At 41.8% G+C, this 57,671-nt stretch carries 49 protein-coding genes; 19 read left to right on the top strand and 30 right to left on the bottom strand.

The window, feature by feature from the left end; translation table 11 throughout:
* The coding region (locus BUA53_RS09395) for a transposase (protein ID WP_175546048.1) at nt 1–274 on the bottom strand (274 nt) is incomplete at its 3' end.
* A 301-nt stretch (nt 275–575) separates the two neighbouring features.
* On the opposite strand from BUA53_RS09395, the gene BUA53_RS09400 reads away from it, so the two are divergent.
* From BUA53_RS09400 to BUA53_RS09415, 4 genes are all read left to right on the top strand, one after another.
* Complete coding sequence (locus BUA53_RS09400) at nt 576–884, top strand: FtsB family cell division protein (protein ID WP_072835124.1); 309 nt, start codon at nt 576–578, stop codon at nt 882–884.
* Nucleotides 885–977: 93 nt separating this feature from the next.
* Nucleotides 978–1,217 (top strand): hypothetical protein, encoded by a 240-nt coding sequence (locus BUA53_RS09405; protein WP_072835125.1) that lies wholly within the window; start codon nt 978–980, stop codon nt 1,215–1,217.
* Between the two features lie 48 nt (nt 1,218–1,265).
* Complete coding sequence (gene nth / locus BUA53_RS09410; protein WP_072835126.1) at nt 1,266–1,931, top strand: endonuclease III; 666 nt, start codon at nt 1,266–1,268, stop codon at nt 1,929–1,931.
* A gap of 181 nt (nt 1,932–2,112) precedes the next feature.
* Nucleotides 2,113–4,491, top strand: coding sequence for a hypothetical protein (locus BUA53_RS09415; protein WP_072835127.1), 2,379 nt, complete (start codon nt 2,113–2,115; stop codon nt 4,489–4,491).
* Nucleotides 4,492–4,524: 33 nt separating this feature from the next.
* Here the strand turns inward: BUA53_RS09415 and BUA53_RS09420 are convergent, their stop codons facing one another.
* From BUA53_RS09420 to BUA53_RS09435, 4 genes are all read right to left on the bottom strand, one after another.
* The gene (locus tag BUA53_RS09420; protein ID WP_084079976.1) at nt 4,525–7,080 is read right to left on the bottom strand and encodes a BamA/TamA family outer membrane protein; all 2,556 of its coding nucleotides are present in this window, start codon (nt 7,078–7,080) and stop codon (nt 4,525–4,527) included.
* A 123-nt stretch (nt 7,081–7,203) separates the two neighbouring features.
* A complete protein-coding gene (locus BUA53_RS09425; RefSeq protein ID WP_072835129.1) occupies nt 7,204–8,724 on the bottom strand; it encodes an alpha-amylase in 1,521 nt (506 codons plus the stop codon).
* 63 nt (nt 8,725–8,787) lie between these two features.
* Nucleotides 8,788–12,420 carry a BamA/TamA family outer membrane protein gene (locus BUA53_RS09430; RefSeq protein WP_084079960.1) on the bottom strand — a complete coding sequence of 1,211 codons (3,633 nt, stop codon included), beginning with the start codon at nt 12,418–12,420 and terminating at the stop codon, nt 8,788–8,790.
* 6 nt (nt 12,421–12,426) lie between these two features.
* The gene (locus BUA53_RS09435; RefSeq protein WP_072835131.1) at nt 12,427–13,311 is read right to left on the bottom strand and encodes an SdiA-regulated domain-containing protein; all 885 of its coding nucleotides are present in this window, start codon (nt 13,309–13,311) and stop codon (nt 12,427–12,429) included.
* Nucleotides 13,312–13,343: 32 nt separating this feature from the next.
* Between BUA53_RS09435 and BUA53_RS09440 the strand changes: the two genes are divergently transcribed.
* Nucleotides 13,344–14,600, top strand: a complete 1,257-nt coding sequence (locus tag BUA53_RS09440; protein WP_072835132.1) for a Pycsar system effector family protein — start codon at nt 13,344–13,346, stop codon at nt 14,598–14,600.
* A gap of 73 nt (nt 14,601–14,673) precedes the next feature.
* Here the strand turns inward: BUA53_RS09440 and BUA53_RS09445 are convergent, their stop codons facing one another.
* The 6 genes from BUA53_RS09445 to BUA53_RS09470 all read right to left on the bottom strand — a co-directional run bounded on the left by BUA53_RS09445 (nt 14,674) and on the right by BUA53_RS09470 (nt 19,573).
* Nucleotides 14,674–16,545, bottom strand: a complete 1,872-nt coding sequence (locus tag BUA53_RS09445; protein ID WP_072835133.1) for a 2-oxoacid:acceptor oxidoreductase subunit alpha — start codon at nt 16,543–16,545, stop codon at nt 14,674–14,676.
* A gap of 131 nt (nt 16,546–16,676) precedes the next feature.
* Nucleotides 16,677–17,330, bottom strand: a complete 654-nt coding sequence (locus BUA53_RS09450) for a response regulator transcription factor (RefSeq protein WP_072835134.1) — start codon at nt 17,328–17,330, stop codon at nt 16,677–16,679.
* Nucleotides 17,327–18,103, bottom strand: a complete 777-nt coding sequence (locus tag BUA53_RS09455; RefSeq protein WP_072835135.1) for a sensor histidine kinase — start codon at nt 18,101–18,103, stop codon at nt 17,327–17,329. The genes BUA53_RS09450 and BUA53_RS09455 overlap by 4 nt, the downstream gene beginning before the upstream one ends.
* Nucleotides 18,079–18,750: a hypothetical protein gene (locus tag BUA53_RS09460; RefSeq protein ID WP_072835136.1), complete on the bottom strand. Its 672-nt coding sequence runs from the start codon at nt 18,748–18,750 to the stop codon at nt 18,079–18,081. The genes BUA53_RS09455 and BUA53_RS09460 overlap by 25 nt, the downstream gene beginning before the upstream one ends.
* An 18-nt stretch (nt 18,751–18,768) precedes the next feature.
* The gene (locus BUA53_RS09465; RefSeq protein ID WP_072835137.1) at nt 18,769–19,035 is read right to left on the bottom strand and encodes a hypothetical protein; all 267 of its coding nucleotides are present in this window, start codon (nt 19,033–19,035) and stop codon (nt 18,769–18,771) included.
* A gap of 181 nt (nt 19,036–19,216) precedes the next feature.
* The gene (locus tag BUA53_RS09470; protein WP_072835138.1) at nt 19,217–19,573 is read right to left on the bottom strand and encodes a DUF805 domain-containing protein; all 357 of its coding nucleotides are present in this window, start codon (nt 19,571–19,573) and stop codon (nt 19,217–19,219) included.
* Between the two features lie 159 nt (nt 19,574–19,732).
* On the opposite strand from BUA53_RS09470, the gene BUA53_RS21015 reads away from it, so the two are divergent.
* Nucleotides 19,733–19,948 (top strand): hypothetical protein, encoded by a 216-nt coding sequence (locus BUA53_RS21015; RefSeq protein WP_139256396.1) that lies wholly within the window; start codon nt 19,733–19,735, stop codon nt 19,946–19,948.
* Between the two features lie 46 nt (nt 19,949–19,994).
* A complete protein-coding gene (locus BUA53_RS09480) occupies nt 19,995–20,714 on the top strand; it encodes a PRC-barrel domain-containing protein (protein WP_072835140.1) in 720 nt (239 codons plus the stop codon).
* Between the two features lie 94 nt (nt 20,715–20,808).
* Here BUA53_RS09480 and BUA53_RS09485 read toward each other — a convergent pair whose 3' ends face one another.
* Nucleotides 20,809–21,258, bottom strand: a complete 450-nt coding sequence (locus BUA53_RS09485; protein ID WP_072835141.1) for a hypothetical protein — start codon at nt 21,256–21,258, stop codon at nt 20,809–20,811.
* 154 nt (nt 21,259–21,412) lie between these two features.
* Nucleotides 21,413–22,126 (bottom strand): endonuclease/exonuclease/phosphatase family protein, encoded by a 714-nt coding sequence (locus BUA53_RS09490; RefSeq protein ID WP_072835142.1) that lies wholly within the window; start codon nt 22,124–22,126, stop codon nt 21,413–21,415.
* Nucleotides 22,127–22,853: 727 nt separating this feature from the next.
* Between BUA53_RS09490 and BUA53_RS09495 the strand changes: the two genes are divergently transcribed.
* From BUA53_RS09495 to BUA53_RS21020, 3 genes are all read left to right on the top strand, one after another.
* Entirely contained in the window at nt 22,854–24,092 is a 1,239-nt protein-coding gene (locus tag BUA53_RS09495) for an MFS transporter (RefSeq protein ID WP_072835143.1), read from the top strand.
* Nucleotides 24,093–24,138: 46 nt separating this feature from the next.
* On the top strand, nt 24,139–26,442 hold the full coding sequence (locus tag BUA53_RS09500) for a GH92 family glycosyl hydrolase (protein WP_072835144.1): 2,304 nt from the start codon (nt 24,139–24,141) through the stop codon (nt 26,440–26,442).
* 74 nt (nt 26,443–26,516) lie between these two features.
* Nucleotides 26,517–26,666 (top strand): hypothetical protein, encoded by a 150-nt coding sequence (locus BUA53_RS21020; protein ID WP_139256397.1) that lies wholly within the window; start codon nt 26,517–26,519, stop codon nt 26,664–26,666.
* 5 nt (nt 26,667–26,671) lie between these two features.
* Here BUA53_RS21020 and BUA53_RS09505 read toward each other — a convergent pair whose 3' ends face one another.
* From BUA53_RS09505 to BUA53_RS09545, 9 genes are all read right to left on the bottom strand, one after another.
* A complete protein-coding gene (locus BUA53_RS09505; RefSeq protein WP_072835145.1) occupies nt 26,672–27,073 on the bottom strand; it encodes a hypothetical protein in 402 nt (133 codons plus the stop codon).
* Nucleotides 27,074–27,106: 33 nt separating this feature from the next.
* Entirely contained in the window at nt 27,107–28,612 is a 1,506-nt protein-coding gene (locus tag BUA53_RS09510) for a pyridoxal phosphate-dependent decarboxylase family protein (protein WP_072835146.1), read from the bottom strand.
* A 133-nt stretch (nt 28,613–28,745) separates the two neighbouring features.
* Nucleotides 28,746–29,606 carry an alpha/beta fold hydrolase gene (locus tag BUA53_RS09515; RefSeq protein WP_072835147.1) on the bottom strand — a complete coding sequence of 287 codons (861 nt, stop codon included), beginning with the start codon at nt 29,604–29,606 and terminating at the stop codon, nt 28,746–28,748.
* Nucleotides 29,607–29,675: 69 nt separating this feature from the next.
* Entirely contained in the window at nt 29,676–30,422 is a 747-nt protein-coding gene (locus BUA53_RS09520) for a DUF3108 domain-containing protein (RefSeq protein WP_072835299.1), read from the bottom strand.
* A gap of 376 nt (nt 30,423–30,798) precedes the next feature.
* Nucleotides 30,799–33,270 carry a M1 family metallopeptidase gene (locus BUA53_RS09525; RefSeq protein ID WP_072835148.1) on the bottom strand — a complete coding sequence of 824 codons (2,472 nt, stop codon included), beginning with the start codon at nt 33,268–33,270 and terminating at the stop codon, nt 30,799–30,801.
* Nucleotides 33,271–33,389: 119 nt separating this feature from the next.
* The gene (locus tag BUA53_RS09530) at nt 33,390–33,812 is read right to left on the bottom strand and encodes a VOC family protein (protein ID WP_072835149.1); all 423 of its coding nucleotides are present in this window, start codon (nt 33,810–33,812) and stop codon (nt 33,390–33,392) included.
* 38 nt (nt 33,813–33,850) lie between these two features.
* Nucleotides 33,851–34,291, bottom strand: coding sequence for a helix-turn-helix domain-containing protein (locus BUA53_RS09535; RefSeq protein ID WP_072835150.1), 441 nt, complete (start codon nt 34,289–34,291; stop codon nt 33,851–33,853).
* A gap of 95 nt (nt 34,292–34,386) precedes the next feature.
* Nucleotides 34,387–35,454, bottom strand: coding sequence for a WD40 repeat domain-containing protein (locus tag BUA53_RS09540; protein WP_072835151.1), 1,068 nt, complete (start codon nt 35,452–35,454; stop codon nt 34,387–34,389).
* 46 nt (nt 35,455–35,500) lie between these two features.
* Complete coding sequence (locus BUA53_RS09545) at nt 35,501–36,355, bottom strand: GNAT family N-acetyltransferase (RefSeq protein ID WP_139256398.1); 855 nt, start codon at nt 36,353–36,355, stop codon at nt 35,501–35,503.
* Between the two features lie 156 nt (nt 36,356–36,511).
* On the opposite strand from BUA53_RS09545, the gene BUA53_RS09550 reads away from it, so the two are divergent.
* Nucleotides 36,512–37,669, top strand: a complete 1,158-nt coding sequence (locus BUA53_RS09550) for a M23 family metallopeptidase (RefSeq protein ID WP_217652970.1) — start codon at nt 36,512–36,514, stop codon at nt 37,667–37,669.
* Nucleotides 37,670–37,822: 153 nt separating this feature from the next.
* Here the strand turns inward: BUA53_RS09550 and BUA53_RS09555 are convergent, their stop codons facing one another.
* Complete coding sequence (locus tag BUA53_RS09555) at nt 37,823–38,680, bottom strand: polysaccharide deacetylase family protein (protein WP_072835154.1); 858 nt, start codon at nt 38,678–38,680, stop codon at nt 37,823–37,825.
* Between the two features lie 172 nt (nt 38,681–38,852).
* Here BUA53_RS09555 and BUA53_RS09560 point away from each other — a divergent pair, with 172 nt between their 5' ends.
* Complete coding sequence (locus tag BUA53_RS09560; protein WP_072835155.1) at nt 38,853–39,476, top strand: class I SAM-dependent methyltransferase; 624 nt, start codon at nt 38,853–38,855, stop codon at nt 39,474–39,476.
* 107 nt (nt 39,477–39,583) lie between these two features.
* Here the strand turns inward: BUA53_RS09560 and BUA53_RS09565 are convergent, their stop codons facing one another.
* The 5 genes from BUA53_RS09565 to BUA53_RS09585 form a co-directional block, all read right to left on the bottom strand.
* Nucleotides 39,584–40,363: an RMD1 family protein gene (locus BUA53_RS09565; protein ID WP_072835156.1), complete on the bottom strand. Its 780-nt coding sequence runs from the start codon at nt 40,361–40,363 to the stop codon at nt 39,584–39,586.
* A 77-nt stretch (nt 40,364–40,440) separates the two neighbouring features.
* Entirely contained in the window at nt 40,441–41,202 is a 762-nt protein-coding gene (locus tag BUA53_RS09570) for a class I SAM-dependent methyltransferase (RefSeq protein ID WP_072835157.1), read from the bottom strand.
* 77 nt (nt 41,203–41,279) lie between these two features.
* The gene (locus tag BUA53_RS09575; RefSeq protein ID WP_072835158.1) at nt 41,280–41,780 is read right to left on the bottom strand and encodes a VOC family protein; all 501 of its coding nucleotides are present in this window, start codon (nt 41,778–41,780) and stop codon (nt 41,280–41,282) included.
* A 27-nt stretch (nt 41,781–41,807) separates the two neighbouring features.
* A complete protein-coding gene (locus BUA53_RS09580; protein ID WP_072835159.1) occupies nt 41,808–42,371 on the bottom strand; it encodes a DUF4256 domain-containing protein in 564 nt (187 codons plus the stop codon).
* 197 nt (nt 42,372–42,568) lie between these two features.
* Nucleotides 42,569–44,986, bottom strand: a complete 2,418-nt coding sequence (locus tag BUA53_RS09585; protein WP_072835160.1) for an ABC transporter permease — start codon at nt 44,984–44,986, stop codon at nt 42,569–42,571.
* Nucleotides 44,987–45,606: 620 nt separating this feature from the next.
* On the opposite strand from BUA53_RS09585, the gene BUA53_RS09590 reads away from it, so the two are divergent.
* From BUA53_RS09590 to BUA53_RS09600, 3 genes are all read left to right on the top strand, one after another.
* Nucleotides 45,607–46,173, top strand: a complete 567-nt coding sequence (locus BUA53_RS09590; RefSeq protein WP_072835161.1) for a hypothetical protein — start codon at nt 45,607–45,609, stop codon at nt 46,171–46,173.
* Nucleotides 46,174–46,344: 171 nt separating this feature from the next.
* A complete protein-coding gene (locus BUA53_RS09595) occupies nt 46,345–47,409 on the top strand; it encodes an adenylate/guanylate cyclase domain-containing protein (protein ID WP_072835162.1) in 1,065 nt (354 codons plus the stop codon).
* 156 nt (nt 47,410–47,565) lie between these two features.
* A complete protein-coding gene (locus BUA53_RS09600) occupies nt 47,566–49,686 on the top strand; it encodes an alpha-amylase family protein (RefSeq protein WP_072835163.1) in 2,121 nt (706 codons plus the stop codon).
* Between the two features lie 45 nt (nt 49,687–49,731).
* Here BUA53_RS09600 and BUA53_RS09605 read toward each other — a convergent pair whose 3' ends face one another.
* Nucleotides 49,732–51,162: an SDR family oxidoreductase gene (locus BUA53_RS09605; RefSeq protein ID WP_072835164.1), complete on the bottom strand. Its 1,431-nt coding sequence runs from the start codon at nt 51,160–51,162 to the stop codon at nt 49,732–49,734.
* A gap of 376 nt (nt 51,163–51,538) precedes the next feature.
* On the opposite strand from BUA53_RS09605, the gene BUA53_RS09610 reads away from it, so the two are divergent.
* The 3 genes from BUA53_RS09610 (at nt 51,539) to BUA53_RS09620 (ending at nt 54,886) form a co-directional block, all read left to right on the top strand.
* The gene (locus BUA53_RS09610; protein WP_072835165.1) at nt 51,539–52,948 is read left to right on the top strand and encodes a S41 family peptidase; all 1,410 of its coding nucleotides are present in this window, start codon (nt 51,539–51,541) and stop codon (nt 52,946–52,948) included.
* Between the two features lie 234 nt (nt 52,949–53,182).
* Nucleotides 53,183–54,337 carry an acyltransferase family protein gene (locus BUA53_RS09615; RefSeq protein ID WP_072835166.1) on the top strand — a complete coding sequence of 385 codons (1,155 nt, stop codon included), beginning with the start codon at nt 53,183–53,185 and terminating at the stop codon, nt 54,335–54,337.
* Nucleotides 54,338–54,460: 123 nt separating this feature from the next.
* Nucleotides 54,461–54,886: a VOC family protein gene (locus BUA53_RS09620; RefSeq protein ID WP_072835167.1), complete on the top strand. Its 426-nt coding sequence runs from the start codon at nt 54,461–54,463 to the stop codon at nt 54,884–54,886.
* A 5-nt stretch (nt 54,887–54,891) separates the two neighbouring features.
* Here BUA53_RS09620 and BUA53_RS09625 read toward each other — a convergent pair whose 3' ends face one another.
* A complete protein-coding gene (locus BUA53_RS09625; RefSeq protein WP_175546049.1) occupies nt 54,892–55,623 on the bottom strand; it encodes a TMEM175 family protein in 732 nt (243 codons plus the stop codon).
* A gap of 165 nt (nt 55,624–55,788) precedes the next feature.
* On the opposite strand from BUA53_RS09625, the gene BUA53_RS09630 reads away from it, so the two are divergent.
* Nucleotides 55,789–57,609 (top strand): carboxypeptidase-like regulatory domain-containing protein, encoded by a 1,821-nt coding sequence (locus tag BUA53_RS09630; protein WP_072835169.1) that lies wholly within the window; start codon nt 55,789–55,791, stop codon nt 57,607–57,609.
* Nucleotides 57,610–57,671: the final 62 nt, after the last annotated feature.

The following is a 57,671-nucleotide window of genomic DNA, read 5'->3' on the forward strand; positions in this document are numbered from 1 at the left end:
GCTCGAAGGTGGAATTACGGTCGCGGGGCGAAAAAATATCAAAGCCGCCTAACGAGCTTTGAATATTTTTTTGTGCGTGGCCATTACGCCGGTTCTTTTCTGTTTTGCGTGTTTCACTTAGGTGAGCGTCCAGTTCCCCTTCCAACGAAGCTTCTAAAATGTGCTTTAAAAGCGGGGTAAATACTCCATCTGATCCGGTAAAAGGCTTTCCTGAACGAAGCTGCTCACCAGCCTGGTGAACAAAAGCTTCAAAATCAAACTTCTTTTCTTCCATGGCAATATCAATTTAAGAAATTATAAATTGACACACTTGGATGAGCATACTCTTTAGGACCGATAGATTTCATTACAGCAGTCTTTCTAAGGTCATTAAAATAATCAATGAACAACGAACAATGTTCATTTTTAAGGATGAGACCTAATATAACCTGAATTGGACTGAACTATTGAGGAGTAACTGGTATTCCATTCCAATTAACCTTTCAACTTTTAAACTTTTCAACTTCTTTTCACTATTTACATTTTTCCACTATTTTAGCAAAAGACACTTATCTTCTTATCATTACCTCAATCAAATGAAGTTTCTCTCAAACATCCCTGGCTGGTTAAAAAACAAGTATATCCTTAGTGTGATAGCATTTGTAGTATGGATGATTTTTTTTGATGCAAAAGATATTCTAACTCAACGAGAAAGGACGAGGGAACTGAGGCAACTCCAGGATAGCAAGGCTTATTTTGCTTCTGAAATAGCAAAAGAACAAAAGGCATTAGAGGAACTTAAATCAAACCCAGCTGCCATTGAAAAATACGCTCGTGAGAAATATATGATGAAAAAAGACAATGAAGATCTGTACATTGTGGAACCTGCCACACCAAAAGAATAAGCATATCTGCACAATAAGGATTTCTACTTCTCGTTTATAGTATCGAATATCGAAATACTGGACCCTTTTATTTTTTACGATTTATTGGACACTATGCACAATTACTCACCTGAGGATCTGATTCTTTATTTATATAAAGAAACCAGTCCGGAAGCTACCGCAGCGATAGAAGAGGCAATAAAAACTGATTGGACCTTAAGAGAGAAACTGGAAGTACTGAAAACTTCTATGAAAAGACTTGATTCCATTGTTACTTCTCCCCGCACTGAATTAATTCTCAATGTTATGAAGTATGCATCTAAAGAGTCTGAAGTTTCAAAGGTTAAAAGCTAAGACATTCCGGTCTTCTTTTGATCTCTTGTACCTGTAACTTTGAGGCCCATGACAAGGCCTGAACGTTTTCAAGCAGTTATTGATTATTTTAAGATCACCCGCCCAGAAGCCGAAACAGAACTTGTTTTCGGTAATCCATACGAATTATTAGTAGCCGTCATTTTATCCGCGCAATGTACGGATAAGCGGGTCAATATGACCACACCGGGATTATTTGCCATGTATCCCTCTGTCGCCAAATTAGCTAAGGCTGATTATGATGACCTTTTTGCCATAATCAAAAGCATTTCTTTTCCCGGCAATAAGACCAGGCATTTAATGGGCATGGCTAAAATGGTCATGGAGCAATTTGGTGGTGAAATACCCATGACAGTAGAAGAACTGGTTCAATTGCCAGGTGTTGGAAGAAAAACCGCGAATGTTATTACTTCAGTTATTGATAAACAGCCTAATATGGCAGTCGATACCCACGTCTTCAGAGTATCTGCCAGGATAGGACTTACCCTGAATGCAAAAAACCCTTTACAGACCGAGCAACAACTAATAAAATACATTCCAACAGAACTGGTTCATAAGTTTCATCATTGGCTGATTCTCCATGGTAGATATATTTGTGTTGCCCGAAATCCCAAATGTGCTGAATGTGGGCTTAAGTCAGTGTGTAAATATTACCACACTGTAATTAAGAAGCAGGTAATTCGTGAAAAGAAGTGATCCTACGGCTTCCTATTTACTTTCTAAACGCTCCACTTATTTAAATTTTTATCCTAATATCAAAGAGATCCCATTACATGAGCTTAATTTAATGATTTGGCGTAGAGCTTGCTTTAATTATTTGCAGCTTCTTATCATTTTTGAAGTAAGGCAGCTCAATTTTTGATAGTAAATAACCAACATGTCAACAGTTTCAAACTTATATGAAGGATTTAATGGAGAACTATCTCTTGAACCATTAATAATGGTTTTAAAGAAAATGATAGCTGAGGGTAAACCAGGAGCTAAACACCTGTACCAGGGTATGATCAATGAAATTGAAGCTATCCCGGAATTATTGCAACCAATTACAGATCCCTCGATTTTAAAAACGCATGAGGTTTTGGTGACTACATTGTTATCAACCATTTTCCCTCCTTCCACACTTAGAGATGAGGGAATTTATGCTGTATGTTATCCATTCCGGCCTGAAACGGCTTATGCGTCCCCACCATTTACCAAACTGTTTATAAAAGATAATAATATCATAAACATCCCAGACCCTAAAACAAATATCAAAATTGCAAGGGCAAACCTGTCTTTAGCCTACAACCTTATTCTGCAAAAATTCTATTCGCACGATGTGCCCCTTACAGCTACATCAGTTCATCCCTTCAGTGATGAAGAAACACACCTGACACGTTACTACGAACTTAGAATGAATGCACAGTTTGTGGAAGTAAAATGTATAAACAATGATTTCGCAATGCCGGTGGCATTTGCACCACACAGGACCATTGAAATTGAAGAACTACAGGAATTATTCCCATTGGAAAATTTCCGTTTTGAGGGATTGGTGGTTATGGAAGTGATGGACGTTACATCAGAGCAGGTCATAGCTGAAATCAAGAATGCTTTATTAAATATCAATGCATTTTCAGATGTAGAAGTGTATAATGATCTTCAACAGCACGTTCAAAGCCTTATAGGTTTGAAGAATGTTCACATTGGCATCACACCCTTTTTTAAAAAGAATGAATATTATCTATATACTGAAGCTCATTATCAAAACAGCCTGTTGTTCAAGAATGCAGAAGTCATCAATAATAAAGACATTATTAGTGAACAATGCAGGGATGTGTTCAGAAATTCCAATCAATCAATCTTATACGAGATCTTAAATGAAAGCAGCAGCCGCTTTAACCAGCTACTAAAATATTATTATGAGCAGGGAATTAAAAGCCTCATCCTTTGTCCTTTAAAACGTGATGATGGAGAATTGATAGGCTTATTGGAAATAGCCAGTGAAACCAAGGCCAGGTTACAATTTAACCAGTTGTCAAAAATTCAACCCGCTATCCAACTCTTTGCCCTGGCGCTTGAAAAAACAGCCGAAAGCCTTGACATGCAAATAGACAAAACGATCAAGGAACATTTCACGGCTATACAGCCTGCCGTAGAATGGAAATTCACTGAAGCAGCATTCAACTACCTGCAACACCAGCAGGTAAGCGACCTGGCCCGCATGCCTGCTATTGCCTTTGAAGATGTTTATCCATTATATGGATCTATTGATGTGCGTAATTCTTCTACAGAAAGAAGCCTGTCCATTCAAAAAGACCTGATGGAACAGTTACAAATAGCGAACGAGGTTTTAGGCAAGGTAGATACTATGATTGAATTTCCCTTATTGAAAGAATACCAGTTTCGAATTGAAAAATACATAGCTTCTATAACAGAAGCTTTGCTTCCTGATGATGAAATGATGATCTATGATTTCCTGCAAAATGATGTAGATGCACTATTTAAAAACCTGGTCAACAATAAGCCTGCGATAAAAAAAATAGTTAATAAATACTTTGATGCACTTGACCCTCAGCGTAAGGTGGTTTACCACCAGCGCATGGCTTACGAGGAAAGCATTACAAGGATCAATGATGTTTTGGATAGGTTTATGGATGCAGAACAGCATGCTGCCCAGGAAGTATATCCGCACTATTTTGAACGGTACATTACGGATGGCATTGAGTTTAATATTTATGTGGGGCAGTCCATATCGCCTCAAAAGCCTTTTAATGAAATGTATGTAAGCAATTTGAAGCTCTGGCAATTAACGTTGCTGGCCAAGGCTGCACGGGTCACCAACGCCTTGGAGAAACGCCTGTCGCTGCCTTTACAAACAACACAATTGATATTGGCGCATTCTATTCCATTAACTATAAGCTTCCGCAGAAAGGAAAGAAAATTTGATGTTGATGGCGCTTATAACATCCGTTATGAGATTGTGAAGAAAAGAATAGATAAAGTGCATTTAAGGGATAGTGATGAGCGATTGACACAGCCAGGCAAGATCGGTATTGTTTATTCACAGCAAAAAGAGCTGAATGAATACCTTGAATATATGGAGTTTCTGCAAAAGGAAGGATTACTCACTGATAATGTGGAACACCTGGAACTGGAAGATACACAGGGAATCAGCGGGTTAAAAGCCATACGCGTGGAAGTTAATCTTAACACAGAGCCAGCACCGGGACAGGAGCCATTAAAATCTTCTGCCGTTGATAAGGTACTCAGTAAATAAATGCATCGAAATAAAGCTCTCTAAAGCATTTATTTAAAAACTCAATCCTAATGATACATACGGTTGTATGCCCTCTTTGGAATTGGCAATGGAAGCTTGTATCAATACCAGGTCAGCAGGAATAATAAACAGGCCTCCACCATAGCCATGATGCCATTGTTGCGAATGCTCTCCCGGGACCCAAACCCTGCCCTCATCATTGAATGCCATAATACCTACACTTCCTGGAAATAGATAGGAAGTGAAATCAAATAATTTGGCACGCAACTCAAGGTTATGATAAAACATGCTTCTTCCTGTAAACCTGTTTACATAAAAGCCTCTCAGGTTGTTGTATCCTCCTAATTGAAGTTGCTGGTAGTAGGCGGGTTGACCAATTGATGTTCCCGCTCCTACACGGTTGGCAAGCACGATATTATCAGAAATTATGGGCAAATACAATATAGCCTCGGAAACTACCTGTCCATACCATTTATGATCTCCACCTAACTGTTTCATTGCTTTCCAATCCATGTTCCAGAAAAAGCCCTTACTGGGAATCAATGTTTCTTTTTTGGAATTGATACGGGCGCCTCCTACTAAACCTGCAAAAAATTGCCTGGAGAAAACCTGCTGAGAGGGGTTTAACTCACTAAACTCCGAAAGAAATTGGGTAAGGTTGTTTTTTTGTTCACTGTTATAATATTGAAATCCAAATCCTGCATTGTACTCAAAAATCTTTGCAGGACTTCGATGTATCCGCACATCCCCGGAAGCAACATCATACCTGTTCCTGTAATAAAGAATGGATTGGCCGTCTTTATTTACAAAAGGCGACTCATTCCCTATTCCAAAAAATGTAGCGATGTTATGAGGCCCCCTGGTTTGTAGGTTAATAGATAAGTCGTTTTTGCCAAACAGCTTCTTATAATCTCCATTGTATTGGACCATGAATGATTGCCGGGCCGGCGCATAATTAACAAAGAAGGAATGCCTTTTTGCATAAAAAACTTTTCTAAAGCCCTGCCGCTCATATACCATTCCCGCTTTAAAAATAAACCCAAGGTCAAGATCATATTGAGCAGAAATAACAGGCCCGGTATGATCATATAAAAAACTCTTGCGGTCAAATTCATTAATCGTCGAATCAGTAGAAGTTCGTAGCCTGGCAAATTTGGAAGAAGGCAATTTATTGGGCTGGTCTGCCCTGTCATAAATATACATCCTTCGCCTGTTGTGCAACAGAGGATCAATAAAAAAGCTGTCAACCCCATCACCACCAATCATATGAATCCGGATGGATGTTTTTGTGGATCCATGAACCTGGTACACATCATCGCCACCCAATCCAAACAGCCTGATCTCATCTGTCTCTGAGGGTAAAAAAACACGGTGGAACAATAGATCACCCCTGGATACCTCACCTGGGTTTTTGTATATACTTAGATCCACTTTTCCGGTTTCCCCAACCTGCAGGTCGAACAATTCAGCCTTATCCGAAGCCGGTATATCTACCGTTCTTGCTAAAAAATGATAATAGTCAAGGGCAGTTTCTTTCAGTGTTGCCCTTCTTGCTATCAATGTTTGAATTATTTTATTAGCAGATAAAGCATAAATCGTATCGGGTAACATTGATACTGCATATCGTATAAGGCTGTCCGTTAAAGTATTTTGAACGAATGAAACCTGCTCCCTCCAGTCTTCTTCACTCAAATCATTTAAAAAGTAACGATCGAAGAAGCGGTTGTTATAATTATAGCTCCCTATTTTTTTAATGTGATCTCCAAAGGGCTGAAGGTTAGCCTTTCCAGGTTGTGTGGACAGCAATCCTGGCAAGAGCCCGGAAGTAGTATAATATACTTTGTCCCTATCCCTGGGAATAGGCTCATATAAAACCTCTTCCCCTGTTTTATTCTTCTCCCATCTCCATTGATCTTCATGCCTGTCCCAATCTCCGAGAAAATGATCCAATAGCCTGGCCCTTAATAATTTTTTCTGGTCAAACTTCACATCATTGTCTTCTTCTGCTTTTCCTTGTGCCTTGTCCGTATTGTCTGTGTCAGGCACTCCATCAGGCTCTCTTTCCTCAAACAGCAAAACAGTATTGGCAAAATCCTTCCTGTATTGCCCCAGTGCCGGATCGTCCGGTACAAAAACAATTTGAGGATTCGTATGTAAAATTCCCAATGCCTCCGCAAAAGGAGGTACCGTTAAAGCTGCATAGGGATGGCTGGTAACTACCTGGTCTTGTAAGATATCCTTTGCAATAGTGGCCCTTAACTTTTTGGGAAGTGCCCTTTCTGGATATTTTTGTACACTTCTCAACACCCATTCCCTTCCTGTATTATCTACCAGTCTAAGCGACTTGGTTTGAAGCCCTCCACCCTTACCTGTTATCCTGAGCCCACCCTTTTCCTTTCCCAGGTAAAAAACCTTCAGCGTTACAGGTGCCGCCCAAAGCTTACGGTAGCTTTCTCCAAACAAAAAGCGGTGAGCCCCTGAGACATCATCATATTCAGGAGCAATGGCAACTTTAATTTTTTCTTTGCTTTGGGAAAAGGCCTGAAAAGAGATTAGGGAGACAGTTAACAAGAGAATGAACTGGCTCAAAAATTTTACTCTACATCCTATCCAAAAGCTGCATTGATTCATTTAGCATTATTGTAGAGGTAGTTATAAAAATATCAAGCCATATTCTAGCTAGGGTGCCCAATTAAAAAAGTTTTAAATGTATTAGCCTCTTGCGATTCTTTTTAGCTTGTTTGCCTTTCTTTTTTCCACCCAAACTGAAACTGAACCCGGGGAACAATGAAATTCACCAGCGCCATTTTCGTCCAAAACAATCTCCTGTGGGAGATGGCCCAGGAGGTCAATAAATTTTTTGCCCTTATGGGCCTCACCCATGATCATAAATTTATTACCCGCTTCACCGTTTGATAGCACAACGGCACAGCCGCTTCCTTTATGTTTCTTATCCCCCTGTCTTACCCACCCTATACAATTGGGATGATCAAAATAATCGACCTGGGGGCCATAGGCCTGTTCATTTCTTGCAAGTAATAATAATGGAAGGCATTCCACTTTAGCCAGGACTATGTAATGATCCTGCCCATCCCTCCCCTTATCAGTATAATCTGCACCATACAGATCGGGGTAAAATATGCAGGGATAACCTTCATTTCTTAACAATATCAGCGCATAGGCCAGTGGCTTGAACCAGGCTTCTACCGGGGCTTCCAATGCCTGTAAAGGTTGGGTGTCATGATTATCAACCACTGTTACTGCAAGCAATGGATGAACTGATACAAGGGAATGGTTGAATATTCCTGAAAGGTCATAATCATTACCGGAATTGGAAGCAATATGGAAGGTATGGTGCAATGCAGCATCAAACAGGGAAAGTTTCCCTTCTGTTGCATCTATATATTTCAATAATTGGGGCAATTCTCCCGGTGCCCAGTATTCACCAACAGCAAAGAAATCTTTCCCGGTAACAGCCCTCATATGGGCCAGCCATTCATTATAAAATTGGGGAGCAATATGCTTTATAGCGTCCAGTCGAAAACCATCAAACCCTACAGTTTCATAATACCATTCACCCCATCTTTTTAATTCTTCCCTGACTGCAGGATTCCTGAATTCAATATCGTTATACATCAGGTAATCATAGTTACCTTTTTCATCTGACACCATATCTTCCCAATCACTGCCATGTTCATTAAGGATATTGTATATGGCTGTTTCACCGCTGATGTCGTCAAAATCCACCCCTGTAAAACAGGTATGATTCCATTCAAATGAAGAGTACTTTCCGTGCCGGCCAGGGTAGGTAAACTTTGTATACGCTTCTATGTCAAAAGGTTCACTAAGCGGCTTATTGCGATCTTCCGGATCCACCTTTACTACCTGGATCAATTCCTTTTCATCGCCCCCACCAAGGTGATTCAATACAATATCAACATACACCTGCACACCATTGGCCTGGGCTGTTTTTACGGCATCTATATATTGTTCCTTGGTTCCATATTTTGTTGGTATGGTTCCCTTCTGGTCAAATTCACCAAGGTCGTAAAGATCATATACATCATACCCTACCGAATAGCCACCGCCCGTAGCCTTAAAAGCTGGTGGCAGCCAGGCAGCATTGATGCCCAGTTTTGCCAGGTAAGATGACTGTTCTTTAAAATGATTCCAAAAAACCCCTCCAGGGATTGAATACCAGTGAAAGAACTGGATAAGTGTTCCATTTAGCATACACTACCCGGCTACCTGCCGGAAGGTTAATTATTGAACTTTAATTCATAGGCTCCTGGTCAATTAAAACTGGAAACCAAAGGTTACATAAGGCAATATTTTTTCTTCTTTTGAATGGGCTACAGTTGCAGTTATTACAAATCTTTGTATAGGTGATATCCATACGCCACCTCCGTAACCATTGTGCCAGGTTGTAGATTTTTGTTCGTCTGCCCACACCCGTCCAATATCATGAAAAACAAGCACGCCAAAAGAACCGGGAAAAAGATACGTGTTGAAGTTGCTGATCTTAAACCTCAGTTCAGTATTATTAAATGCTGTTGTACGTCCGGCAAAACGATTTCGCCTAAAGCCTCGCAGGTTATCTGTACCTCCAAGGTAATTAGCCTGTGGAAATTCAAACTGTCCAAAGTTCCGGTAATATCCAAATCGGGTAGCAAAGACATAAAAAGACTGCGGAACGAAAGAAGCAAAAATGCTCATATCCCAATGCACCTGGGTTAGCGTGTGACTTTGATTATTGAGGCCAAACAATTGCTTAACACCTGCATCCAGTAAAAATCCTCTTGTTGGCAACACCTGGTTGTTTTTGGAATTTATATCAAGCAAGGCTTCTGCTCCTGCATATGTTTTAGGAAGGTACAAGGTGGCAGGGTCTAATCCATTCAGGTTGGTATTGTTAACGAATTTTCCAAAGTTTTCCTTGCCAGGCAATTTAAAATATTGAAAAGTAGGACCACCAAGTACCCGCATCCAGGATTGCAATTGCCTTCTGAATAAGGCTGAAGCATTAACAAGGTTATACCTGCTACGGAAGTACAATACTTCATCTGTATTCAATACCGTGTTATTACCGTATCCAAAGAAATTGGTAACGTTGATAGGTGCCCGAATATCAGCTCTTAACAAGAGGTCTGTGTATCCAATAGCTCTTATGATATCTGCCTGGTATTTAAAGAACCAGGAAGAAGTCCTTAAAGAATGTCCCACTGCCAGGTTATGCTGTTGGGCATAAGGCTCTCTTCTAAAACCATGGGTCGTATACCTGAATTTCGCACCCAGGAACAGGCCATCATCTACATTATAAGCTAACACAAGACCCGGGTCAAACACATTATATTTATAAAATATCCGGCTATACTCATTGTTCCTGGGATCAGCACTTAACAGCTTTCTTAATCCATCGACATTACCAGAGAAAGTATTTTCTTCAAAGCTCACATCATATACCCTGAGGTTTCCCCCGGTTCCTTCATTTACAAAGTTGTCTTTTCCTGATCCTCCTATGATACGAATACGAATGGGAGAATTTCCACCTTTGATAACAAAACTGTCATCGTCTTCAAGGCCATAGATGCGAAGTTCTTTAGTAATACCCGGGTCAAATTCCCTATCGTAGATTGTGGAACTTACTTCCCCGTGCTTATTGATCTTATTGATTATAACATGAGTACTACCGCCCTCTTTTTTATCAATGGTAAATAGTTCCTTTTGGTTGGTTCCTACTATGTTCACTTCCTTTGAGAGGAAATCATAATACTTCAGCATTTCATCCTTGTAATACTTCTTTCTTTCTTTCAGGGTGCTAATGATATGATCTGTTGTTTTTCCCTGGAGTTCACTCGGTTGTTTGGACAGGGCTGTTTCAATAACCGAGTCGGACATATAAGTAAGGAATGTATCAATTTCTTTGCTCCAGGTATCCCTTCCTAATTCATTTAAGAAAAAGCGGTCAAAGTTGCGGGCTGGCTTGTTAAATGTGTTGATATTCTTTGCTTTTGCCCGGAATCCCTGCAGTTCGGGTACAAGACTGGGCTGTTTTACAAACCAGGGGATAATGCCCTGGTTGGTATAAAATGCCTGGTCCTGGTCTTTAGGTATGGGGTAATAGATCTTACCCTTACCAGTATCCCTGGTTGCCCAGTTCCATTGACCTTCATGACGGTCAAAGTCCATGTAGAAATTATCAAGCAACCTTGCTTTCAATACCTGCAACTGGTCTACATGGTCGTCATTATCCTTTGCTAATCTTAGCACCAGTTCATCTGTGTTGTAATCTTTTCCTATACTATCAGGCTTCTTTTGCTCCAGTATGGCTAAGGTGTTCTTAAATGTGGAACGAAATCTTCCCAGCCTTGGATCGTCAGGAATATATACCAGTTTTCTTTTCAGGTTGGGCACGTGAGCCGCATCAGCAAATATCCCCGTCGATAAGGATCCATAAGGATAAGATGCTGATATTCCATCTTCCACCACATCAATGGCAAAAGGGCTGCGCAGATCCGGAGGAATGGCAGCCTCAGGAAACTTTTGTATGGAACGCAGGGACCATTCTTCACCTTTACTGTCTTCTACCTTTAAAGATTTAGTTTGCTTGCCTCCACCCTGCTTTTGTGGTTTTAATCCTCCCTCTTCCTTCCCCAGGTCTAAAACAGGCACTGAAACTTCAGTAGTCCATTCCTTACGGTAATTTTTACCCATGAAAAGGTTCTTTAAACCATTTCCTTTCAATTTATTGTTGGCCACCACCCGTATAGAATCCGGCCAGTTAGGAATACTGTCTTTGGATATCTTTTCAGGAACTACTTTTATGGAATCCAGGGCATGGGTAAACTTTGGATCATCCAAACCTTTACTGCTAACCGTATAGAACTTTGCTTCCACAGCCCCGCTTTTCCTGACCTCGAGCAGAGAAAACCCATTTTCAGTGACGTTGGAATACAACAATTTGCCTTTCCTGTTTTCCTTTACCCTGCTTAGATTGATTCCAGAGCCACTTATGATAAATGGAAGCGTATCATTGATTATCATTTGAAGGCTGTGCTCATGACCAGCTACATGTACCACGTTATGGTGACCCTGCATTGCCTTAGTAACTATGTCTACAAGGTTCCTGTAAAGCGGATGGCGGATATCCTGCAAACTACCAAAAACGCCTCTTGAAATGGGATAAATAGATCCAATTACCGGCAAGGGGATCCATAAATTTGGATTAACTGCCGTTAAAGGAAAAAGATGCTCCTTCCAGCCATAATCACCACCATGTATGCCAAAGGAATACATGGGATGGTGCATGGCTAAAATGATCAGCTGGTTAGGATGCATGGCAATGATTTCCCTGAGTTCAGTAGCAAACTCTTCTGTTGTTTTTGAATCACACATCGAACCGGGCCCCGGTTTTTCATGAACAAATAAAAACCATTGGCTGTCAATAAAAACAGTCACTACCTTATCGCTGATCTCCACGGCTGTAGGCCCGGGACAACCATCCTGGGGCCAAGCCTGAATATTCTTTTGCTCCAGGCCATTAATATAATTTTCCTGGTTCATGGCTTGCTGCCATCCTCCCAATTTGCCGTTTTTCCAGTCATGGTTGCCCATGACAAAGAATTCCTTTGACTTTTTACCCTTTGCAAGATTCAATTGAGCGTCAAGGATCTTTTTGGAGTCCTGGTAGGTAGGTTCACCTTCCATAGGCAACCCTAAAGGATATATATTGTCTCCCAGGTATAAAAATGTGGTTTTGGGGTCATTCAAATCAACATGGTGGCTAAGCCACTCTACGACTGGTTGTTTATTGCCAACCAGTTCACCAGCATCTCCAATCAGGAAAATGCGCTCGTTGATGCTATCTGTCTGTGCTATAGCTAAATAAGAAAGTAATAGGGTAAATAAAGTGGTCATGCTTCGTTTCATACCAGGCTATTTGTTTTTTTTGCTTTCATGGTAAGGGAATAATAATAAGGTGGGTTTTCCTTCCTTCCCCTCATTAGAAATATACATATCGCCATTGGGTGCAAAAGCAATGCCTTCTGCCTGAGGAAACTTGTCAGGATTCAATTTGTATCCTTCAATCACCTTTCCCCGGGTATCAGTGATAACAAGAAGATTACCGGCAGAGGATAATATATATAATCGTTTGCTAATAGGATGTATAGCCGCACCGGAAGGATCGAACTTTATATCATTATCCTTGAGTACATCCTCAATAGAAGATTTAGCAATAGTATATAAAGCAGTTGTATCGAACTGCCTGGTTTTCAGGTCAAAACGATACGCTGTCCTGATATGGTGTCCTTTTTCATGACTGCAGGTTTTGCACATCATCACCAATCCATCCACTGTAGGATCATAATAAAGCGATTCAAAATCATTCTGTCCCGATAAACCAATGGTATATTTCTGAAGACCCGTTGTATCCTGGGCGCCAGGAGAAACAGCCGTAATGATTCCTTTACTTCCTAACAAGTAGACCGTATTCTCCACTTTCACAAGGTCTTCGAGGTCACTACCCGATGGAACTACCTTTCCTGTAAGGTCCTTTAACTTATTAGATTTAAGCTTTATCTCAAATACTTTTTCCTTACTATCTGAGATCGCAAGCAGGTCACCTGAGGAGGCATCATAAGATAATCCGGAAATTTCGTTGAGAACTTTTCCCAATTGCATGACCTTAGGTTTCTCCAGGTTATATCCATCAGGACTACCATAACCCTTCTGTTTACAGCTACACAGTAACGTTGCAGCATATACGATGAAGGGTATAGCAAGGGTTGGGCACTTAGTTTGAATTAACTCTTTTATCATTTAATACCTTTAATACAAACAATGCACCAACCATGACGGAAACTCAGGAGCAAAATTTAGCAGCAGCACGCCATTATGTTACAGATCTGTATAAAAACAACCTCGATCCTAAGTTTGTATTCCATAACCTTGATCATACTGAGGATGTTGCAGATGCCTGCAGCATGATGGCCGAACAATACCAGCTAAGTGATGACGATCGGTATGTGCTTTCACTGGCAGCATGGTTTCATGATACAGGGTATACTGAAGGCCATGCGGAGGGCCATGAAGATGTTTCAGTACAATTAGCCACCTCCTTTTTAAAACAAAGAGGCGTAGAAGAAACTGTTATTCAAAGAGTAACGTCTGCCATACTGGCAACACGCATGCCTCAATCCCCTCTTAGCCAGCTTGAAAAAATATTATGCGATGCGGACCTTATGCACCTGTCCACGGATGATTTCAAAGCCCGCAACCAACTATTAAAACAGGAAAGAGAGAACCTGCTTGGTCAAAAAATATCCAGGAAAGAATGGCGCAAAGGGAATATTCAGTTCCTGGAAAGCCATAAATATTTCACAGACTTTGGACAACAAAAACTGGAGGTCCGCAAACTGGATAACCTGAATGAAATGCGGAAAAAGAAGGACCGCAAGGAACTTGAAAAGGAAATAGAAACCGAAGCATTTCCCTATGTATATGAAGCTGAATCCCAAAAAAGCAGTGCAGCCGACATAAAAAATACAGAACGGGGTGTCCAGACCATGTTCCGTACCACATCTCACAATCACCTGCAGCTTAGTGCCATGGCAGACAGCAAGTCGCACATACTGATCTCCGTTAGTTCTATCATTCTGTCTGTGACCTTATCTTTCCTTATCTCCAGGCTGAATTATTATCCTCAATACATTATTCCAACAGGTATTTTAGTGGCCGCCTGCGCCGGTGCAGCCACCTTTGCCATATTATCAACCAGGCCATCCATATCAAAAGGCCGTTTTACCGAGGAGGACATCAGGAATAAAAAGACCAACCTCCTTTTCTTTGGAAACTTCCACCGTATGGAACTGGAAGATTATCAATGGGGAATGAACCAGATGATAAAAGACAAAGAGTATTTATACAATACCATGATGATGGACATCTATTACCTGGGTGTAGTGCTGGCAAAGAAGTATAAATACCTGAGGATAGCCTATACCATATTTATGTGGGGATTAATACTGGCAGTAATTGCATTTGGCATTGCTGCTATTACCACAGCTGGTTCAGATACAACAGCAGTGACGCCGGTAATTGATTATTAATACTCATATATCATTATCAAAAAAGCTCCCACAAGGGAGCTTTTTTATTATTCTATTTCCATAGAAGTATATCTTAAATCGATGCTGTTGCAGTGCGGCTGGATGTTAACTGTTTGATCTCTTCCACCAATTCTGTTTTTGTAATGGGTATGCCCATGATCTTATTATATCCTTTGGCATCTACCAGGTATTGATCCCTGATGATCTTAATTAACTGACCGTTATTGATCTCTGGTATTAATACAGTTTTATAATTACGCAAGATCTCTCCAAGGTTGCGAGGAAAAGGCCTGAGGTAACGCAAATGAGCGTGTGCAACACTGTAGCCTTCTTTTAATAAAGACTCTACTGCTGTTTTAATAACTCCATAAGTTGATCCCCAGCCTAAGACAAGTACATCTCCCTTTTCAGGACCATTGTCTAATGTTTGTTCAGGTATATTCAGTGCTATCTTATCCACTTTCTCCTGCCTGATCTTCACCATTAACTGGTGGTTTTCCGGGTCGTAGCTTACATTACCTGTTATATTTTCTTTTTCCAGGCCTCCGATCCTGTGCTCCAAACCGGCCGTTCCTGGAATAGCCCATGGACGCACCAGGTTCTCATCACGTTGATAGGGCTGAAATTTGGTTTCACCATGACCCAATTCGGTTTTATAACTGACGTGTATAGTCCTCAGGTCATTTGAAGAGGGGTATTTCCATGGTTCTGCACCATTTGCTATATATCCATCACTAAGGAAAATTACGGGTGTCATATGTTCCACTGCAATGCGTACAGCTTCATATACTGCTTCAAAGCAATCACTTGGCGTGGAAGCTGAGATCACAGGTATTGGCGATTCACCATTTCTTCCATAATAGGCTTGCAAAAGGTCGCTTTGTTCGGTCTTTGTTGGTAAACCGGTCGATGGTCCTCCCCGCTGCACATCAACAATAACCAGGGGGATCTCAAGCATCATGGCCAATCCCATAGCTTCGCTTTTTAAGGCAATACCAGGCCCGGAAGTGGTAGTTACCCCAAGATGGCCGCCATAACTGGCTCCTATTGCAGCACTTATCCCTGCTATTTCATCTTCTGCCTGGAAGGTTTTAATGCCAAAATTCTTTTGCTTGCTTAATTCGTGTAAAATATCCGAGGCAGGCGTAATAGGATACGTGCCCAGGAAAATAGTGAGGCCACTTTTAACCGAAGCTGCAATCAGGCCATAGGCCAGGGCCTGGTTACCCATGATGCTGCGATAACTGCCTGCCTCTATCTTTGCCTTTTCTACCTTGTATTGCGTGGTGAATGTTTCTGTAGTATCGCCATAGTTATAGCCTGCACGCAAAGCCTTTAGGTTACTTTCCAGTATGTCTGGTTTGCGGCCAAACTTTTCTTCCAGGAATTTCTCCGTATTGTTCATATCCCTGCCATACATCCAATAAAGGAATCCCAACACAAACATATTCTTGGCCCTGTCCTTTTCCTTGGTGCCCATCTGGTAATCCTTCAGTGCTTCCCTGGTCATTTTGGTGATATCCATACCGATCACTTCATAGCCCTGTAAGCTTTCGTCTTCTATCGGGTTCACACCATCGGGGTAATTGGCCAGGCGAAGATTTTTGGTATCAAAACCATCAGTATTCACAATGATCTTTCCGCCCTTTTTCAGGTTCTTGAGATTTGTTTTCAGTGCTGCTGCGTTCATGGCCACAAGCACATCCAGGCTGTCTCCCGGGGTATAAATACTATCGCTGGAAAATCGCAACTGGTAACCACTCACTCCCGGTAAAGTGCCCTGTGGAGCCCTTATTTCGGCCGGGAAATCGGGGAATGTTGAAAGGTCAGATCCTAGTAAAGCAGTGTTATTGGTAAATTGGGTGCCGGTCAGCTGCATTCCATCTCCACTATCCCCGGCAAATTTGATGACTACATCCTGTAGTACTTCCTGTTTGCGTTCCATGTTGGCAAAATTACTATTAGTTTCTTCTACTGTGGCGGTTTTTAGAAGAGTTTAAAGGTTAAACAGTCCGGCAAATCCAATTTTTAATAAATGTTTCCCTGGAAGAACTGCGATGGTCACCACCAAGATCATTATACTATCACCAGCCCGTTCTTGATGGCAAACAATACCAACCCTACCCTGCTTTTACATTCCAGCTTTTCCAGCAAGCTATCCCTGTAGCCATCAACGGTGCGTGGGCTCACATTCATCTGCTCGGCAATTTCCTTGTAGGTTAGTTCTGAGCACATGAACTTCAGCATTTCTATTTCCCTTTCATTCAACTTATAACCTTCCTTTATGGAGGCGTTTTCCGGGTCATCCAGGTGATTAAGTGTATGTATCAGGGTTCCTGTAACAAGGTCGGAATGATAAAAACCTTTTGTAGACAGGTCCCTGATGGCAGCTTTTAATTCCGAGGGATCACTATCCTTCAGGATGTAACCTTTTGCACCATTCTTGAGCATGCGGATAATGGCATTTTCATCATCATACATGGACAGCGCCAACACTTTGATCTCAGGGTGATTGTTCTTTAAATACAGCGTCGTATCATATCCATCCATAACAGGCATATTGATATCCATAAGCGCTATCAAAGGAGCAGGATGGGTCTTTAATTTTTCAATGAACTGCTTGCCATTATCTGCCTCAAACACGATCTCGTAATCAAGTTCTTTCAATAGGTTGGCAAGCCCATTGCGCAATAAAACATGATCATCAGCTAATGCTATCGTGATACTCATATTGGAACTGAAATTTGTATTTGTGTGCCTTTTGCAGGGGCTGTTTCTATAGCAAATTGGCCATTCAGCAATTTCACCCGGTTTTCCATACTACGCAAACCAATACCACGGTTTATATCGCCTTGTTCAAGAGGTAACTTAAAACCATTGCCATTGTCATCTATTAAAAGTTGCAAATGGTTATGAGCGAAATTTGCACTGATGGCAATCGTGCTTGCATGCGCATGCTTGATGATGTTATTCATCGCTTCCTGCACAATGCGGAACAAGATTAATTCTTTTTGGGCATCAAGTATTACAGGGTCGCCATTTATTTTAAAAGATGTCTGGAACACTCCTGATTTTTCCACCAGCCCCAGTTCAAACTCTATTGCTTTTAATAACCCTGCCGCCAATATAGAATCAGAATGCAGCTTTTTAGACAGACTTCGCAGATCCGTAATTGCTTTCCCTACCAGTTGTTTGGAGTTGTCTACCTTTTGAGGTATTACGGCAGGCTTTTCCATGTCAATGGTATTCAGGTTGAGCTTTACCAGGCTCAATGTCTGCCCTATATTATCATGGATCTCCTGCGATATATTCTTCAGTGTTTGTTCCTGTATCTCCAACTGGGACAATAGGATCTCTTGCTGGAACTTGGTCTCCATCAGCTTTTTTTCAGAAGTAAATGCAATGGATTTCTTTTGATATAAGAGAATAAAACGGAAAAGGAAAGTAATCACCAGTAAGGCGAAAACGGCTGCGCCGATCACGATGATGATTTTAGTATCCATTGTTTTGAAAAAATAGCCTTTAAAAAGATAAAGCAGCCCAATGTTAGAAAAACATTATGGAGCTTCCATAAAATTCCTACGTTTTTTGCCGATACCTCCGACAGGTATTCATAGCTGATAAAAATAAAGAATGAACTGCCGAAATAGAAAAGTATTCCGGCTGCACCCCAAAACTCTTTTAATTGCAAAATATTGGTCGCTGGCAAACCTTCCATCCAACCATAAAAACTCATGAGGGCAAAAGCAACAAAAAGAAAGGCACCCATTGCATAGGAGTAACTATTGAAGGTGTAGTAGGGTTGTATAAAAACAATGTTAAGCACATAAAACAATATGAAGATCAAGCTTCCATAAAGCAGAATCTTCTTCCTGGCAACATCAGTAAAAAGGAAAAAGAAATAAACTGAAAAAATAACCTGGGTGGTTATGCAATTCAAATGATATACCCAATGGTTATTTGTCTTGTGGTATTGTAAAAAGTTAGCAAGGGAATTTAACAGTATCTGGGCCAATAAAAAGGAAATAAGGATGCGGTCAAAAGGCCTCAAATGCAATCCCCTGTATAATACAGCAAAGAGCACCACCAGGAATACCACTAATGGGGCTGTTATATCGAGATAAATAAAAAACAGATTGACTTTATCCAAACTTTAATCCTCCGGTTATCAAAGACATGGTGGTGGGTAAGGGCATCCGGTAGTTGTTGGATCTGTATTCTGATAAATAATATTGTCTCCCTGCGTTATAGGATCTGCCAATGAATAAACGGGGAAGGCATAGGAGCAGGGTTTACCGTCTTCAGTACGACCAGCTGTAAAAACAAATCCCTTTAATTCTTTTGCCCCCAGCCTTGTCCTGGTTTCTTCTGCCTCAAACTTTCGGAGCAGCTCTTTTAATTTTTCTTTACTGAAATAATGTTGGCCCGTATGCATAAGCTTTGGTTTAGAAATGAAACATTTTGTCAAAGATGGTCATACCCCAATTACCCCACAAGCTATTTTTAACGGAAAACAAAAGGTGTTTTCACGTTATTGCCTTTAATCTTCCCGATAAATAAGATCAATCAATGAATAAAATAAAGGCCTGCCATACTTATAGACCTTACTTCCGGACTTACATCGGTGCAGTGGTTTGTTCTTCAGCCAGCAATTCTTCCAATAGATCACCGCGTCCTTTTGGGTCTGCTCCATATTCATTGGTTTCCGGCTCTCCATCGGCAAACAACAGCCACAGGGCATAAAATGGTATCAATTGCCAGCCACCATTATTTCCCCGGTCATGACAGCGCTTGGTACCCTGGGCCAGCATAAACCATAGCATTGGAATAATAGCAATGAAGATCAACCCTTCAGAATGGACTGATGTATCAATTATTTCCAAAATAAAATAAGCAGCATAATAAATCAGCATGGACAACCCATATTCAGTACGGCGAATGCGACCCTCGAAAGAGAAGGGATGACGAAACATACATTTAGTTTTGGTTAGCGCCAATATAAATACATATTCTTAATTTTTAATATTGTTCTCCCAGTAACAGTAATAATTAAGGGCTAACACTTATAGGCTTCATTCCAGGCAGTGGCATAAATTTTATTGTTATCAATAATAACAATTATAAAAGATACTATGGCAAATATTGATGTACAAAGAAAAAAGAGCTCGCCTTTACCCTGGATTATATTGGTAGTGATCATTTTAGCAATTCTGGCATTCTTTCTATGGAACAGGTCCCGTAATGCAGCTACCACCTCTACTGTAACAGATTCAACCTCTACTGTAACGGACTCAACAAGGATGCATGACACCACCAAAACCTATCCTCTTGACACATCAAGACATTAAAAAACTGAATTCATAACCGGAGTGATTGCTCCCAAAACAATACATTATGTCAGATAAAAAAAATAAAAGGCTACAGGAGCTAAAAGGCTCTGATTTTGAAATTGCAAAAGGACAGCCCGATATACGTGGGTGGGAAGTACGTGATGCTGAAGGACGCCTGATGGGCAAAGTTAGAGAACTCATTTTTGATGCCCGCGATCATAAGGTCAGGTATATGGTGGTGGATGTAAAAGACAGTAAGGAACTGGAGTTAGAGAACAGGACAGTATTGGTTCCTATTGGGCTTGCAGAACTGGAGCCAAGGCATGATGACGTGCTACTTCCAAAAGTGACACCTTTCCAGCTAAGGGCACTTCCCAAATACAACAGGGATGACCTGGGCACGAGAGCTGAAAAGGCTGTAAGTACGGTCTTTGGCCGCAATACGGATAAATATGCAGATGATGCCGACCTCAATTCATCCTTCTATGACAATGAGGATTTCAATGAGGATAATATGTATCGTCAACGTAAGAACGTCGCCGACAGATACACTTCCGAACAAAAAGAGCGTGATCTTAAAAAGGAAGAAGAAAGAAGACTGAAATCAGAGCGTCACCTAAGCGAGGAAGAAATTGGTACACCTATCTCCTATGTTGACCCGGTAGAAGCCGAACGACTCCATGCCGCACGATTAAAGGAAGCACGTAATGCCGAGGAGGCTGAGGAGATACGCCGGGAAAGGCAAAGAAGGGATGGCCTTAGCCGGGGAAACTTTGAAGATTAATAAATTATAGGAATATTCTAATGTACAAATCAGCAGCCATCGGGCTGCTGATTTTATTATGCAGGTATCGATAGGGATCAAAATATTCCAGGATTTATTGCCTGGTAAAGACCAACACCTCCTTATCTGCAGGCTCTGGATTTACCAACGAGATATTTGAAGTACTTATTGAACTGATATTCCAGGTACGGTTCAGTCGTATCAAAGGGTCCATAGCACCAGCATTAAGATTGAGTGCTGCACTGGTTCCTCCCGATCCGTAATATCCAACTGATGCTGGTATATAAGACCATGTTCCATTAACGTCTGCTGCATTATGCGCAATTTTTAAAACACCCCCTGCAAAAAAAGTAAAAGTATAATCCTTGAACAATGAGGTTTTATCTTCTGTACGCTGCGAATAGGAAGATATTGTCCAGTTACCAATCACTGATTGAGTAGGGTCAGGATTATTATTTGAAGTGGTATCGCTGGAACCGGATTTTGAACATCCTGTTAGAATTGTAAACCATACAGCCACCAGCATATAAAAAGAGCTTTTCATACCATTATATTTAAAATATGAAGTAGGAAATACAATATATACATACGCATTTATTAAGGGAGAGTTGCCCAATGCGCTCTTAAATTCTGTTACCAGCGAAAGAATTTGCTGGATCTGCCGGAGTTACCTGCAACTAAAAATCTTTGTACAATTCTCAGTTGTCAAAAGTGATAATAACAGGAACGTGATCACTATGTATTATCCATTTGTCAAAGTCGCCAACTTCAACAGAACTTACTTTGTTCAATAAGTCTTTTGAAGCAAAGCAATAGTCAATATGATAAGGTTTGTCCCTGTGCCTGTACATATATAGCGTTGGATGCACTTCAGTTCCTTGTGTCTGCTTATGATATATATGATATGTACTGAAAATTCCCCTGCCTTCTAAAAGTTTTACAAGATTAGAGTGATTGCCTTCCCTATGCTTTTTGTCCCAAATGGTGTTGCTGTTAAAGTCCCCAACAAGAATGGTTTTTGTATCTTTAAGTAAGGCGCTATAATACTGGACTGCCTTCCAAACTTGTTCAATATATTGTCCATCTCTGTCTGTAGGGTTGTTAGCCCAAATTGCGAATAAATTAAAATCAAATTGTCCATCAGTTACAGCAACTGGAATAATCATTTGTAAATCCTGGTTGTGATTTTCAAGAAGTGTAAGTCGAAAATTACTATAAGAAAATATTGCAAGTCCTTTGCTATTATTTTTACCAAACCATAACACGTCTGTTGGTTTTGGCGTGTTAATTGAAAATAATAATTTGTCAGGATTTTCACACTCAGGAACAATTAAAATGTCAGGATTGTATGTTAGAATAAAGTCAGCCTTTTTTCTAAACGCCATATTACAGTTCCACGTAATTATTCTCATTTATCGGAATGTCGTTTTAGCCTGGCCGCTAACACCTGACTGTATTGGCGAAGGCGTTAGCTAAGATAACTCTTTGCCTTTGTAAATTACTCTTGCCATTTCCTGTTGGACGATGTCCTTTGTACGAAGCATGTTCTAAATATTTAAAAATGTCATCACCATTTTGTCCATTTCCCATGTTGACATGATGTATATAATAAGGCTTCATGATCGTTAACTATATTGATACATTTCCATTAATAAAGTTGTGCCTGGTAAAATGAAAACCTATTTTGGAACAACATTAAAAAGTGACAACTTATTTTGGAATTACACGGGAATTACACAACGCTATTTATGCAACGCCTTTGTACCGCCTATGTGCCGCCTATGTGCCGCCTTTGTAACGGCTCTTTAAAGAGGCGTTATAAACACGTTGCATAGTCATAAAAAACAGCTTTCCTGGTTAATATAAAATCCAGGGACCATTGGTAGTGTTATAATTTTATTCTTATTCCACCCCTACTCCTCCGGGTAATCCTTCCGGACAAAAGCGGACAAAAACGGTCAAATCGGCCAAAAGCGGCCAAAATGGTATTGGTGGTTTGGTGGTGCTAACTATTAACGCAATATTGCAAACCAAAAGCAATATCATTTAGCTAAGCTCTAAGCGTAGTAGGCCAGGAGAAGTAAAAATGAAAAGGAAAAGGATATTTGCTTTTGAGACAGTAAAAGAATTTGTTGAAACATGGAACAAAGATCAGCGCAGCAGGCACTAAATCCTATACAGTCAATAGCCGGGGCAACTGTATTCCCTGTACTATTGAGCATTAGCTTTTCGCATTTATTGAATGATACCATACAATCACTCATACCTTCCATTTACCCACTTGTAAAAGCTTCCTTTCATTTAAGCTTCAGCCAGGTGGGCCTGATCACGCTGACATTTCAACTGGCAGCATCACTGCTGCAACCTTTTGTGGGGTATTATACTGATAAAAGACCACAACCTTTTTCCCTTGCCACAGGTATGGGCTTTACACTGGCAGGCCTGATACTGTTATCATTTGCACCAAGCTTTCATTGGCTATTGCTATCTGTTGCCATGATCGGTATTGGATCATCTGTATTTCACCCGGAAGCCTCCAAGGTGGCCTATATGGCATCCGGTGGACGGCGTGGATTGGCACAATCCATTTTCCAGGTGGGCGGCAATGCAGGCAGTTCTATGGGTCCTCTGCTGGCTGCACTGGTTGTGGTGCGGTATGGCCAATCGCATATAGCCTGGTTTTCCATACTTGCACTCACTGCCATTGTTGTTTTGATAAGGATAGGTAAATGGTACCAGCAGAATATACACCGCATCAGGCCAAAATCAAAAGGGACTGTCATCAATTTTCACCCTGAAATACCACGCAGGACTGTTGGTATTTCTATAGCCATACTGTTGGTCCTTATTTTTTCCAAATACTTCTACCTCGCGTGTATGAGTTCTTACTTTACCTTTTTCCTTATCGATAAATTTAAACTCTCCATTCAAAGTTCACAGGTGCATCTTTTCCTTTTCTTATTTTCCACTGCGGCAGGTACTTTCCTGGGCGGCCCTTTGGGTGACCGCTTTGGACGCAAGTATGTGATCTGGTTTTCCATTCTCGGCGTGGCACCCTTTACTATCCTGCTTCCTTTTATGGATCTTTTCTGGACCACAGTATTTTCCATATGCATCGGGTTCATTCTGTCTTCGGCCTTTTCAGCGATCCTTGTGTATGCGCAGGAATTATTGCCTGGAAAGATTGGTATGGTGTCCGGGCTATTTTTTGGCTTTGCCTTTGGAATGGGCGGGCTGGGATCTGCAGTCCTGGGTGCCCTGGCGGATCATACCAGCATACATTATATTTTCCAACTTTGCGGATTTCTCCCCTTAATAGGGTTGTTGACAAGCTTTTTGCCCGATCTTAAAAAGAAGCATCCTCAAATCGTTACATAGCATAAAAATGATTGCCCTTACTTTTACGGCTCCTTAATAAAACCTTATGCGTAAAACCATTATTGTACTCTTGTTGTTGACAAGCCGTGCCTGGGCGCAGCAGCCCGATCTTTCCCAATATGTGAATCCTTTGATAGGCACACAAAAGATGGGACATACCTATCCGGGTGCTACAGTTCCTTTTGGTTCGGTGCAATTGAGCCCGGACACTGATACTATTGCCATGTTCACCAATGGCAAGTACAACCCCGACATGTATAAATATTGTGCAGGCTACAATTATGATGATAAAACAATAGTAGGCTTTTCGCATACCCATTTCAGTGGCACAGGCCACTCCGACCTTGGCGATTTTCTTATTATGCCAACGACAGGTGCCCTGCAACTTAATCCAGGCACAAAAGATCATCCTGAAAATGGATTCCGCTCTGTTTTTTCACACAGCACCGAGGTGGCAAAACCTGATTACTACAAGGTGCGCCTGGAAGATGATAATATCCTTGCCGAACTGACCACTACCACCAGGGTGGGATTTCACAAATACACTTTTCCAAAATCGGACAGTGCGCATATCATCCTTGACCTGATGCATGGCATATATAACTATGATGATAAGAACACATGGACCTTCCTGAGAATAGAGAACGATACATTGGTTACCGGTTACAGGCAAACTGCCGGTTGGGCCAGGACCCGTACTGTATATTTTGCACTGAGCTTTTCCAAACCATTTACAAGTTATGGTAATAAGAACTTTAAGAATCCGCAATACAGTGGCTTCTGGAGACGCTTTAACCAGTCACGCAATTTCCCCGAGATAGCTGGCGAGCAGATAAGAGCCTATTTTGATTTTAAAACAAATGAAGGCGAAGCCATCATGCTGAAGTTTGCATTGTCACCTGTGAGCACTGCCAATGCCCTTGAAAATTTAAGGACTGAAACGCCCGGATGGAATTTCGAAGAAGTTTATCAAAAAGGAAAAGCGCAATGGAACAGTGAGCTGAGTAAGATCGCCATCACTACCAAAGACCCAAATGAAAAGATAAATTTTTATACTGCCATGTACCATGCCTTTATCAGTCCTACAGTTTATATGGATGTGAACGGCAGTTATAAAGGCCTGGATCAGAATGTGCACCAGGCAGACGGCTTTACCAATTACACCACTTTTTCCCTTTGGGATACGTACAGGGCGCTGCACCCATTGTTTACCATTGTGCAGCCAAAGCGCAATAATGATATGATACGTTCCATGCTCGCACATTATGACCAGAGCGCTGAGGGTATGTTGCCGATATGGAGCCATTATGCCAATGAGAACTGGTGTATGAGCGGGTATCATAGCGTGGCTGTTATTGCAGATGCTATTATTAAGGGCGACACTGGTATCAATGCCCGGAAAGCCCTGGATGCATGTGTGCAAACTGCGCATAAAGGCTTTTATGATGGACTGGATTATTATATGAAACTGGGCTATGTACCTGAAGATAAAAAAGGCGGGACCTCTGTTTCCACTACTCTTGAATTTGCATTTGATGACTGGTGCATTGCCCAACTGGCAAAGAAACTGGGAGATGAAAAAGTTTATGAAGAATTCAATAAGAGATCGCAGAACTGGCGTAATGTGTATGACAATTCCATTGGTTTTATGCGGCCACGGTTAAGCGATGGCAGTTTCCGCAAGAACTTTGATGTGCTGTCTACCAATAACCAGGGATTCATTGAAGGCAATGCCTGGAACTTCAGTTTGTTTGTGCCCCAGGATCCCAAGGGACTTATTCAAAGCATGGGTGGTAACAGGCGATTTGTACCGCATCTTGATTCATTATTTACCATGCACCTGCCAGATCATTTCTTTGAAGAAACTGAAGACATTACCAGAGAGGGCATCATTGGTGGATATGTTCATGGCAATGAACCTTCTCACCATGTAGCCTATTTATACAACTATACTGACCAGCCCTGGAAGACTCAGGAAAGGATACGTATGATATTGAAAAAGCAATACGGTGCTACACCCGATGGGTTGGGAGGCAATGATGATTGCGGGCAAATGAGCGCCTGGTATATCTTTTCTTCCATTGGGTTTTACCCTGTCACGCCTGGCTCAGGTGAATACCAACTTGGCAGCCCTGCCGTAGACAAAGCAGTCATACAATTGGAGAATGGAAAAAGCTTTACAATAGAAGCAAGAAACCAGTCTGATAAAAATGTGTATGTGCAAAAAGTTGTTCTAAATGGAGTTGAGTTGAACAGGCTGTACATCACCCAGCAAGATATTTTGAAAGGCGGCACACTGCAGTTTTTCATGGGATCCAAGCCCAACAAAAAACGGTTACCAAATTCTTAAGAAAGTGCTGACATTCTTATTATTCCCCGCCCGGATTATTGCATGAAGTTTGCGTATCATAAAAATAAAAACTTATGATACGCAAGCTTAAATCCGGTGAATACAGGCTATACTCACGTAAGGTAAATCCAAAGACACATAAACGTAGAAACCTCGGCACTTTTGATACGCTGGAGGCTGCTAAAAAACACGAAAGAGAAGTTCAGTACTTCAAGAGACATTAAACGGCCTATACAGTTTCATGGTAAAGTTTCAGCTCTGTACTGATGATGTGTAAGGGAGCGGTACCCACATTCCTTAACCTGTGAGGGTCTATGGCAGACGTCCATAATGCAGTGTTGGGTTCCGGGGTTTTTGAAAGCGACCTGGAATCGAGTATCACATTTCCTTTCTCATCATACCGTATGAAGTCTGACCAGCTAACAACGTACAAAGCTGCGGCAAAACAGTGTGTGTGAAGCTCTGTAATATCTCCAGGTTGTATTAGGGTATCCAACACCCTTACAATTTCATTTTCAAATAACAGCCTGTGATGACGGGGGTCTGCACGCAAGGCATCAAGTTCAGCCGGCCATGTTACTGCATTACCTGACAGGTGCTCATGACTTGTATTAGCATCCATTGGTTCCATATGTAATAAGGTTCATTAGAGAATAAATAGGAATTAAGCGCCTTGACTATTTATAGCAGGTTTTTCCATTAATGCCTTGTGAACTTTTTTGCCGGCAGCCACGATAATTTGTACTACCTGCTCAATATCTTCCCTTGAAGTTCTGAAATTGACAATGCAGGCACGCAGGCAGTACTTTTCTCCTATCACCGCATTTGATAAAAACACCTGGCCTCCCTGCTGCAATTCATTTAGCAAGGATTCATTTAGACGATTTAAATAATCTTCTTTGTTATCTATTGTTTTGACATTCGCCGGCACATACCTGAATGTAGCAATACTTAAGCTTTGTGTCATTGCCTCCAGTTCGGCATGTGCATCAACCAGGGCATACATCAATTTTGATAATTCAATATCCTCCCGGATCATTTGTTCGTAACCATTTCGTCCTACCTGCAGCAATGACATCCACACTTTGAGCGCCCTGAAACCCCTGGAGTTCTGGAATCCATATTCATAGAAATTGTGTGTACGCTCCACGGTAGAAGAAAAGTTGTAATACACAGGATGTGAACTATATGTTTCTATGAGGTGATTGGGATCTTTTACCAGGGTGCACCCCGCTTCTAATGGACTATACAACCATTTGTGCGGATCAAGGGCTATAGAGTCAGCACCATCAACCCCTGCAAACATGTCCTTTAATTCTGGTAATACAGCTGCGGGAATACCATAGGCACCATCAATATGAAACCATAGTTCATATTTTTTGCAGATGGCAGACAGGTCCTGCAAATCATCAACAGCACCTGTGCTAACATCACCTGCATTGCCAATCACCATAATGGGTCTGCAACCATCCTGCAGGTCTTTTTGTATCATCCGCTCCAATGCCTCTACTTTCATTTTATTATCAGCACTAGTTTCCACCCAGTGAATGGCATTGGAACCAAGACCAAACAATACAGCCGCTTTTTCAATCCAGGTATGCGTAGCTTTTGAACAATAGACAACCAGTTTATCCTCTTCAGCAATACCTCCTGATTTAATCTTCTTTGGAGCCTTTATAGTTCTGGCAGTAACGAATGCAGTGAAATTAGCCATGTTGCCGCCACTTACCAGGATACCGCCATAGGTGGAGGGAACACCAATAAATTCTGACAGCCATTGAATGGTTTGCAATTCAATTTGTGTAGCCATAGGGCTTAACACCTGTGCTCCAACGTTTGGATTGACAATAGCTGCAAGGAGGTCCGCCAGGGCTCCAATAGGCGCAGGCGATGAAGTGATATAGCCAAAGAATTTTGGATGTCCATTGAACAGGGAATGATCCAGTAATAATGCAGATGCTTTGTCAATAATATGCTCCGGGGAAGTTCCATCAGCCGGCAGTGAGGCCATACCCAGCAACGCCTGTAATGCTTTGGATGTTTCGCCTGTTGTTACCGGCTTTTGCTGTATGGTACCGAGGAAATCCGCGATGGTATCAATTAACTTATGCCCGGCTTTTCTGAATTCTTCATTGTCAATTTCTATGGGAGCATGGCGCTTATTGGTCATAATGAAAATTTAATGCTTAATAAAAAGGGTACATTAACTATTGTTTATAGAGTTTTTAACCCAATCTTGTTTTACCTGGAACCCCGATACTGCAAACGCATGAGTGCATAAATAACAAGGACCAGGTATAACCCTAATTAAACCGTCCTTCCTTTTCTATAACCCGGTAGGGCTTTTTAAAAAACTCTGCTACGGTTGCATTGAACTGGTCTTTATAATATATAGGTGTGGAGTGCCCGGAGTTGGGCAGTATCCATAAATAAGATTTAGGTATTGATTCTGCTATGAGCAAGGTGTGCCTGGGCAGCAATACATCATGGTCACCACCAATAACAAGCGTAGGGCATTGGATAGTATGCAATTGTTCCAAACTGATATGTGGTTCATAGGATAATAAATGCGCGAGCTTTCGGGCATTTTTTATCTGTGGGGTTTGTTCCATTTTAGTCAATGTATCATTGTAATGCATGGCCCAATTATAAACAAATGGGTCAACAGCCGTTGTATCAGGCCATAGATTGGCACCCGTTACGGCAAGCTTTTTTACTTTATCGGGATGACGTATGGCAAGCAATAAACCATTGATACCTCCATCACTCCAGCCAATGACGTAACAGGAATCGAGGCGCAGGTTATCCAGCAAGGCGTTAAGGTCATCAGCCATCATTTCATAGCTCAGTGAATCACCAGAATCAACCGACTTTCCCTGTGCCCTGCTATCTGCCAGTATCACCTTATAATTTTTTGAAAAATAGGGTACCTGGTATAGGAAGTTGTTGATAGATCCTCCATTACCATGAATGATAAGCAAAGGCTCACCCTTGCCATATGTCTCGTAGTACATGTTGATGCCACGGATCTTTGCATACTTGCCCACCTTTGTATTCTTCCCATATATAGTAGTGTCAAAAGGAGACACTCCTGAAGATTGACCTGCAGCACATATTCCAAAGGAAATAATAACCGCTAACAGCAGAATTGGTTTTGCGTTCATTCTTTTAAGTTACTCCAATTCTTAAAAAGAAGAGCCGGAAATTCCGGCTCTTCACTAAGTGTCTAATCATCAATACAGTTTTACTTTGTACCTGTACCGGCCCTTGTAATACTCTTGCATTTTAACAACCTCTCTTGTCTGATCGGTGATCCAGAATGTAGCATAGCTGCCAGGAGCATAATCAATACGCAACAACCAGCAAGTCAACTTTGATCCCCCCGGCAATGAAAGTTTGTCCTTTCCTGTTACTGTCAGTTTATAATAATCTGATTTCTTTGTCCCCGGTTCATAAAAAGCGATGGCGAATTGCTGCCCTGGCTTTTTGAAAGGAAGCAGTGGAAATATCTCCAGGTCCATTGGAAATTCAAATGCCGGGTTACCAAGCGGCACATTGAAGGCACTATCAGCAGTTGTGCGCCTGTCACCTGCTGGCACTGTAACTACCCCATTGGCAAAAGCAAAGCTCAGTGGTGGTCTTCTTACATATTCAGCCTTATGGGTGAAAGGCGTTAAACTGGTTCGGTCACCAGTGGCTACAATATGTGCTATCATAGTGTCCTTTTTAAACCAATTCCATTCAAACTGGTAAATAGCCATTCCTTCCGCGTTGGTAGTAAAATGAATGGTCCTATCCCAGATGTCGGCGCTGGAAATACGGTTGCCAAGACTATCTTCAAAGTATACAGCATAGGATGATTTTCCTTCCTTTAAGGCCGAAACATTTAATTTATGATTGCCGGTATTGATAGTATCTACCTGTGCATTAATATTAACTTGTATGAACAAACCAAAAACAACTAAAACCAGGAACTTCATCTTATTATTTTTCCGCAAAACTATGCGCAGGTCAATAGCAGCCACTACCGTTTATGTAATTATGCAAGACTTGTATAACAACGTTGGTTATGCGCTTATATAATATTACGTTTAGCATTTACCAAGGTCAGGCAGCCTACTATTTTCGATTGCAGCTTAAAAAGTTATCACAGATGCCTCGTACCTCGGGATGACAGTATATATGGGTAACTGATGGCAGACTGAACTATAATCGAATATCCAAACCCGAAAAATAATCACTGCTACAACCAATACGACCGATCTAAGCTTTTTTACTTTTTAATTTTGCCTTTTGACTTTCCCCATAAAAAAAGCCACCTCCTAAGAGATGGCTTGTTACTATATAACCAAATGATCAGAATGCCTTTTTTGATAAACTACTTTCAATGTATTCTGCCAGCTCAGATTGGCCGTTGGCAGTTTTTTGTTTTTGAACATTGCGCAGTAATCCTTCCACAAAACCAGCTACCTGGTCACGGAATGATTCCGGAACCTGGGCTACTAAGTTAAGGATATCATCAACACCTCTTTTAAAAGTAGACGGAGATTTTACTTTGCCAAGGAAATCAACCAGTGGCCTGATGGCTTCAAACTTACCCTGGCTCAATGGCATATCTTCAAAATTCTTCAGTATCACCTCAGCAGAACTTTCATCACCATATTTGATCAATATTTTAGTGATGGCACTTCCCAGTTTCCCTTTAGCAGGTTGTGACATCAGGCGTTTGGCTTCAGAGAAAGCAGCCACGCTGTCGATCTTTGCAAGGGCTTCCAGGCTATTGCCCGAAACAGTATAGGAAGAATCATTTACAGATGCCTGGAATAGACTTTTATACTTAGCTGATTTCAGATCTCCTAATTTGGAGATGGCTGCAGCCTTTACCGGACGGCTTTTATCTTTCTGTACAATTTCAAACAGTAATGGTTCAGCCATTGACCGTACCTGCTCTTTCTGCATTTCCAGCTTGCTGATGGCATAGCTGCGCAAACCTGCAAAAGGATCCTTCATACCCATTTCCAGGATTTGCGCTGCAGTTCTTTCGGCTTGATTTTTAGCTGCCACATCAATTGCCTCTCTCCTGTCAATATAATTCTTTGCGTGAGCATACTGGAAAGCATATTCATCCAGCGATTTATTCTCCGTACGTTGTGCTACCAGGATCTTATCGGCATCAAAACTAACCCACTGGGGCTGGGTGGCAGCAGGAAAGGCAAAAGTATCAGCCTTGTCTTTTACCCACACTGTATAACGGGTAGGCTTATTTCCTGTCCACACATCCACACTTACGGGTATTGTAAATAAATTATTGCTATCCTGTGTTTGCTCCACTACCATATTTACCTGCCTGGCGGCCGCATCGTAATTGCTTGATACATTAAGTTTGGGATGGCCATTGCCATAGTACCATTGGTTAAAGAACCAATTCAAATCCTTACCGGTTACTTCTTCAAAAGCCAAACGCAGTTGCTGCGCTTCACCATTCTTGTATTTATTGGTGTTCAGGTAAAGATTCAAAGATTTAAAGAACGCACTATCACCTACATAGTTGCGCAACATTTGCAATATGCCTCCGCCTTTATTATAGCTCACCCCATCAAATACATCTTCCTGGCTATTGTAATGAAAACGGACCAGGTTCTTCTTTTCACTATTGCTGTTGTAATATCCCTGCAGCGAACCATAGCGTTCTGCATAAGCTTCATCTTTACCATACTTAAATTCATTCCACAACTGTGATCCCAGGGTGGCAAAAGATTCATTCATTGTAATGTTGCTCCAGCTTTCTGCAGTTACATAGTCACCAAACCATTGGTGAAACAGTTCATGGGCAATGACTTCTTCCCAGCGGTTGCCATCTGTCAATTCCCTGGCATCCTGTTGTGCAGATTCCTGGTGTAGCGTAGCTGTTGTATTTTCCATTGCACCACTCACATAGTCCCGGCCAACGATCTGGGAATATTTAACCCAGGGAAAATCAACACCGGTTAGACGGGAGAACAAGGCGATCATTTGAGGAGTCAATCCAAATATCTTGCGGGCAACCGGAGCATACTCCTTTTCCACGTAATAGTTTACTTCCTTGTCTTTGTATTTATCTTTTATCACTGCATAATCACCTACACCCATAAAAAACAGGTAAGGGGAATGAGGCTGGTCCATTTTCCAGTCATCAGTGCGGGTGCCATCTTTATTAATTTTCTGGCTAACAAGTTTACCATTACTGAGTGTAACGTATTTTGCCGGCACGGTCATGATGATCTCGTCAGTCGTTTTTTGATTAGGCTTGTCAATGGTGGGCACCCAAACTGAGGTTGCTTCTGTTTCGCCCTGTGTCCATATCTGTGTGGGTTTATTCTTGTCTTTACCCAGCGGGTTGATAAAGTACAGGCCCTTGGCATCGGTAATAGCCGAACTGCCTTTGCCTGTAAATTCATTAGGCTTGGCGGTGTAGTCAATATAAATTGTGTACTGCTCTCCGCCCTTATACATTTTATCGAGCCTGATATTCAGCACCCAGCCATTGTAGGTGTATTTTAAGGGACTGTTCTTTGTTCCTTTTACAAGCGACACAGATTTAATATCCATTGCCTTTGCATCAAGGGCTAGAGAATCGGTGGGATAAAAATGAGGTTTCAGGGTGATCCAGACCTTACCGTTCAACTGGGATTTGGAGTAATCAAAATGAGCATCCAGTTTAGTATGAACCAGGTCATTGATCTTCTCAGGGGTGGCACGGTATTCCTTCGAAACTTCTTTTGGAGCCTCTTGTGAAAAGGCAATTGATAGACTTAAAAGGCAAAAACTTAGCAGGGCATATCGTTTCATGATACATTTTTAGTGTGGCAAATCTAAGGTTTATGGATGGGCATCCCCATATTTTTGACAAAAGGTGAAACCTGTATATGGAAGGTTTTCATATATACAGATTTCCTTACACCCCTGTTTTAAGAAGTGGTCTTACTCCTTTCGCCCAGGGAGAACCAGTTGCCTGAGTCGTCAAGGAACAATGCCTCATATCCATAGAATTCTTTGGTGGGAGGCTTTTTAAATTCCACACCTTTGGCCTTAAGTTCCTCATAAGTGGCCTTCAGGTCATCACATTCAAAAACTCCAAAGCCAAATGTTCCCTTCTTTACCAAGTCCCTCATTTGAGCTGCTGCTTCCCCCTTGAACATCATGCCTTCATCAATAGCCATAAGCGTAATCTCCAGTTCGGGTTGGCCAGGAGGACAGACAGTCAGCCAACGCATTCCCGGACCCATGGCTGCATCTGTATGCACTTTGAAACCAAGCTTATTTACATAAAAATCATAAGCGCTATCCTGGTTCAATACAAAAATGCTGACGTGATTCATTTTCGTGATCATAATAATTGATTTAAAGTTGAAACTGCAAATTGGGAAACTTAACAAGCTTTCATTTCTTCAAAATTGCTATTCTTCCAACCTTTTTGTTCAGCAAAACAACCTGGAATAAAATGCAATGGGTTCTGTTTGATCGTGTCTTCCCTTTCCATCATTTGCCTGCGATATAAGGAAGGGTTTTGACCGGTGCGTCTTTTGAAAAGGGAAGTAAATGATCCCAGGCTTTCAAAGCCAACAGCAAAACATGTGCTGCTAACGGATTCACCAGCACGCAACAGTTCCTTTGATTTTTCAATCCGCAGGCTGGTCAGGTATTGGTGCGGTGTCTGGCCAAAAATAGAACTGAAAAGCCGGATAAAGTGAAACCTGGAAAATAAGGCTTCATCGGCAATATTATCCAGGTCAATAGCCTCAGCATAATGGCTGTCAATAAAAAGCCTGGACTGAACGATCCTTTTGTATAGATACATTTTCGGATACATCACCTGGAAATTAATAATGTAATAAATGTAGTTTATGAAGTTACAATATTCAGGGAAGGATTGTTTCCGTATGATCTATAAACGAATGGCAGGGTTCACCTGGTGAAGTACCACAGGTCAACAGTTTTATCAGCACTGGCTGTGGCAATGTATCGACCATTATGACTAAAGGCTACATCATTTACATCATTGGCATGATGAGCAAATGTTTGAAGTAATGCCCCATCATTAACCTTCCAGATCCTTGCAGAAACACCTTTATTGATTCTTGAATCGCCCAGGAAATTTTGCAATAATTCTCCGATCATGGGTTTATCCCTTCCACCTGTCAACAGCAACTGGTCGTCAGGGCTAAAAGCTACAGCCTGCACATGTTCCGCCACCATCATAGTCCTGGCCAAACTCCAGCCGCTGGTATTCCAAAGCTTTATGGTTTTATCATCACTGGTACTGGCAAGCATCTTTCCATCATGACTGAAACTTACGTCCACCACAGTTTCGGAATGTGAAGTATTATTCAATATCAATTTCCCATCTGCCACATTCCAGATCTTAAAGGTTTTGTCAAAGCTGCAGGATGCCAGTTTGGTGGCATCAGGACTAAACCTCACTGACCAGATGATTCTTTGATGCCCCGGCAACTGGTGTAGTAACCGGCCTGTATTTACATCCCATATCCTGACGACAAGGTCATCGCCCGCACTGGCTATCTTCTTACCATCAGGGCTGAATGCCACAGTCCATACTGTTCCCTTGTGCCCGGCAAACTCCTTAATAAATGCACCATCCTGTAATCTAAATATTCTGACTTTTGAATCATAGCTACCTGTTACCACGTATTGGCCATCCTCGCTCAGATCCATATAGGCAATGCCAGATGGCTGACTAATTTTATGTACAATGCTACCGGTTATCCGGCTCCACAATTGTATGGTGCTGTCTACACTGGCACTGACAAGAAAGGAATCATTGGGGATAAACCTGACAGCAGTTACTACATGCCTATGCCCCGTGAATGAAAGACCTGGCTTCAATAACCCATTATCTACCCGGGGCGATCTGTAAAAGAACTGGTAATAGGTCAGGACCAATAGTATCGCTGCCAAAGGCAATAAAAGATATGGCAGCCATCTCTTCTTCTTATTGTTTGATTTTTTAATCATGATAAGTTGTTTACCTGGTAAGGATTGAATTGATCTGGTTGATATTTTATGGTTTGGAGTTGCAGTTCTGCATCCGCATCTTCATTTCGTATAGACTCAAAAATTTTGTAAACCCAAGGGCTTCCAGGAAATGAATCCCTTGTGTATATCCTTCGTCAATATTGGTAAATACCAATTCCCCCTTTTCACTCTGTTCCATCATGTGACTGATCAGTGACCTGCCCAAACCCTTTTGTCTCCATTGCGGATGAACAGCGCATTGCTTCACCCTGCCTGTGGATGGAACAAAAACAGCATAGGCTACAAGTTGACCATCCATATAGATACCGGGGAAACTGTGTCCTTCCCTGCACCTGCGGATACTGGCTAAAGAATTCTGCCAGGCCGGAATGCAATCAGAAAATTCCATTGTTATATAATCCACATTCACCTGGCTGATTGTGTACAATACATTTCCAGGCACAGTAGCAGATGTCCTGAAAGCACCCAGTTTTCTGGAAATAGAAAACCCCATTTTAAAATATTGTTTCATCGCAGCCAGGTTAGTATCGATCACTTCCAGCACATGTGAGTAAATACCCTCCTTTTGCAAATGAATGAGCGCATAATGGTACATATCCATAGTCAGATCCTTTCCCCTGAAAGCAGGAATGACACCTGTCCCGGCATTATATATGGTTCTCTCTTCATTAATCTTGTCATAGCCATGCAGGATGAAGCCAACCAGCCGGTCACCCTCAAAAGCTCCAACAGAATAACGCATAAGTATATTTTCGGCCTTCATCTTGGCCTTCATTGTTTCTGATGTGAATTGAAGTGGAATAAAATAATCACTGAAAGCTTCATTAAATGCAGCCGTTATATCCTCCACGGAACAATTATCCAGATTCCTTATGATCATACCCACAAAATAAACCGCATGGCGATCCGGAAAGAACCTGCATGGAAGGATGGTTGTTATCAGGGATAGCGAGCCTTTTAAGCCTGTCAAGTGTTAATCCTTAATAATTCCTTCACTATTTCCGGCTTCAGCTTTGCTGAAGAGGGCGCACTGACTATGAAAAATACATCCACCTTATTTCTGTTCATAGCTGTAATGGCTATCGCCTGTAGTTCACCGATCAAGGGCATTTTTGGAAAAAAGACACCCCACGAACAATATGCAGATAAACTGGATGACAGGGACCTGGACAAAACGCCTGAAGGCAGGCAATGGCTGGCAGCTTCTCAAAAAGCCCTTATCAATCCAATTGCTATTGACCTTCCCTACCGGCAACAAGGATATTTTCATGCAGATAAAGCCCGTGCTTTAGGTTTGGAGTTTAATGCCCAGGCTGGAGAGCGGATCAGCTTTTCATTAAATCGCAAAAATGATCCGGCACTAATGCTCTATACCGACCTGTTTAAGTCCGGCAGTTCCAAAGATCCTGTACTTTCTATAGATACCAGCAGCACCCAATTCAGCTTTGACATTGCGGAAACCGGTAAATATATTTTAAGGCTGCAACCTGAATTGTTCCGCACAGGGGAATACAGTCTTACCATTTCCATTAACCCTTCGCTTGGATTTCCAGTTACGGATCCCAAAGCCCGGGTTGAAAGCATCTGGGGTGACAGGCGTGATGGAGGAAAAAGAAAGCATGAAGGCATTGATATTTTCGCCAAAAAAGGCTCACCAGCTATTGCAGCTACTGATGGAGTCGTGACAGGAGTAAAAGAAGGAGGATTAGGCGGTAAGTCCGTATGGATGAAGGTCAATGATAAGGATATTTATCTCTATTATGCCCACCTTGACAAACAACTGGTGGAACAGGGACAGACAGTTAAAAAAGGTGACGTGCTTGGACTGGTAGGGAACACCGGCAATGCCAGGCATACGCCTTCGCACCTCCATTTTGGGGTTTACACTTCCAATGGTCCAATTAATCCTTTGCCTTTTGTAAACAAAGAGATGCAGTCAGCACCCGACCTGGCTTACAGATCTTTGTCCGGTTATTTAAAGGTGATTAAAAAAGATAAAGCCAGTGATGGAAGCATTTTAATTGCCAATACACTATTAGTACCCTTAGCACTTCAAACGAAGGGATATATTGCTGAACTTCCGGATGGGCAACAGGTGATCGTGCCGTTGAATGCAGTGCAACTCATTAAAGGTCCTGTAAGATCTAATAATGCTATTGCAAGTTCCAAAGATGTCGGATCAAAAAGATCCTGACGATTGTCGCTACCATCTAAAGCTACTTTTAAAGAAATACCTGCTATTAATATTGACCTTTAAAAAGACTGTATATAATTATAGCTCTTATGCCTAAAGAACAAGAAACCAAAATCAAAAAACCAGAAACCACGCATATTGCCAGTATGCCTGTTACTTGTTTTTAATTGGCAGATCTCTGTACCCTATCAGCACAATGTTCTTCTTTTTGATATAAGCTTTCACCTTGTCGCTGGTAAACAGGTTAGTAACTCCCTGGCGGTCTTTAGCCACTTTTTCATAGCCTATATGATACACTGCCTTTAATTCCTCGTTATCAAATCCTGGATGGTCTATGAACCAATAGGTTTTACCGGGCTTCAACTTTTCTAATCCTTTAAGGAAGCTTGTTATCTTTTCTTCACTGGTGCCCGAAGGACCATCATACCCTGTATAAATGACTCCATTTTCATCAAGGTCAATATCGATCTTATATTCTTTTGCCAGGCGTCTGGTCATAGTTGCCACTTCAGGCGACAGTTCTGTGCACCACATATGAGAAGATACATGGCTGATGCGCGGGATAAGTTTGAGTGCCAACTCTATCTGGGCCTTAAACTCCTTCTCAATATCAGATATGTTCCAATGGTTTTCCTTTAATGACTGGCCAGGGTAGTTCTTGTTTGGTTGCACCATAGGAAAGAAATAGCCATTACTATCTTTAATTGAGGCAGCAACTGTCAATGGCCGCCATTTAATATTCTCCCATTCGCTGGTGATGGCCAGGTGCACACCCACATCAACACCCGGGTTTTCCTTTAATAGTTTCACTGCCTCAGGAAACCAGGGCGAGGGGACAATCACTTCTATAGATCTTTCTATTCCTTGGTTATAGGATTTGATCAACGCTTCATTACCGGAATGGGTATAACCCATATCATCACCCCTAACCAACAAACGAATTTTATTTGGTTGCGTATTACCCATTATCGCTATTGATAAAAAAACTGCAGCAAATAATAATCTCTTCATGAAAATATATTAACCGGGATCAAATATGTTATTACCGGGGCATGCCAACTTAAAGAAGACTCGAAATACTGCCCATAGCAAGATACGGGATCTATAAGTCACTAAGGATGATCTTAATAAAGACTTCAGTAAGTAATAATCGAATTAAATTTGATGACCACAAACCAGGAAAATGGCAGAAAACTGGACAAGCAAATGGAATGATAGATATAGAGATAAAGAATTTGCTTATGGCGAACAACCTAACGCTTTTTTGAAAGAGCAATTGGAAAGACTAGTTCCGGGAAAGATTCTTTTCCCAGCAGAAGGAGAAGGACGAAATGCCGTGTATGCGGCACAACTTGGCTGGTCTGTATCAGCATATGACATTAGCAGGGAAGGGCAAAAGAAAGCACTGCAACTCGCCCAAAAAAACAATGTATTAATTGATTACCAAATTGGAGAATTAGAAACTTTAAATTATCAAGACGAACAATTTGACGCCATTGCCTTGATCTATGCACATTTTCCACCTGCAATCAAATCAGCCATTCACATGGCGCTTGATAAATATTTGCGCAAAGGCGGAACAGTAATTTTCGAGGCGTTCAGTAAAACTCATATAGACTACATAGCGAAAAATGAAAATGTTGGAGGACCAAGAGACATAGAATCTTTATTTTCTGTTGAAGAGATCAAATCTGATTTTATGAACTATAATATTATAGAACTAAAGGAATCTGAGATTTTGCTCCATGAAGGAATTTACCATAACGGGCTTGGTTCTGTGATCAGGTTCCTGGGCCGGAAGCAATAAGCGGTAAACTTCAGGTTTACGCAATTCGAAATAAAAGTTTGACTGCTGAGAAAAAGAATAATTCCACCTAAAGAACAAGGAACAATAAACCATAAACAAGAAACGGTCTAAAATAGTTTTTCTATCACAAGGTTCACCACTTCAAACAAGATCAGTATGATCACTATCCATTCCAGCATGCTGCTATAACGATGCTGCATTAAGGTCCTGAAAAGTTCAAGGTTGTCTTTGATAATGTTTAATCCTTCATGAATGGTTCTCACCCGTACCTGGAGGTCGAAGGTCCGTTTCAACTCTCCATCTATCCTGTTCAGGGTTTCGTTCTCCCAGGTCTCCGGCGGAGAATCAAACACATAGATGTTCTCCGCAATACGGTTGCGCAATAGTAGCGTCTTGCCGATAAACACTTTTAAATATTTACCTGAAAGTCCCAACCTTCCCTTGTTTACCAACGTTTGTGTATGAGTATTGGTTTCTTCCAGCAGTTTACTTGTTTGTTCTTCATAATAATCAAGGGCTACGGATTGTGATACATTCATCATTACAAGCCGCAGTACCTCAATATTAGCTGAAGGGATCTCTATCTGGTTAAAACCCACTTTGACCTCCTTTGCTTCTGTCTGCACAAGGAATTCATCTGTCAGGCTGTTTTCGAAAAGATTTTTGCAATAAGGATAGATGAGTTGAAGAAATGATTCGATCTCCTTGATTCCATAGTTTAAAAAACAAACAGCTCCATACTTAAAAACGTATACATACTGCTCCATCCCTGTCTTGTAAAACAGTTCCGATTGATCGTGGTACACCAACTCTCCAGAGAATCCCGAACTGAACCGTTTTACATCGATTGAATCAGCAACCTGGTATGAAACCACTTTCTGTAACATGACCCGTGTTTCCCTACCTAAAATTAAACAATCTAAATCAGCCGGATCCAAACGGCCATGTATAACTGCAAGAGTGCTTATCGATTTGCACCATTTTTATTCACACCTATTTTAAGCACCAGGTCCCATGAGACTTCCTTCACTGATAAAGGATCACCCCAAGCCGGTAAAAGCTTTGAGATAAAGGCTTCAGTTGGATCATAATGGTTGGTATTCATAAACCTTTGAACAGCAGACCAGGTACAGAGGTATTCCCTGAAATCAAATAGGGTCATTTCTTTTTTAGATTGAAATGCTGGTGCCTGTATTTCCGGGAAAGGAAAGGGAATTGTTTTGTATCCAGCTTCAGCATACCGGTTTTCAGCGATCCAGTAATCATCCAGTTCCACATCATGAAAATGATGAATGAACGGGTCGATCTCCGGAGATATAGTTGGCGGCACATAGGCCCAAGCCGCGATGACACCACCTGGTTTCAATATTCTTTTCACTTCAGGGTAGAATTGATCAAAATCGAACCAGTGCAATGCATTGGCTATAGTCACCAGGTCTGCTGAAGAGTCGGGCAGGGAAGTTTGCTCAGCTTTCTCCACCCTGTATTCTACATTCTCTTTTATAAAGGCATAGTTGATTTGCTCGCTACTTGGATCTGTGCCAATTACTTTTTTGAAATGCGATGCCAAGCCGATCGCAGCCTGGCCGTTTCCTGTGCCGCAATCCCAGGCCAATTCATGGCTTGCTGATAGTGATGACAAATAACTATACAGCTCCTCAGGATACCCCGGTCGGTATTTAGAATAAATGCCTGCCTGCTTTGAAAAATGATCTTTGAACTGCATAAAATTTACTTTCGTTTAGGAGTATACTGGTTGACAACTATTCCACAAGGAAATGAAGCCCAATGCGCCCTTGATGACTATTTATTTAGTTCATTCAATAGATCCTTAAGGTCCAATGGTTTGGTGTACATATCCAAAGAACCATCTGGTTTGGCGGGCCATTGTTCCTTTGGCCTGTCCCAATACAATTCCACCCCGTTCTTATCCGGGTCATCCAGGTACAATGCTTCCGAAACCCCATGATCAGAAGCACCTATCAGTGGATAGTGATGCTGGTGCAAGCGCTGTAATATAGCGGCAAGGTCTTTCCTGGTAGGATACAAAATGGCAGTATGAAACAAGCCCGGTGACCTTCCTGGTGCAGGGGGTGCATCCTTACTGTACCAGGTATTCAGGCCAATATGGTGATGGTAACCTCCCGCCGATATAAAGGCTGCATCTTTGCCATATGTAGTAGTGATTTGAAACCCTAGCAAACCGCAATAAAAGTCAAGGGACCGTTGCAGGTTTGATACTTTCAGGTGCACATGCCCGATACGGGTTTGCCCCGGAATGGTATAATCTGGATGTAGGTCCATATGATAAAGGTAAGACCTGAAAAAAAATTACACTCTCAGTGCCCCGCGAAATCCCCTGGCTGCATAATAAGACGATGCTCCATTATGGTAAATAAAGACATGGTCATACCGGAAATCAGCAAAGATGGCACCACCGAGCTTTCTGATGGGAGCAGGAGTTAGTATCCAACTGGAGGTTTTCAAATCAAATTTTCCGAATTCCTGTAACATCCGATACTGTTCCTCTGTTAACAGTTCAATACCCATGGCTGCCGCCCTATCTACTGCATTATTTGCGGGTTTAAATTCTTTTCTTGAATCCAGTGCTTCCCTGTCGTAACACAAGCTTCTGCGGCCCTTAGGACTTTCCACTGAACAGTCATAAAACAGGTATTCGCCGGTCTTTTTATCCTGTCCTACCACATCCGGTTCACCACCCGTTGCTTCCATTTGCTGGAGCGACCATAGCTTTTCCCTGTTAGCTTCCAGCCTGGCCTGAACGGCGGACCATTCAATACCATTATGCCGGTTCCTGTGTTTCTCAAAACGGCTTTTCAATACCTTCAAAATCTGAGCGCCTTCTTTTTCAGATATCATCTTTTTACTGGCCATGACAAAATTCTTTTACCCGATTTGCTTATTCACTTGCCATCACCTGTTCTAAAACTACATCGTAGTTGACAGGTATCTTCAGTTGAAATTATGTAATGAAATTTAGCAATAATGAAGCATAGTAAAGTTAATCCGGTCACTTATTTTAAAAACCATGCTGACATAAACCCCCATTCAGCAAGTACCTTTTTAGTTGTCTATTCCGTTCGCAAACTTTTTACCGGGTTGGCAATAGCAGCCTTGATAGATTGAAAACTCACAGTCATTAATGAAATGATTATGATGGCGATAAAAGGCAAGGCCAGGTAGGTCCAATGAATGGAAGTACGGAAAGCATAACCCTGCAACCACTTCGATACACTGATCAGTGCAATAGGAGTTGCTAACAGGAAGGCAATCAGCACCAGCAGTGCAAACTCTCGGTACAACAACCTGAGTATATCAGTTACAGAAGCTCCCAATACCTTCCTGATTCCTATTTCCTTGGTTCGTTGCAAGGTGGTAAAAGAGGCCAATCCAAATAAACCCATACATGCCACTAAAATGGCCAGCAAGGTAAATAGCAGGAAGGTCTGGCCAAAACGTTGATCTGCCTTATACTGCTGATCAAAATGATCGTCCAGGAAGAAATAGTCAAAGGTATTGCCGGGGAAAAATTCCTGCCACAGGGATTTAATTGTTGCAATGGTTTGTGAAGAACTCTGCGCAGTAGTTTTTATGGAAGTATACCCCGAGACATCTGGTATAAGCCGTAGGATCAGCGGTTCATACGCTTCACGTAAAGATTGCTGGTGAAAGTCTTCCACTACCCCACTGATAGTATATTGTTCCCCCCAAAAATCTATTCTTTTACCTATGGCTTCCTCAGGTTGATGAAAGCCTAATAATTCCACGGCACTCCTGTTGTAGATCACATTATGAGCATCATCACCATAGTCTTTTGAAAAAGCACGGCCTGCGATCAGCTTCAATCCATAGATCTTTAAAAAATCATAATCCACCCCTATCACCCTGTATTGCTTTTGTGTTGATTCATCGGCACCCACCAGTTTGATACCTCCTGCATTCCAATCCACCGGTTCCCCGGGAATACTTGTCGATACCGTTGCATTCGTAATTCCTGTTTGACTAACCAGTCGCTGTTTAAAGGCCTTCATTCGCTGCATATAGGTAGAATCCCGCCCCACCAATGGTTTATTGATAACAAGCGTTTGGTCAATATTGATACCGAGGGATTGCTTACGCATGAACTGGATCTGCTTATATACCACCAGGGTACCTATCAATAAAAAAAGCGAAGCGGCGAATTGGAATACTACCAGGGATTTGCGCAATACATTACCTGATGTGGTGCTCACCATTTTACCTTTTAATACCAGGATAGGTTTAAAACCAGATAAAACAAATGCCGGGTACAAACCTGAAAGGAAAACACCAATGCAGTATAGACCAATTAATCCCAGCCAAAAATCCCCTTTGAGAAATAAGGAGAAAGAAAGGTCCTGTCCCGATAATGCATTAAACCCTGGAATGCTTACTAAAACTATAATTATTGATAGTATAACTGCAGCGACATTCAGTAAAGCAGATTCAGACAGGAACTGAAAGATCAGTTGCTTCCTGCTGGAGCCAATAGCCTTACGTATCCCCACTTCCTTAGCCCGGTTGATGGCCCTGGCAGTGGCCAGGTTAATGTAATTGACCCAGGCAATGATGACAATAAAAAAAGCAATTGCCAATAAAAGGTACACCGTTTTACCATCCCCATTGGGCGCGGGCTCTCCCATGTAATTGGAATAAAGGTGAATGTCCTTTAATGGTTGCAAAGTGTAAGTAACAGAAGCATTATATTTCTTTAGGTCAGCACCTACAGCCTTTTCTACAATCTGCGGAAACTTTGACTGTACCACCGAGGGATCAGCACCATGACGTAGCAATAAATAGGTCAGGCATCCATCCCATAACCAGGCGGTCTCCGGGTTGTTTTCAGGCCCCATCATTTTAATATAGCTGGAATAGGAAAGCAATATGTCAGGGCGTACCTGTGTATTCACAGGCGCATCTTTATACACTGCAGTAACGGTATAATTTTGCTCCTTATTTACACGGAACGTTTTGCCAATGACATCCGTAGTTCCGAAAATATTTCTTGCTGTCGTTTCTGAAAGGGCTGCAGTAAAAGGTTCCTGCAAAGCTGTTGCTGCCTGGCCTGATATAAGTGGAAATGTAAAAACTTTAAAAAAAGAAGCACTGGCGAAAAATGGCTTTTCAATTTTTAATGGCTGGTTACCCAGTTCTGTCAGTAGCGGACCGCGGCCAACCAGTTTTACATAATCTTCAATTTCAGGAATGGCATCCTTAAAAGAATTTCCGGCAGCATAGGCACCAGCTGCCCAGCGGGTACTTAAAATACCTTTATCATAGCGATCCTGTTGCACCCTGTAGATGCGGTCTTTGTTCACCTGGAAATTTTCAAAGCTTAGTTCGAAGGAAACATATTGCAATATCAACAGGCAGGATGCCATGCCAATAGCCAGGCCAAGTATGTTAATTCCTGCATATCCCCTCTGGCGAATTGCATTCCGCCATGCCATTTTAAAATAGTTCTGAAGCATAGGAAAGATGTTTCTTATAAGTAAGATTAACAGCCTTTACCGTCATTGCAACGAATACTTTCGTAATTGGCAAATATTGATGATGACTGGCAAGTATGCCAGGTTTTGTAACCATCAAAAACCCTCACATTTATTCCTAAAGCTAAATCCGAAAAATTGTGAAACAGGGTAAAGCCAGACCTGTATCAGTCCCAATCACTGTAAAGTTTTTTCAGTACAAGACACCCCCAGAAAAGGATGGGATATCCCGAGGATGTCCCGAGGATATCCCAAGGATAAGCCGACGATAAGCCGACACTATAAGAGTCGGGACATCCTCGGGATATCTTTGGCTGATGTATGGGACAATGCTGGGAGAAACCAATAGAAAGTCGGGAGTTCACAGCCTGGAGAATAGTACAAGGAATTTCAATGATGAAGCAGAATGGTTCGTAGAGGCTTACTTTACACCGGTTATATTTTAGGACGCGGAAAGGGAATGCTTCATTCGTAACGATCAATGGCCAATTTTTTAATGTGAAGGAAGATAAAAAGGTTAGAGTAAAGGTGACTGGAATAGTAGACTTATGCTCACTGGTAGAAATCTAAATATTCCAGTTACAGGCATCAAAATCTAATTAATGAAAAATATATTTGTAATTCAAATCCGGGCTATGCGTAAAAAAGTATTGCTGATTCTTCTTTGCAGTGTTTTGCTTTTTGCCTGTTCAAAAGATTCCTCCAACAATCAACAGACCTATGGAAATACTTTGAACACCTGGACATTCAAGGAAGGTAATACTGTTTATAATGGTTCCTTACTATTAGGTGGAGCTTCTTTAAATACCCAACTGCAGTCCAATAACAGCTATACATTCAGCATGCTTGGCCCTGAAAAAACATCTGGTTTTTTGTTCAACCTCACTCTTTCCCTGGTTGACCTGAACTTTTCCCAGAAACAATATAAGTCAGGTGTTGATGGTAATGATTACCTGAATGCATTCTACTATATGGAGTCGCCTGCCAGTGCGGACAATATTTATAAATCTTCCAACCTTGATCCTGGCCCTGTCATGAACTATACCATCACAGCCTATGATGCCAATAAGGATATAGTTACCATTGAATTCAGCGGGCAGGCACAACGTGCAAACGGATCGCTGGTTTCTATTACCAATGGAAAAGTAACGGCCCAGGTTGAACGTTGATCAACCAGTAGTATAAACTCTGGTTAAATACCTTTACCGCTACTGGTTAACAGGCTTTCTTCTTATAATATTTCCCTGTAAAAACAATTAATACGGACCTTTAATGCATTAAAAAAACCGGCATTAACCTGCCTGGTTTACGTGTTATTCATCAACCGGGAAATATAGATTATGGTACCGGAACTTAAATTAAAGGTTCAGCACATCCTGCTTATCATAGGCATGGGATTGCTATTTGGTCTTTTGTATAACTTCCTGTATTATCCTCACACCTTTACTGAATACGCCGAGGCGGGTAGTATCAGCCTGTTAATTGGATTGATGGTAGGCATACTGGAGGAGTTTGTTTTTAAAAAATTATTTCAGTCCATCCGATTTCTTTTTGTTTTGCTGATCCGCACGCTTATCTATTCACTGCTGACAAGTGTGATACTGAGTTTTGTGCTATCCTTTGAAACTGCATCTGTTGAAAACATCAGCTATATGGGGGCAGTAAAAGAATACCTGGCCGGCCCCTTATTTGAAAGAGATTTTCTTTTCAGCTTTTCCTTTATCCTATTGATGTTATTTATAACGGAGGTCATATTATTGATCGGGAGAGCCAATTTTCTTCGGCTCATACTGGGATTATACCACCAGCCCCATGAAATCTCCCGGATATTCATGTTCCTGGACCTGAAAGGTTCTACCACTATCGCAGAAAAGTTGTCCAACAAAACATTCAGCGCTTTTATCAGGGATTATTTCTTTGATATATCGGATGCCATAATGATGTTCAAGGGAGAGATCTATCAATATGCTGGTGACGGGGTAATTGTGGTATGGCCACTGGGAAGTAATAATGACAACTGCATTCGAAGCTTTTATAAAATGGTGGAGATCATAGAAAGGAAAAGAAAAATTTACCTGGTGAAGTATGGAGTGGTACCTCAATTTAAAGCGGGCATTCATACTGGTAAGGTAATAGTGACCTCTGTGGGCAAATTAAAAAAGGAGATCGTTTATCATGGTGATGTATTGAACACTACCTCCAGGATTGAGGGTAAATGCAGTGAACTGAACCAGGATCTGCTGGTATCAGGTGATATGCTAAGTTGCATTAAGCATGCAGATGACCTGGCAGTGGAAGAAAAAGGAGAAATAGAATTAAAAGGGAAAAGGAATAAACTGAGATTATACGGGATAAAGTTAGTTAGTCAGCATAGTGCAGCTGTCCTAAGGCCTCAACTATATTAAGAGCCCGAATACAACCCGCAATTGGAGTAATAATGTACATCCACAAAGACTCCGGAACTTTTATAAAAACCGTTAGCTTTAGAATTATGAAGGATTATCAATTGTATAAACCCATTGCCGGGTTCATTGGCTCCTTTTTAATTTATTGATTCAGTTATGAAGCGACGTGATTTTTTAAATGTTACTGTTGGTGCTGCTATCCTTTCACCACTGGTGAGTTCTTCCACCGGACATGCGGCTGCACCTATAGATCCGCCTCCGGGACTTATACCGACGCCGGTAGGTGAAGCAGGCAAATGGTTCATGAATGAACCTACCAGGATCGGATGGTTCACCCTACGATATAGCGATGCATTAAAGCCTGCAGGCATGTTTGTGCAGGAAGTTGCAGATGCCAAAATGAACCTGCTTTGCCTGACAGTGGGCGGAAGTTTTGCTTTTTATCCATCTGCTATTCCTTTTCATGAATGGGCTCCCGGCATTTCACAATCAAACGATTTTTTAGGAAAGATTGCCAGCGCATCAAAATCGAGAAACATACGATTGGGTGCCCGCTTTGATTTTAGCAAGCAATCTGCTGAATCCGTAAAGGCCAATCCTGGCTGGTTCTTTACACTGGCGGATGGCACTCACCCAGTAGATGCATCCGGGCGAACACCACCTTGCATCAACGGTGATTTTTTTCGCAAGCAGGCAGTGTTGATCATGAAGGAAGTTGTAAGCCGTTACGATCCTGCATTAGTATACCTGAACAATTTTGGGAATAACCTCGGAGGTCAAAATCTCCCCGATCCCTGCCAGTGTGCCAACTGCAGGAAAAAGTTTTTCCAGAAAACCGGCAAAGCACTTCCTCAATCCATGACCGATGAAGTGCGGATATTTCTCAGGCATTGTACTTATGAAACTGGCCGCATCTTCTTTGATGAATTAATGAAACTATCGCCAAAAACAATTCTAATCAATGCTGACACCACACCCACACACGGGTGGCATAGCGAGACAAGGATGGTGATAGCACCCTCACGCCTGTGGCTGTATATTACCAGCGAAGCGGTGAACAGGCAGCGAACTTCTTACCCTGCATCAGTAACCTGTAATAATGTAACAAGCTACTCTTCAAATTCCTCCAGACTGGTATTAATGCCGGGTCAGGAAACCCGCATGCGGTTGTTCCAGGCAATGGCGCATGGCTCCCCTCCAACTTATGTAGCCACAGGCACCATGCAACAGGATGATCAGCGGGACCTCCTGGCAGCAAAAGAAGTGTTTCAATGGCATGCGCGCAATGAAGATATTTTTGGCAACACCATTAACCCGGCGAAGGTGTTGATACTTACCAAACCTGAATCTGCTCCAAGAGGACGAGACATTGTAATTCAACAATCACTACGAGGCATTTACCGCATACTCACTGAAAACCATATACCCCTTATGGTTTCAGAAACTATGGAAACCATCACCCAACAGCCAGGTCGGTTCGACCTTGTAATTGTAACACCAGGGGCACCTATACTAGGGCTCGAAAAATTTGTTAGTAATGGAGGCAGGGTATTATATATAGGAGAAGAACCAGCATTTGCTATTCCTGCTGCTGTTCGGGTACATGATCTTACTAATGTGTCGTATGTAGAAGTAAAAGACCAGCATTTATTTCCTTCATTGAAAGGTCTGACCTATTTGATGGCAACATCCATGTGCCCTTACACGGTGATTGATATATTCAGTAAAGCAGAAGTGAAAACGATGCGTTTCACTGAATACCCGGAAGAAAAAGGAACAAGCCTAAGCTTTGTACCGCCTATGATTGAAAACCCGGCTGAGGTTTCTCAAACTGATTTGAAGCACACGGAAATCCCGGCAGTGCTTCTCCGCGATCATGGCAGTGGGCGCATTGCCTACCTACCCTGGGACCTGGGTGCATTGTATGACCGCATGGCAATACCTTCTCATGCAAATTTATTGACTGACCTGGTTGACCATTTATTACCAAAAGGCAGGCAACTGGAAAGCGATGCACACAGTTCTATTGAAATGGTTCTTGCCTACCAGCAAAATACAGGAAGACATTTATTGCACCTGATCAACCTTTCCGGCCAGACACAGAATAATTATATGGATGCTATTGCAATGGGGCCTATCCGTATTTCAATCATTGGAAAATTCAAATCGGCAAGAACAAGGGAAGGCAATACAGGATTACCTGTATCATATAATAATGGCCGTTCAGAATTCACACTACCTCTTTTAAAGGAATATGAAGTGATCGTACTGGAATAATTTGCTTTGGTAGGTTTCTCAATAGATGTTATAGGTCATTTACAATTAAACCACATTTGCTTTTGCTATCTGGTTGATCATGCCCTTGAATATAAAACCATGGAAGGGCCATACGGCATACCAATACAGCCTTCCCCAAAGGCCCAGTGGTCTGAAGGTCGCTATCTGCTCCAGGGTATTATCATTTATACGGAATTCCAGCCAGGCTTCTCCGGGCAGCTTCATCTCTGCATACAGCAACAAACGCTTTTGCTCCTTACTGGCCAGCAGCACCCGCCAGAAATCCAATGAGTCTCCTGCCCTGATCAAGGTAGGACTTCTTCTCCCCCTTCTTAAGCCCACACCGCCAACCATTTTATCCAGCAGCCCGCGTATGCCCCATAGCCAATTGCCATAGTACCAGCCGGTACTTCCTCCTATAGCCCATATCTTATTAAGGGCACTGTCAGGATTTGTAAGGGATACCTTTCGAACATCTTTAAAACAACCATTCACAGGCACCTCAATATATTGTGCGAGGCCTTTGTTGAGAACATTGCTGCTTAGGGCATCCTTCCAGCTTGACACCACTTCATTCTGTTCTATCTTATCAAATGCCATCGCAATGGCTTTTTTATAAGGGATCAACTCTATGCCCAATATTTCAGCAAGATTATTAGGCCTGCATACCACTTCCACCTTCATGCTATCCACCAGGTTCTTGGCCAACACATAAGAAGTGGATGTAACAAAATATAACCAGTACGAGGAAAGCCGGGGTGTCATTACAGGAACTACATATACCCTGCGCTTCAGCCTCCTCACCTCCGCAAACTGCAACAGCATTTGTTTATAGGAAAGTATGTCTGGTCCTCCAATGTCAAAACTTTGGTTATAGGTTTCTTCCCTGGACAATACACGCGCCAGGAACTCTATCACGTTTCGGATGGCTATGGGTTGGCATTTTGTATTCAGCCAACGCGGGGCGATCATGATGGGAAGCTTTTCAACCAGGTCCCTGATGATCTCGAAAGAAGCGCTGCCTGATCCCACTATTATACCTGCCCTCAGCGTAGTGAGAGGTATTTGCCCGTTAGAGAGGATATTTTCTACATTCTGCCTGGAGCGCAGGTGTTTGGACAACTGCTTTTCGTTGACAATACCGCTCAGGTAAATGATCTGCTTTGCATTGGTACACCCTATGCCTTGCATAAAGTTTTCCGCAGCCTTTGCTTCCATAGTGGTAAAATCGCCGGTGGTTGTTGACATGGAATGTATCAGGTAATATGCCACATCTATATCCCGTGGAATATTTGCCAGCGTTTCAGGCTTTAGGAAATCTACTTCAATGACGGAAAGTTTAGAGGAAGGATAAGAATCCATGTTAAAACGGCTCTTATCCCTTAAGCAACAGACTACCTCATGCTCCTGCTCCAGCAATACCGGCAGCAAACGTTGCGCTATATAACCTGTTGCCCCTGTTAAAAGAATCCTCATGATCTAAACTGTTTTTCTTAGCTAATAAAGCCGGGCGAAGCTTGTATAGCCCGCCAGTTATAAGTTAAACAATTAATCCATAGCATTGGTTGATTCCTTTGAATCTTCAAATAGGAAACTCACCAATATGTAGCAAAACCAGGCAATCAAAAAGGGAATGAAAAGCATAAGAAAATAAACCAGTACTATTTATCTTTAGTTCACCGGTAAGCTTTTCATATATAACTAACTAAAATGGGTATACGAAACAGCTTACAGTGTCCTGGACAGAAGTAAGATGGGTAATCAATGGATAATTTAAATATTAATCAAAGAGATCTACACTAAATTGGCAATAGCCCTGAGGTTAGATCCATAAAATATATTAAGCCCAAACATGAAACTGTTATTTAGCATCAGCTTGCTGCTTACATTTCAAAATATGATGATGGCACAGGATTGCAGTTGTGCCGCTCAATTTAACTTCGTGACTAATTATTTTGAACAAAACAATCCTGCTTTCCAGAAGATCAAAAATGACCCTGCAGGTTATACCATTTATAAAGCCGACCTAAAAAAGTTGCGAACTGAGGCCAATAAGAAAAAGGATACAGATCTCTGCATCCGCCTATTGGACAAATATGTGACTTTATTAAAAGACCACCACAGCGGCATTGGGTTCAACCTGAACCGAAAGGACCTTGGAGATTCTACCAAGGTGGCGGTCTTTAAAAGTTCTGCTGCCTACCGCCAGTTCAAAAAAATCCAGGTGGATACTTCAGAATTATATACAAGACTCAACACAAAAGACATTGCTGATATTGAAGGTATTTACAGTGATGGGCGATCAATAGTTTTTGGCATAGTACAAAAAGAAAACAAGCCTAACCAATATATTGGGGTGGTATTAAAAACCAATAAGCTGTTGGATGCTGGTCATATATTGCTGGAGTTAACGAGGCAACAGGACAGTAGTTTTGATGTGTCCTATAACATCGGTCTGTTAGGGTTTAATTTTCAACGGATTATTAAAAACACGACCATTGAGCATGGACAAATACCTTTCCTTGGCTTTTCAAAAGGATCTGTCCCCTCATCACAGGGCAAAAATTATGAGTTTAAAGAATTGAATGACAGTACCAATTATCTTCGGTTATTATCATTTGATGCACGCCTCACCCGGGAACTGGATTCCTTTTATCTTACTATTGACCAGGCCATTAAAAGCAAACCCTTCCTGATCATTGACATCAGGAATAATGGGGGTGGAAGTGAATCGTCTTATTTTAAACTTTTACCCTATGCTTATACAAAACCTCTGCAAATTGATTCAGCATCGGTATGGGTATCTCCAGAAAACATTAAACGATACGAAGAATCCACAACTGGTGATTATAAAGATTTGGTTGCCCGGATGAAAAAGGCAAAACCTTATTCTTTTATTCCCCAAAGTGAACAGGCAGTTACTACCTGGTCAATGGATAGTGGAACTGTATATCCTAAAAAAATAGCCTTACTATTCAACAGGGGTACAGCAAGTGCAGGGGAAGGTATGATCCAGTATTTTATTCAAAGTGATAAAGTGATCACCATTGGTGAAAATTCAGGTGGTTATATTGGGTATGGTAATGTTATGAATGCGCCTGTTCCCTGCGGAAAATTTACAGTACAATCTACAACAACGCGCTACCTGCAAAAGTCAAAGTATGAATTTGTGGGCATTGCACCTATGTTTAGGGTGAAGAAAACAGATGACTGGATACGATTTGCTCAAGAAGTATTGAGTCGGGAGAAAAGAAGTTTGTAGTTTGTAGTTCTTTGGGCGTAATAAACTTAGATTTTACTATCAGGTTAAAGCGTAAGTGATGATAATTAAAGGTCAAACAATCTTACACGTATAATTTTATGACAAGCAAAATGGGATCGGTGGCATACAGCCATCAACACACGTTACCTTATATTGCCACACTTTCCGGGAGGTCGCATTTCTATTGTTAATTCACCCATATTCTAAACCCCATTCTGATTATATTTAAGGCACATGAAGCCGGAACTAACAAGCACAAAACCACATTACGCCATCCTTGATGGTCTTCGGGGTGTGGCCGCCCTGATGGTAGTGGCCTTTCATATATTTGAAGCCAATGCCACAAGCCACCTGGACCAGGTCATCAACCATGGTTACCTGGCTGTAGACTTTTTCTTTTTGCTTTCTGGCTTTGTCGTTGGTTATGCTTACGATGACCGCTGGTATAAAATGTCTATTAAAGAATTTTTAATGCGCCGCCTTGTGCGGCTGCAGCCTATGGTCATCATGGGAATGATCGTAGGGGCCATAGGCTTTTATTTCCAGGATTCCATTTTGTGGCCCAACATTCATGATGTACCTGTATGGAAAACCATATTGGTAATGTTCATTGGCTTCACCATATTACCATTACCCTTATCTATGGATATCAGGGGATGGACCGAGATGTACCCATTAAACGGACCTGCATGGTCCCTGTTTTATGAATACATTGTCAATATACTATACGGTATCGGCTTAAGAAAGCTATCTAATAAAGCATTGGGTGTGTTGGTGCTCCTGGCGGCGGCTGCCCTGGTACATTTTGCTGTAACAAGTCCCGGCGGAGATGTGATCGGTGGCTGGTCGCTGGAGCCTGTTCAGATGCGCACAGGTATTACAAGAGTTCTTTTTCCATTTTTCGCAGGCCTGTTATTATCCCGTACCGTTCAACTTTCAAAGATCAAAAATGCATTTCTCTTGTGCAGTCTGTCAGTCATTGCTGTACTATCCATACCAAGGATCGGGGGGAGTGAGCATTTATGGATGAACGGCCTGTATGATTCTTTAAGCATCATTTTGATTTTTCCATTGATTGTGTATTTGGGTGCCAGCGGTGAAGTAAAAGGCAAATACGGCTCCCTGATCTGCAAGTTCTTTGGAGATATATCCTACCCATTATACATTACGCATTATCCGATCATTTACATCTACACTGCCTGGGTAGCCAGCAATAAAGTTCCATTAAGTGAAGCCTGGCCAACAGGTATAGTAGTTTTTCTCACCTGCATAACACTTAGTTATGCCTGCCTTAAGCTATACGATGAACCTGTAAGAAAATGGTTGACCAGGAAACTACTGGTAAAAAGCACAAAACAGGCAGCAGTACAACTAAAGCCCGGATACTGAGCTGTTAATAAAGACTATCGCATGGCGTAAAAGACCTCAAAATTCCTTTGGAACTCTTACCTTATGGATAGCTTGACTATCTTGTGTTAGCATTATTAAATTAACCATACAACTGTTTCTACAATGAATAACCCGATCTATCCCTGCCTTTGGTTTGATGGAAAGGCAAAAGAAGCTGCTGAATTCTATTGTTCAGTTTTTAAAGATTCGAAAATTATAACTGACACCCCAATGGTCGTACAATTTGAATTGAATGGATCACGGTTTATGGGATTGAACGGTGGCCCTCATTTTAAATTCAATGAAGCGGTTTCACTTGTTGTTAACTGTGAAAACCAGGAAGAGATAGATTACTATTGGGAAAAACTAACGGGCGAAGGGGGACAGGAAAGCATGTGTGGCTGGCTAAAAGATAAGTATGGCCTTTCCTGGCAGATCGTTCCTTCCAACATGGGTAAACTAATGACAGATCCTGCCAGGGCGCAACGCGTGATGCCTGTACTCATGCAAATGAAAAAACTGGATATCCGCAAACTGGAAGAAGCATGATATTCTTAGACCCGGGCCCTCACCAGTTTCCTGGAATGGGCTTTGAACAAACCCTGGTTTAACAACAGGACAAGGGGAATAAGCAGGTAGCAAATACCGGCCAGCCATTCCAGCCTGACCCAGGCCAGGACCAGTGCAAGTAACCCGATGCCTGCATTCATCAAAGCACCTCTGGCTTCCTTGCGGGTGAACTCCAGCTCAAACCTGTTAAAGTTGAATTGCGCTGACAGTTTCAATACATGATAATGCATTAATGCGATGATCAGCCAGATAAGGAAATACCCTATACTGAAAAGGATGATCAGTTGGGGGAAATCCTCCTGTGATAGTACAGCTAATCCTTTCTCCGTAGCTGAAGGAAACAGGTCAAGTCCGCTCCAGGAAGCAATGAGCAGGGAGAATAAAAACTTGAGGGGATAGACATAGAAAAGGATGATGGCCAGGTAAAACAGGTTGAGCAACACCGTAGTAAAATCATGCAAACCATACCTGCGGAAGAATTGATATTGCTGGTACCAGAAAAGGAAGATCATGGCCACGGTAGCAAAAAATGGAATGGCCCCTTTGGCAATATTCCTTAATTCGCCGAATGTTTGTGGTACTTCCAGCGATGCTACTAGCAGGGAAACAGAAAAAGCAAATACGGCATCACTTAACCCTTCCACTCTCTGTATCTCTTTGCCCCGATAGCGGAAGTTGCCGTCAACCAGAGATGGGAATAACTTTTTGCGGATCATGCTGCCTTTTTGTTCAAGATAGCCAGGATGAACGTTATGAGAAATGACGGCCATCAGTAAATGTCATGAGCGTAGCTGATCTTTTTGGAGGTAGTTCAAAAAAATATTGCATTTGCTTATGTAATTCCTTTGTCCTGTTCATCCTATAGCCAAACCCCTAAGGCTATGAGACTGCAATACATTCTACTTTCAGGATTGATCCTTTTTTCCTTTTTATATAGTACTCAACCAGTGTTATTAAAAGGTCGTGTTACAGACCATGCAGGCAAGGCTGTAACAAGCGCAACTATTAAAGTAAAAGGTAGTAAGACTGGAACAACAGCCGATAGTACCGGAAGATTTTCATTAAGTGTTACAAACATTCCGGTTACACTGCAGGTGACGGCAGTAGGCTATGAAAGCAAAGAGCTTACAATTACTGATAAAATGGCTGGAGATGAATTGAATATCAGCCTGAATCCCAGCAGGGAAGCTCTGGAAGAGGTGATGATCACAGGCTATGATGTATCAATGACGAAAAAAGAAGTTGCTTTTTCTGCACCAATAGCTGCACATGGACTGTCTGGTCGGGTAGCTGGTATTAGTGTTTCAAGAGGAAGAAGGGAAATAATGGTGGCAGATAAAGCAATGACCTCGGATAAGGTCATAAAACTTACCGATAGCGGAGATATTGAACCACATTCCAATTTATTGACTGCGGGTGAGTTGAGCGATTTTAAAAAATGGAAACTCTGGGGCGACTATTCAGAAAAAGAATTCAAAGAGTATGGCAAGCATTGGAAGCTATTCCCCAGGCAACGCTATTGTGTGCAGGTGCAGAATGGGTCAAGACAGGCCATAGCCGGAGAAAAAGTGTACCTGGTGAATGCAGATACAAAAGATACCGTATGGCAAAGTTTTACCGATAATACTGGCAAGGCAGAATTATGGGCCGCTATGCAGGTAGGGGAAGATCAACAGGGCAGGTACAGCATTCACTGCAACAACCAATTGCTTCCTTTGGCGCAGTTGTTCGATAAAGGCATCAACAGAATAACCATCAACCAATCTTGCCATGCATCCAACGATGTAGATATCGCCTTTGTCGTGGACGCCACTGGTAGTATGGGTGACGAGATCCGTTACCTGCAGGCCGAGTTGGCAGATATCATCAACCATGTGTCGGATAAGTATAAAGAAGTAAACCTGAGGCTTGGCTCAGTGTTCTACCGTGATCACGGAGATGAATACCTTACCCGTCCATTCGACTTTCAAACAGATCCGGCGGCCTTGCTTCAGTTCATCAAAAATCAGTCAGCCATGGGTGGAGGTGACACGCCGGAGGCTGTTGATGCAGCATTGACATCAGCACTTAATGACCTTCATTGGAAAGAAGGTGCCAGGTCAAAGATCCTGTTCCTGGTGTTGGACGCGCCTCCGCATGATGATGCCCGTGACCAGGTAGACAAGCAAATAGTACTGGCAGCACAACAGGGCATACGCATTGTTCCCATTGTCTGTAGCGGTATAGACAAATCAACAGAGTACCTGATGCGCAGCATGGCGCTGGCCACCAATGGCAGCTATGTGTTTTTAACTGACGATAGTGGCATTGGCAATAAACATATTAAACCAACAACAGATGAATTCAGGGTGGAACTGTTGAATGCCCTCGTGCAAAGATTGATTGGTGAAATGATCTACATGCCTGCATGCAATGGAAAAGACAGTAAAGAGCCAGCCAATGACCTGGTGAAAAATACAGGTAAGGTAGTAGTGTTTCCTAATCCTTCCACAGGAAGGATCAGCATTGAAGCACCGGAGCCAATTAAGGAGATCTATCTAACTGATTTTGCAGGCAAGATGTTGAAGCGCATGGAAGTTTCCAATAAACAAAGCAAATGGCAACTGGATCTAGGGAACCACCCTGCCGGAACCTATCTGGTAAAATATTATATAGAGGATAAGGGATGGGGAACGGAGAAGGTAGTGTTAGTAAGAAACTAAGAGCGTTTATGGTTTATGGCTTTTTGTTTCTGTTCGTTAGGTTATACTTAACTGTTATATGC

Source organism: Flavisolibacter ginsengisoli DSM 18119 (genome assembly GCF_900129295.1).
Lineage (GTDB): Bacteria > Bacteroidota > Bacteroidia > Chitinophagales > Chitinophagaceae > Flavisolibacter > Flavisolibacter ginsengisoli.

Bases quoted from the DNA above. Each gene is read 5' to 3' on its own strand.
- BUA53_RS09400 (WP_072835124.1), top strand. From the start codon at position 576: ATGAAGTTTCTCTCAAACATCCCTGGCTGGTTAAAAAACAAGTATATC.
- BUA53_RS09405 (WP_072835125.1), top strand. From the start codon at position 978: ATGCACAATTACTCACCTGAGGATCTGATTCTTTATTTATATAAAGAA.
- nth (WP_072835126.1), top strand. From the start codon at position 1,266: ATGACAAGGCCTGAACGTTTTCAAGCAGTTATTGATTATTTTAAGATC.
- BUA53_RS09415 (WP_072835127.1), top strand. From the start codon at position 2,113: ATGTCAACAGTTTCAAACTTATATGAAGGATTTAATGGAGAACTATCT.
- BUA53_RS09425 (WP_072835129.1), bottom strand. From the start codon at position 8,724: ATGCTAAATGGAACACTTATCCAGTTCTTTCACTGGTATTCAATCCCT.
- BUA53_RS09430 (WP_084079960.1), bottom strand. From the start codon at position 12,420: ATGAAACGAAGCATGACCACTTTATTTACCCTATTACTTTCTTATTTA.
- BUA53_RS09435 (WP_072835131.1), bottom strand. From the start codon at position 13,311: ATGATAAAAGAGTTAATTCAAACTAAGTGCCCAACCCTTGCTATACCC.
- BUA53_RS09440 (WP_072835132.1), top strand. From the start codon at position 13,344: ATGACGGAAACTCAGGAGCAAAATTTAGCAGCAGCACGCCATTATGTT.
- BUA53_RS09445 (WP_072835133.1), bottom strand. From the start codon at position 16,545: ATGGAACGCAAACAGGAAGTACTACAGGATGTAGTCATCAAATTTGCC.
- BUA53_RS09450 (WP_072835134.1), bottom strand. From the start codon at position 17,330: ATGAGTATCACGATAGCATTAGCTGATGATCATGTTTTATTGCGCAAT.
- BUA53_RS09455 (WP_072835135.1), bottom strand. From the start codon at position 18,103: ATGGATACTAAAATCATCATCGTGATCGGCGCAGCCGTTTTCGCCTTA.
- BUA53_RS09465 (WP_072835137.1), bottom strand. From the start codon at position 19,035: ATGCATACGGGCCAACATTATTTCAGTAAAGAAAAATTAAAAGAGCTG.
- BUA53_RS09470 (WP_072835138.1), bottom strand. From the start codon at position 19,573: ATGTTTCGTCATCCCTTCTCTTTCGAGGGTCGCATTCGCCGTACTGAA.
- BUA53_RS21015 (WP_139256396.1), top strand. From the start codon at position 19,733: ATGGCAAATATTGATGTACAAAGAAAAAAGAGCTCGCCTTTACCCTGG.
- BUA53_RS09480 (WP_072835140.1), top strand. From the start codon at position 19,995: ATGTCAGATAAAAAAAATAAAAGGCTACAGGAGCTAAAAGGCTCTGAT.
- BUA53_RS09485 (WP_072835141.1), bottom strand. From the start codon at position 21,258: ATGAAAAGCTCTTTTTATATGCTGGTGGCTGTATGGTTTACAATTCTA.
- BUA53_RS09490 (WP_072835142.1), bottom strand. From the start codon at position 22,126: ATGAGAATAATTACGTGGAACTGTAATATGGCGTTTAGAAAAAAGGCT.
- BUA53_RS09495 (WP_072835143.1), top strand. From the start codon at position 22,854: ATGGAACAAAGATCAGCGCAGCAGGCACTAAATCCTATACAGTCAATA.
- BUA53_RS09500 (WP_072835144.1), top strand. From the start codon at position 24,139: ATGCGTAAAACCATTATTGTACTCTTGTTGTTGACAAGCCGTGCCTGG.
- BUA53_RS21020 (WP_139256397.1), top strand. From the start codon at position 26,517: ATGATACGCAAGCTTAAATCCGGTGAATACAGGCTATACTCACGTAAG.
- BUA53_RS09505 (WP_072835145.1), bottom strand. From the start codon at position 27,073: ATGGAACCAATGGATGCTAATACAAGTCATGAGCACCTGTCAGGTAAT.
- BUA53_RS09510 (WP_072835146.1), bottom strand. From the start codon at position 28,612: ATGACCAATAAGCGCCATGCTCCCATAGAAATTGACAATGAAGAATTC.
- BUA53_RS09515 (WP_072835147.1), bottom strand. From the start codon at position 29,606: ATGAACGCAAAACCAATTCTGCTGTTAGCGGTTATTATTTCCTTTGGA.
- BUA53_RS09520 (WP_072835299.1), bottom strand. From the start codon at position 30,422: ATGAAGTTCCTGGTTTTAGTTGTTTTTGGTTTGTTCATACAAGTTAAT.
- BUA53_RS09525 (WP_072835148.1), bottom strand. From the start codon at position 33,270: ATGAAACGATATGCCCTGCTAAGTTTTTGCCTTTTAAGTCTATCAATT.
- BUA53_RS09530 (WP_072835149.1), bottom strand. From the start codon at position 33,812: ATGATCACGAAAATGAATCACGTCAGCATTTTTGTATTGAACCAGGAT.
- BUA53_RS09535 (WP_072835150.1), bottom strand. From the start codon at position 34,291: ATGTATCCGAAAATGTATCTATACAAAAGGATCGTTCAGTCCAGGCTT.
- BUA53_RS09540 (WP_072835151.1), bottom strand. From the start codon at position 35,454: ATGATTAAAAAATCAAACAATAAGAAGAAGAGATGGCTGCCATATCTT.
- BUA53_RS09545 (WP_139256398.1), bottom strand. From the start codon at position 36,355: ATGATCATAAGGAATCTGGATAATTGTTCCGTGGAGGATATAACGGCT.
- BUA53_RS09550 (WP_217652970.1), top strand. From the start codon at position 36,512: ATGAAAAATACATCCACCTTATTTCTGTTCATAGCTGTAATGGCTATC.
- BUA53_RS09555 (WP_072835154.1), bottom strand. From the start codon at position 38,680: ATGAAGAGATTATTATTTGCTGCAGTTTTTTTATCAATAGCGATAATG.
- BUA53_RS09560 (WP_072835155.1), top strand. From the start codon at position 38,853: ATGGCAGAAAACTGGACAAGCAAATGGAATGATAGATATAGAGATAAA.
- BUA53_RS09565 (WP_072835156.1), bottom strand. From the start codon at position 40,363: ATGTTACAGAAAGTGGTTTCATACCAGGTTGCTGATTCAATCGATGTA.
- BUA53_RS09570 (WP_072835157.1), bottom strand. From the start codon at position 41,202: ATGCAGTTCAAAGATCATTTTTCAAAGCAGGCAGGCATTTATTCTAAA.
- BUA53_RS09575 (WP_072835158.1), bottom strand. From the start codon at position 41,780: ATGGACCTACATCCAGATTATACCATTCCGGGGCAAACCCGTATCGGG.
- BUA53_RS09580 (WP_072835159.1), bottom strand. From the start codon at position 42,371: ATGGCCAGTAAAAAGATGATATCTGAAAAAGAAGGCGCTCAGATTTTG.
- BUA53_RS09585 (WP_072835160.1), bottom strand. From the start codon at position 44,986: ATGCTTCAGAACTATTTTAAAATGGCATGGCGGAATGCAATTCGCCAG.
- BUA53_RS09590 (WP_072835161.1), top strand. From the start codon at position 45,607: ATGAAAAATATATTTGTAATTCAAATCCGGGCTATGCGTAAAAAAGTA.
- BUA53_RS09595 (WP_072835162.1), top strand. From the start codon at position 46,345: ATGGTACCGGAACTTAAATTAAAGGTTCAGCACATCCTGCTTATCATA.
- BUA53_RS09600 (WP_072835163.1), top strand. From the start codon at position 47,566: ATGAAGCGACGTGATTTTTTAAATGTTACTGTTGGTGCTGCTATCCTT.
- BUA53_RS09605 (WP_072835164.1), bottom strand. From the start codon at position 51,162: ATGAGGATTCTTTTAACAGGGGCAACAGGTTATATAGCGCAACGTTTG.
- BUA53_RS09610 (WP_072835165.1), top strand. From the start codon at position 51,539: ATGAAACTGTTATTTAGCATCAGCTTGCTGCTTACATTTCAAAATATG.
- BUA53_RS09615 (WP_072835166.1), top strand. From the start codon at position 53,183: ATGAAGCCGGAACTAACAAGCACAAAACCACATTACGCCATCCTTGAT.
- BUA53_RS09620 (WP_072835167.1), top strand. From the start codon at position 54,461: ATGAATAACCCGATCTATCCCTGCCTTTGGTTTGATGGAAAGGCAAAA.
- BUA53_RS09625 (WP_175546049.1), bottom strand. From the start codon at position 55,623: ATGATCCGCAAAAAGTTATTCCCATCTCTGGTTGACGGCAACTTCCGC.
- BUA53_RS09630 (WP_072835169.1), top strand. From the start codon at position 55,789: ATGAGACTGCAATACATTCTACTTTCAGGATTGATCCTTTTTTCCTTT.